Origin of the sequence: Streptomyces sp. WZ-12 (genome assembly GCF_028898845.1) — a bacterium.
Taxonomy (GTDB): Bacteria; Actinomycetota; Actinomycetes; order Streptomycetales; family Streptomycetaceae; genus Streptomyces.
The window spans coordinates 3,605,119-3,662,102 of record NZ_CP118574.1 but is presented as its reverse complement, the minus strand read 5'-3'; the positions used below and the strand labels follow the sequence as shown (position 1 = coordinate 3,662,102).

General features: G+C 72.1%; 55 protein-coding genes (2 of these 55 only partly in view). 25 read left to right on the top strand and 30 right to left on the bottom strand.

The window, feature by feature from the left end; translation table 11 throughout:
- A protein-coding gene (locus PV796_RS15385; RefSeq protein ID WP_274913712.1) for a glycosyltransferase family 2 protein crosses the window boundary here: on the bottom strand, positions 1–1,005 show its 5' portion. Its footprint begins 12 nt before the window's first position; the window shows 1,005 of its 1,017 coding nt (coding positions 1–1,005); its start codon is at positions 1,003–1,005; its stop codon lies off the left edge, out of view.
- Positions 1,006–1,204: 199 nt separating this feature from the next.
- Here PV796_RS15385 and PV796_RS15380 point away from each other — a divergent pair, with 199 nt between their 5' ends.
- From PV796_RS15380 to PV796_RS15330, 11 genes are all read left to right on the top strand, one after another.
- A complete protein-coding gene (locus PV796_RS15380) occupies positions 1,205–2,551 on the top strand; it encodes a DUF6716 putative glycosyltransferase (RefSeq protein ID WP_342456914.1) in 1,347 nt (448 codons plus the stop codon).
- A gap of 113 nt (positions 2,552–2,664) precedes the next feature.
- Positions 2,665–3,867, top strand: a complete 1,203-nt coding sequence (locus tag PV796_RS15375; protein WP_274913711.1) for an acylneuraminate cytidylyltransferase — start codon at positions 2,665–2,667, stop codon at positions 3,865–3,867.
- A gap of 72 nt (positions 3,868–3,939) precedes the next feature.
- On the top strand, positions 3,940–4,899 hold the full coding sequence (locus tag PV796_RS15370; RefSeq protein WP_274913710.1) for an N-acetylneuraminate synthase family protein: 960 nt from the start codon (positions 3,940–3,942) through the stop codon (positions 4,897–4,899).
- Positions 4,900–5,050: 151 nt separating this feature from the next.
- Positions 5,051–6,184, top strand: coding sequence for a hypothetical protein (locus PV796_RS15365; protein ID WP_274919041.1), 1,134 nt, complete (start codon positions 5,051–5,053; stop codon positions 6,182–6,184).
- A 158-nt stretch (positions 6,185–6,342) separates the two neighbouring features.
- Positions 6,343–7,563, top strand: coding sequence for an amidohydrolase (locus tag PV796_RS15360; protein WP_274919040.1), 1,221 nt, complete (start codon positions 6,343–6,345; stop codon positions 7,561–7,563).
- Positions 7,564–7,749: 186 nt separating this feature from the next.
- Positions 7,750–8,781 (top strand): BMP family lipoprotein, encoded by a 1,032-nt coding sequence (locus PV796_RS15355; protein ID WP_274913709.1) that lies wholly within the window; start codon positions 7,750–7,752, stop codon positions 8,779–8,781.
- Positions 8,782–8,975: 194 nt separating this feature from the next.
- Positions 8,976–10,484 (top strand): ABC transporter ATP-binding protein, encoded by a 1,509-nt coding sequence (locus tag PV796_RS15350; RefSeq protein ID WP_342456913.1) that lies wholly within the window; start codon positions 8,976–8,978, stop codon positions 10,482–10,484.
- The gene (locus PV796_RS15345; RefSeq protein ID WP_274913708.1) at positions 10,481–11,656 is read left to right on the top strand and encodes an ABC transporter permease; all 1,176 of its coding nucleotides are present in this window, start codon (positions 10,481–10,483) and stop codon (positions 11,654–11,656) included. Before PV796_RS15350 ends, PV796_RS15345 begins: the two co-directional genes overlap by 4 nt.
- Positions 11,653–12,936 (top strand): ABC transporter permease, encoded by a 1,284-nt coding sequence (locus PV796_RS15340; protein ID WP_274913707.1) that lies wholly within the window; start codon positions 11,653–11,655, stop codon positions 12,934–12,936. Before PV796_RS15345 ends, PV796_RS15340 begins: the two co-directional genes overlap by 4 nt.
- Positions 12,937–12,967: 31 nt before the next feature.
- Positions 12,968–13,369 (top strand): cytidine deaminase, encoded by a 402-nt coding sequence (locus PV796_RS15335; protein WP_274913706.1) that lies wholly within the window; start codon positions 12,968–12,970, stop codon positions 13,367–13,369.
- Positions 13,370–13,489: 120 nt separating this feature from the next.
- Positions 13,490–14,767, top strand: coding sequence for a thymidine phosphorylase (locus PV796_RS15330; protein WP_274913705.1), 1,278 nt, complete (start codon positions 13,490–13,492; stop codon positions 14,765–14,767).
- A 75-nt stretch (positions 14,768–14,842) separates the two neighbouring features.
- Here PV796_RS15330 and PV796_RS15325 read toward each other — a convergent pair whose 3' ends face one another.
- Together PV796_RS15325 and PV796_RS15320 are read right to left on the bottom strand one after the other, a co-directional pair.
- On the bottom strand, positions 14,843–15,196 hold the full coding sequence (locus PV796_RS15325; protein ID WP_274913704.1) for a hypothetical protein: 354 nt from the start codon (positions 15,194–15,196) through the stop codon (positions 14,843–14,845).
- Between the two features lie 99 nt (positions 15,197–15,295).
- Positions 15,296–16,282: a radical SAM protein gene (locus tag PV796_RS15320; protein ID WP_274913703.1), complete on the bottom strand. Its 987-nt coding sequence runs from the start codon at positions 16,280–16,282 to the stop codon at positions 15,296–15,298.
- Positions 16,283–16,861: 579 nt separating this feature from the next.
- Here PV796_RS15320 and PV796_RS15315 point away from each other — a divergent pair.
- Together PV796_RS15315 and PV796_RS15310 are read left to right on the top strand one after the other, a co-directional pair.
- Positions 16,862–18,103: a helix-turn-helix transcriptional regulator gene (locus PV796_RS15315; RefSeq protein ID WP_274913702.1), complete on the top strand. Its 1,242-nt coding sequence runs from the start codon at positions 16,862–16,864 to the stop codon at positions 18,101–18,103.
- 23 nt (positions 18,104–18,126) lie between these two features.
- Positions 18,127–18,492 (top strand): hypothetical protein, encoded by a 366-nt coding sequence (locus tag PV796_RS15310; RefSeq protein WP_274913701.1) that lies wholly within the window; start codon positions 18,127–18,129, stop codon positions 18,490–18,492.
- A gap of 118 nt (positions 18,493–18,610) precedes the next feature.
- Here the strand turns inward: PV796_RS15310 and PV796_RS15305 are convergent, their stop codons facing one another.
- A complete protein-coding gene (locus tag PV796_RS15305) occupies positions 18,611–19,252 on the bottom strand; it encodes an HAD family hydrolase (protein ID WP_274913700.1) in 642 nt (213 codons plus the stop codon).
- Between the two features lie 190 nt (positions 19,253–19,442).
- Positions 19,443–20,759, bottom strand: a complete 1,317-nt coding sequence (locus PV796_RS15300; RefSeq protein WP_274913699.1) for an MFS transporter — start codon at positions 20,757–20,759, stop codon at positions 19,443–19,445.
- 63 nt (positions 20,760–20,822) lie between these two features.
- Between PV796_RS15300 and PV796_RS15295 the strand changes: the two genes are divergently transcribed.
- Positions 20,823–21,839, top strand: a complete 1,017-nt coding sequence (locus tag PV796_RS15295) for a LysR family transcriptional regulator (protein WP_274913698.1) — start codon at positions 20,823–20,825, stop codon at positions 21,837–21,839.
- 117 nt (positions 21,840–21,956) lie between these two features.
- Here the strand turns inward: PV796_RS15295 and PV796_RS15290 are convergent, their stop codons facing one another.
- Positions 21,957–22,724 carry an alpha/beta hydrolase gene (locus tag PV796_RS15290; protein ID WP_274913697.1) on the bottom strand — a complete coding sequence of 256 codons (768 nt, stop codon included), beginning with the start codon at positions 22,722–22,724 and terminating at the stop codon, positions 21,957–21,959.
- A 103-nt stretch (positions 22,725–22,827) separates the two neighbouring features.
- Between PV796_RS15290 and PV796_RS15285 the strand changes: the two genes are divergently transcribed.
- Together PV796_RS15285 and PV796_RS15280 are read left to right on the top strand one after the other, a co-directional pair.
- Positions 22,828–23,988, top strand: a complete 1,161-nt coding sequence (locus PV796_RS15285; RefSeq protein WP_274913696.1) for an adenosine deaminase — start codon at positions 22,828–22,830, stop codon at positions 23,986–23,988.
- Positions 23,989–24,129: 141 nt separating this feature from the next.
- Positions 24,130–24,417, top strand: coding sequence for a hypothetical protein (locus PV796_RS15280; RefSeq protein ID WP_274913695.1), 288 nt, complete (start codon positions 24,130–24,132; stop codon positions 24,415–24,417).
- A 106-nt stretch (positions 24,418–24,523) separates the two neighbouring features.
- Here the strand turns inward: PV796_RS15280 and PV796_RS15275 are convergent, their stop codons facing one another.
- The 5 genes from PV796_RS15275 to afsQ1 form a co-directional block, all read right to left on the bottom strand.
- Positions 24,524–24,733: a PspC domain-containing protein gene (locus tag PV796_RS15275; protein ID WP_274913694.1), complete on the bottom strand. Its 210-nt coding sequence runs from the start codon at positions 24,731–24,733 to the stop codon at positions 24,524–24,526.
- 47 nt (positions 24,734–24,780) lie between these two features.
- Complete coding sequence (locus PV796_RS15270; protein ID WP_274913692.1) at positions 24,781–25,332, bottom strand: VanZ family protein; 552 nt, start codon at positions 25,330–25,332, stop codon at positions 24,781–24,783.
- 123 nt (positions 25,333–25,455) lie between these two features.
- Complete coding sequence (locus PV796_RS15265) at positions 25,456–26,088, bottom strand: hypothetical protein (protein ID WP_274913691.1); 633 nt, start codon at positions 26,086–26,088, stop codon at positions 25,456–25,458.
- Positions 26,085–27,779 carry a sensor histidine kinase gene (locus PV796_RS15260; RefSeq protein WP_376566418.1) on the bottom strand — a complete coding sequence of 565 codons (1,695 nt, stop codon included), beginning with the start codon at positions 27,777–27,779 and terminating at the stop codon, positions 26,085–26,087. Before PV796_RS15260 ends, PV796_RS15265 begins: the two co-directional genes overlap by 4 nt.
- Positions 27,776–28,453 (bottom strand): two-component system response regulator AfsQ1, encoded by a 678-nt coding sequence (afsQ1, locus tag PV796_RS15255; RefSeq protein WP_016571665.1) that lies wholly within the window; start codon positions 28,451–28,453, stop codon positions 27,776–27,778. The genes PV796_RS15260 and afsQ1 overlap by 4 nt, the downstream gene beginning before the upstream one ends.
- 249 nt (positions 28,454–28,702) lie before the next feature.
- Between afsQ1 and PV796_RS15250 the strand changes: the two genes are divergently transcribed.
- Positions 28,703–29,500, top strand: a complete 798-nt coding sequence (locus PV796_RS15250; protein ID WP_274913688.1) for a SigE family RNA polymerase sigma factor — start codon at positions 28,703–28,705, stop codon at positions 29,498–29,500.
- 175 nt (positions 29,501–29,675) lie between these two features.
- Here PV796_RS15250 and PV796_RS15245 read toward each other — a convergent pair whose 3' ends face one another.
- Complete coding sequence (locus tag PV796_RS15245; protein WP_274913686.1) at positions 29,676–30,320, bottom strand: ATP-binding protein; 645 nt, start codon at positions 30,318–30,320, stop codon at positions 29,676–29,678.
- 180 nt (positions 30,321–30,500) lie between these two features.
- Here PV796_RS15245 and PV796_RS15240 point away from each other — a divergent pair, with 180 nt between their 5' ends.
- The gene (locus tag PV796_RS15240) at positions 30,501–30,917 is read left to right on the top strand and encodes a hypothetical protein (protein WP_274913685.1); all 417 of its coding nucleotides are present in this window, start codon (positions 30,501–30,503) and stop codon (positions 30,915–30,917) included.
- Positions 30,918–31,013: 96 nt separating this feature from the next.
- Here PV796_RS15240 and PV796_RS15235 read toward each other — a convergent pair whose 3' ends face one another.
- The 3 genes from PV796_RS15235 to deoC are packed head-to-tail and all read right to left on the bottom strand — an operon-like array spanning position 31,014 to position 34,301.
- Positions 31,014–31,874, bottom strand: coding sequence for an aldehyde dehydrogenase family protein (locus tag PV796_RS15235; protein WP_274913683.1), 861 nt, complete (start codon positions 31,872–31,874; stop codon positions 31,014–31,016).
- Positions 31,867–33,303 (bottom strand): aldehyde dehydrogenase family protein, encoded by a 1,437-nt coding sequence (locus PV796_RS15230; RefSeq protein ID WP_274913681.1) that lies wholly within the window; start codon positions 33,301–33,303, stop codon positions 31,867–31,869. Before PV796_RS15230 ends, PV796_RS15235 begins: the two co-directional genes overlap by 8 nt.
- A 2-nt stretch (positions 33,304–33,305) precedes the next feature.
- Positions 33,306–34,301, bottom strand: coding sequence for a deoxyribose-phosphate aldolase (deoC, locus tag PV796_RS15225; protein ID WP_274919036.1), 996 nt, complete (start codon positions 34,299–34,301; stop codon positions 33,306–33,308).
- Positions 34,302–34,661: 360 nt separating this feature from the next.
- On the opposite strand from deoC, the gene PV796_RS15220 reads away from it, so the two are divergent.
- The 3 genes from PV796_RS15220 (at position 34,662) to PV796_RS15210 (ending at position 37,255) form a co-directional block, all read left to right on the top strand.
- Entirely contained in the window at positions 34,662–35,906 is a 1,245-nt protein-coding gene (locus PV796_RS15220) for a hypothetical protein (RefSeq protein ID WP_274913680.1), read from the top strand.
- Entirely contained in the window at positions 35,903–36,547 is a 645-nt protein-coding gene (locus tag PV796_RS15215; RefSeq protein ID WP_274913679.1) for a class F sortase, read from the top strand. Before PV796_RS15220 ends, PV796_RS15215 begins: the two co-directional genes overlap by 4 nt.
- Before the next feature lie 87 nt (positions 36,548–36,634).
- The gene (locus tag PV796_RS15210) at positions 36,635–37,255 is read left to right on the top strand and encodes a PH domain-containing protein (protein WP_274913678.1); all 621 of its coding nucleotides are present in this window, start codon (positions 36,635–36,637) and stop codon (positions 37,253–37,255) included.
- A gap of 29 nt (positions 37,256–37,284) precedes the next feature.
- On the opposite strand, the gene PV796_RS15205 is transcribed toward PV796_RS15210, so the two are convergent.
- From PV796_RS15205 to PV796_RS15175, 7 genes are all read right to left on the bottom strand, one after another.
- A complete protein-coding gene (locus tag PV796_RS15205) occupies positions 37,285–38,457 on the bottom strand; it encodes a methyltransferase domain-containing protein (protein WP_274913677.1) in 1,173 nt (390 codons plus the stop codon).
- A 284-nt stretch (positions 38,458–38,741) separates the two neighbouring features.
- Positions 38,742–39,356 carry a hypothetical protein gene (locus PV796_RS42065; RefSeq protein WP_342456912.1) on the bottom strand — a complete coding sequence of 205 codons (615 nt, stop codon included), beginning with the start codon at positions 39,354–39,356 and terminating at the stop codon, positions 38,742–38,744.
- Positions 39,357–39,441: 85 nt separating this feature from the next.
- Positions 39,442–39,942, bottom strand: coding sequence for a recombinase family protein (locus PV796_RS15195; RefSeq protein ID WP_274913676.1), 501 nt, complete (start codon positions 39,940–39,942; stop codon positions 39,442–39,444).
- Positions 39,943–40,036: 94 nt separating this feature from the next.
- A complete protein-coding gene (locus PV796_RS15190; protein WP_274919035.1) occupies positions 40,037–41,239 on the bottom strand; it encodes a helix-turn-helix domain-containing protein in 1,203 nt (400 codons plus the stop codon).
- Positions 41,240–41,497: 258 nt separating this feature from the next.
- Positions 41,498–43,171: a phospho-sugar mutase gene (locus PV796_RS15185; RefSeq protein ID WP_274913675.1), complete on the bottom strand. Its 1,674-nt coding sequence runs from the start codon at positions 43,169–43,171 to the stop codon at positions 41,498–41,500.
- A gap of 161 nt (positions 43,172–43,332) precedes the next feature.
- The gene (locus tag PV796_RS15180; protein ID WP_274913674.1) at positions 43,333–44,148 is read right to left on the bottom strand and encodes a purine-nucleoside phosphorylase; all 816 of its coding nucleotides are present in this window, start codon (positions 44,146–44,148) and stop codon (positions 43,333–43,335) included.
- Positions 44,149–44,272: 124 nt separating this feature from the next.
- Positions 44,273–44,710 (bottom strand): gamma-glutamylcyclotransferase, encoded by a 438-nt coding sequence (locus PV796_RS15175; protein ID WP_274913672.1) that lies wholly within the window; start codon positions 44,708–44,710, stop codon positions 44,273–44,275.
- A gap of 140 nt (positions 44,711–44,850) precedes the next feature.
- Between PV796_RS15175 and PV796_RS15170 the strand changes: the two genes are divergently transcribed.
- A complete protein-coding gene (locus PV796_RS15170) occupies positions 44,851–46,296 on the top strand; it encodes an NAD(P)H-quinone dehydrogenase (RefSeq protein ID WP_274913671.1) in 1,446 nt (481 codons plus the stop codon).
- A 317-nt stretch (positions 46,297–46,613) separates the two neighbouring features.
- Positions 46,614–47,588: a DeoR/GlpR family DNA-binding transcription regulator gene (locus tag PV796_RS15165; RefSeq protein WP_274913670.1), complete on the top strand. Its 975-nt coding sequence runs from the start codon at positions 46,614–46,616 to the stop codon at positions 47,586–47,588.
- A gap of 170 nt (positions 47,589–47,758) precedes the next feature.
- On the opposite strand, the gene PV796_RS15160 is transcribed toward PV796_RS15165, so the two are convergent.
- A complete protein-coding gene (locus PV796_RS15160; RefSeq protein WP_274913669.1) occupies positions 47,759–48,406 on the bottom strand; it encodes a TetR/AcrR family transcriptional regulator in 648 nt (215 codons plus the stop codon).
- 304 nt (positions 48,407–48,710) lie between these two features.
- Here PV796_RS15160 and PV796_RS15155 point away from each other — a divergent pair, with 304 nt between their 5' ends.
- A complete protein-coding gene (locus PV796_RS15155; protein WP_274913668.1) occupies positions 48,711–49,895 on the top strand; it encodes an alpha/beta hydrolase in 1,185 nt (394 codons plus the stop codon).
- Positions 49,896–49,986: 91 nt separating this feature from the next.
- Here the strand turns inward: PV796_RS15155 and PV796_RS15150 are convergent, their stop codons facing one another.
- Positions 49,987–51,756: an acetyl/propionyl/methylcrotonyl-CoA carboxylase subunit alpha gene (locus PV796_RS15150; RefSeq protein WP_274913667.1), complete on the bottom strand. Its 1,770-nt coding sequence runs from the start codon at positions 51,754–51,756 to the stop codon at positions 49,987–49,989.
- 459 nt (positions 51,757–52,215) lie between these two features.
- Here PV796_RS15150 and PV796_RS15145 point away from each other — a divergent pair, with 459 nt between their 5' ends.
- The gene (locus PV796_RS15145; RefSeq protein WP_274913666.1) at positions 52,216–52,653 is read left to right on the top strand and encodes a hypothetical protein; all 438 of its coding nucleotides are present in this window, start codon (positions 52,216–52,218) and stop codon (positions 52,651–52,653) included.
- A 124-nt stretch (positions 52,654–52,777) separates the two neighbouring features.
- Here the strand turns inward: PV796_RS15145 and PV796_RS15140 are convergent, their stop codons facing one another.
- The 6 genes from PV796_RS15140 to PV796_RS15115 all read right to left on the bottom strand — a co-directional run.
- Positions 52,778–53,356: a DJ-1/PfpI family protein gene (locus PV796_RS15140; RefSeq protein ID WP_274913665.1), complete on the bottom strand. Its 579-nt coding sequence runs from the start codon at positions 53,354–53,356 to the stop codon at positions 52,778–52,780.
- Between the two features lie 97 nt (positions 53,357–53,453).
- Positions 53,454–54,065 (bottom strand): Maf family protein, encoded by a 612-nt coding sequence (locus PV796_RS15135; protein ID WP_274913664.1) that lies wholly within the window; start codon positions 54,063–54,065, stop codon positions 53,454–53,456.
- 226 nt (positions 54,066–54,291) lie between these two features.
- Positions 54,292–55,779, bottom strand: coding sequence for a peptidoglycan D,D-transpeptidase FtsI family protein (locus tag PV796_RS15130; RefSeq protein ID WP_274913663.1), 1,488 nt, complete (start codon positions 55,777–55,779; stop codon positions 54,292–54,294).
- Between the two features lie 177 nt (positions 55,780–55,956).
- Positions 55,957–56,085 (bottom strand): morphogenic membrane protein MmpB, encoded by a 129-nt coding sequence (gene mmpB, locus PV796_RS15125; RefSeq protein ID WP_274913662.1) that lies wholly within the window; start codon positions 56,083–56,085, stop codon positions 55,957–55,959.
- A 144-nt stretch (positions 56,086–56,229) separates the two neighbouring features.
- Positions 56,230–56,445 carry an acyl-CoA carboxylase epsilon subunit gene (locus tag PV796_RS15120; protein WP_274919034.1) on the bottom strand — a complete coding sequence of 72 codons (216 nt, stop codon included), beginning with the start codon at positions 56,443–56,445 and terminating at the stop codon, positions 56,230–56,232.
- Between the two features lie 36 nt (positions 56,446–56,481).
- Positions 56,482–56,984, bottom strand: partial view of an acyl-CoA carboxylase subunit beta gene (locus PV796_RS15115; RefSeq protein ID WP_274913661.1) — the final stretch only. Its footprint extends 1,087 nt past the window's final position; only the last 503 of its 1,590 coding nucleotides appear in the window; its start codon lies off the right edge, out of view; it ends in the stop codon at positions 56,482–56,484.

Here is a 56,984-nt window from a genome sequence, read left to right as displayed (position 1 = left end):
CTCCGCCAGGGAGGTACCACCCTGGTCGGGCGACGCCGAGACCTTGGGGGAGGGGCGGCGGCGCAGTCGCCGCAGTCGGGAGGCGCGCTGTACATCCATGGAATCCAGGGCTTCCTTCAGTACGTCCTGCGGCATGCGTTTCATGGCCGCGGCGCTCAACGCCCGCAAGGTACGGGCGATCGGTGGCTCGAACCGTTCGATCGTGCCGAGGTGATGGGAAATGATCGCGCAATAGGTACGCACCGCCTTCGGCAACAGCAGATGCGCCTCGGGATCGCCGGCGGTGTCCTCGATCACCTGGTCGAATGCGCGAATGAAGTCCAATTGCCGCACGTCCCCGATCTGCGTCAACGAGGACGCCACCCCGCGCCGGTAGAAAACGCCCAACAACCCCGTCACCGCCATGGATTTCGCCTCGCGGTGCAGCCGCCAGATCCACGGCCGGTCCTCCGCGGTGCGCAGCCCGTCGGTGAAGTGCAACAGGCCGTCGTCCAGCAGCCGGCGGTGGTAGATCCCGGCCCAGGCGTAGGCGTAGTCGACCGAGGTGGAGCGGTCGGCGGGCAGGATCACGCTCCGCGGTTCCAGCACCACCCCCCGCCGGCCGTGCGGGACCCGGTGCACGGTGCGCGTCCGGTTGGTGCACTGGACGTGGTCGGTGCGCACGAAGTCGCAGCCCAACTCCTCGATGACGGAAAGGAGTTCGGGGAGGTAGCCGGGGGCCAGCCAGTCGTCGCCGTCGAGGAAGGTGACGTACTCGCCGCGGGCCGCGTCCAGTCCGGTGTTGCGCGCGGTGGCCAGGCCGCCGTTCTTCTCGTGCCACAGCACCCGGGCGCCCGGCAGTTCCGCCTCGGCGCGCCGGAGGATGTCCGGCGTCTCGTCGCGTGAACAGTCCTCGACGAGCAGGAATTCGAAATCCTCGCGAGAGTTCGCCGCCAGGCTTTTCAGAGTATCGGGCGCGTATGTCTGCACGTTGTAGAACGGCACGACGACGGAGAGCTTGACCACCCCCGAGACGTTAGGGGCGGCGCCCGGCATTCGTCTTTACGCGGCGCGTACCCGACGGTGAACGACGCATGGCGGGATGGTTAACCGAGCCGCCGACCGGGCGGTATTCGGGTGGGTTCGGCGTTCGGCGGCCGGCTGTTAACCCGTTGTTGCTCCCGCGTTGGTCCGCCAACCGTCGCGCCTTTCTAGCGTTTTCGACGTGCCATCACCTACCCATTCCGCACCGCGGGTCGCGGTGCTCGCCGATTCGGACACCCGGTGGAAGTGGGGAGCCCTGACCGCGCGTCGGCTCCACCCGGACGCCCGACTCGACGGCTACCTGCTCCGCGGCCGCGCCACCCCGACCGTCCGCCAACTCGGCGAGGTCGGCGCCCGCGCGGACTCGTTGCGGGAGATCAGGGGCGTCGACTTCGTCCGCGAGACGGACCGCACGCGGTGCGACGTGCTGGTGCTGGCCTGCGTCGGCGGCGCCGTCCAGGCGATGGTGCACGGCCTCGCGCACGCCTGGCGCACCGACCGGCGCCGCCCCGTCGTCGTCACCGGCTACGTCGGCGTGGTCTACGAGAAGCTGGCCGACGGGCTGCTGCTGCGGCACGGCGCGGACGTGGTGCTGGCCAACTCCCGGCACGACGCGGACCGTTTCCGCGCGGTCTACCGGGGCGTCGGCGCGCCCGACGACAGCGTCGTGGAGTGCGCACTGCCCTTCCTCGGCGGCGCGCCGTACCGGGCGCCGGACGCGCCGCGCACCGTGGTGTTCGCCGCCCAGCCCTCCGTCCCGGAGACCCGCGAGGCGCGAACGTACCTGCTGCGGCGGGCCGTTGAGCACGCCCGGCGGCACCCCGACCGCGAGGTGCTGATCAAGCTCCGTAGCAAGCCCGGCGAGCACACCACCCACGTCGAGGAACTGCCGTACCAGAAGCTGGCCGGCAGGCTCCCCGGCGGGCTGCCCCCCAACTGCCGCCTGGTGTACGGGAACATGGGCGAGGTCCTGGACCGCACCGACCTGATGGTCACGGTCAGCTCCACCGCCGCCCTGGAGTCGCTGCACCGCGGCATCCCCACCGCCGTCCTCACCGACCTCGGCGTCCGCGAGGCGCTCGGCAACCACCACTTCCTCGGCTCCGGCTGCCTGGCCTCCTGGGACGAACTCGACGCCGGACACCGCCCGGAGCCCGACCCCGCGTGGCTGGCCCGGCAGGGCGTCGCCCGAGGGATGGGGGCACCTCCCGGACGAAGTCCGGGGGAGTACGAGCGCGCCTTCGACGCCGCCCGCGACCGGGTCGCCGAACTGGCCGCCGCCGACCAACTCCCGCCGCCCGCCCCGTACTACACGCCCCGCACCGCCCCCGGCTACCTGCCCGGCATCCTCGCCCGCTACGGCCTGGACCCGCACGGCGCGCCGCTCGCCGGGTTCGCCGACGCGCCCCAAGAGGCCGGCGGGCTACGGCGGTTCGCCCGCGATGCGGTCCGCGAGGCCGCCCGGGGCGCCTACCGGCACGGCGTCCAACGCGTCGCCCCGGCCATCCGCCGCTGGGGGCAACTGTGAGCGGCCCCGGCGCGCAGGTGACGACGGCGGTCGCGCCGTCGCCGAGCAGGCGGAGAAGCGAACGAGCGCGGGCCGCCAGACCCCCCGCCCCCGACCCGACCGAGGAGAGCCCCATGCCCCCCACCGTTGTGGCCGTCATCCCCGCGCGCGGCGGCTCCAAGGGCGTCCCCGCCAAGAACCTCGCCGCCGTCGGGGGCGTGCCCCTGGTGGCCCGCGCGGTCCGCGCCTGCCGGTCCGCGCGCCTGGTCACCGACGTGGTGGTCTCCACCGACGACGCCGGGATCGCCGCCGCGGCCCGGGCCGCCGGCGCGCTCGTGATACGGCGGCCCGGCGAGATCGCCGGCGACACGGCCACCAGCGAGGCCGCGGTCCGGCACGCCATGGACAGCTACGAGGCCGAACAGGGCCGCCAGGTCGGGGCGGTGCTGCTCGTCCAGTGCACCAGCCCGTTCCTCACCGGCGAGGACATCGACGCGGTGGCCGCCGCGGTCGTCGAGGGCGGCGCGGACAGCGCGCTGACCGTCGCCCCGTTCCACGGCTTCGTCTGGCGGGACGCTGAGGCCGCCGACCCCGGCGAGAGCGCCCCCGACGGCGGCCGCGGCGTCAACCACGACAAGTCCTTCCGGCCGCGCCGCCAGGACCGCCCCCAGGACCTGTTGGAGACCGGCGCCGCCTACGCGATGGACGCGGCCGGCTTCCGCGCCAGCGGCCACCGCTTCTTCGGCCGCACCGAGCTCGTCCGCACCGACCCGGCCCGGGTGTTGGAGATCGACGACCCGCACGACCTGGCCCGGGCCCGCGCCCTGGCCCCGCTGCTGGACGCCGCCCGCCCGGACGCGCTCCCGACCGGCGACGACATCGACGCCGTCGTCCTGGACTTCGACGGCACCCAGACCGACGACCGGGTGCTGATCGACGCCGACGGCCGGGAGACCGTCGCCGTGCACCGCGGCGACGGCCTGGGGATCGCCGCGCTGCGCCGCTCCGGGCTGAAGCTGCTGATCCTCTCCACCGAGCAGAACCCGGTGGTCGCCGCCCGCGCCCGCAAGCTCAAGGTGCCCGTCCTGCACGGCATCGACCGCAAGGACGTCGCCCTGAAGCAGTGGTGCGAGGCGTCCCACGTCACCCCGGAGCGGGTGCTCTACGTCGGCAACGACGTCAACGACCTGCCCTGCTTCGACCTCGTCGGCTGGCCGGTCGCGGTCGCCTCGGCCCACGACGTGGTGCGCGGCGCGGCCCGCGCGGTCACCACCACCCCCGGCGGCAGCGGAGCCATCCGCGAGATCGCCGGCTGGCTCCTGGGCCCGTCCCTCTAGCCGCCGCCCGCCCCCGCAAGCCCCCGTCCCCCACCCAGCACGCCCCCCGAACACGGAACGAAGGAACCTCCCATGAGCAGCAACTCCCGCCTCCGCTCCCTCGGCGACCGCGAGGTCGGCCCCGGCCGCCCCGTCTACGTCACCGGCGAGATCGGCATCAACCACAACGGCGACCTGGAGAACGCGTACCGGCTGATCGACGCCGCCGCGGACGCCGGCTGCGACGCGGTCAAGTTCCAGAAGCGGACCCCGGAGGTCTGCACCCCGCGCGACCAGTGGGACATCGAGCGCGACACCCCCTGGGGCCGGATGACCTACATCGAGTACCGCCACCGCGTGGAGTTCGACGAGGACGGCTACCGCGCCATCGACGCGTACTGCAAGAAGCGCGGCATCGCGTGGTTCGCCTCCCCCTGGGACGTCGAATCCGTCGCGTTCCTGGAGAAGTTCGACGTGCCCTGCTACAAGGTCGCCTCCGCCTCCCTCACCGACGACGAGCTGCTGCGCGCCCTGCGCGCCACCGGCCGCGCGGTCATCCTGTCGACCGGCATGTCCACCCCGAAGCAGATCCGGCACGCCGTCGAGGTGCTCGGCAGCGACAACATCGTGCTCTGCCACGCCACCAGCACCTACCCGGCCAAGGCCGAGGAGCTCAACCTCCGGATGATCCACACCCTCCAGGCCGAGTACCCCAACGTCCCGATCGGCTACAGCGGCCACGAGACCGGCCTGCAGACCACCCTCGCCGCGGTCGCCCTCGGCGCCGCCTTCGTCGAGCGGCACATCACCCTCGACCGCGCGATGTGGGGCTCCGACCAGGCCGCCTCCGTCGAGCCGCAGGGCCTGACCCGCCTGGTCCGCGACATCCGCACCATCGAGGAGTCGCTCGGCGACGGCGTCAAGAAGGTCTACGAGAGCGAGCTCGGCCCGATGAAGAAGCTGCGCCGGGTCCCCGGTGTGGTCGCCGAGGCCGAAGCCGCACAGGGCGCGGACACCGGCTCCGCCACCGACCGCGAGCCGGCCACCGTCTGACGCGGGGAGCGGAGTTCACCACGTGTGCCCATCCGAAGGGGCCCGCGCCACCGGCGCCGAGGTCCCGCCCGAGGAGGCGAAGGGGACTCCCGCCCGTCGCCTCCTCGGGGTCCCCCGGCAGCGCAACCGGACCGAATCCGACGGTGACCAGATGAGCCCCGCCCCCGCGGAAACCGGCACCCTCGCCTTCGTCGAGAGCCCGGTGCAACTCCTCAACGTCCTGGAATGGGCGCACGGCTGGGCCCGCGGAGGTGGGGCCGCCGAGCTCACCGTCGTCGTGCTCGCCCCGCACGACCCGATGACCCGCGGCCAGTTGCGCAGGATGGCCGAACTCGCCCGCGACGAGGGGCACACCGTCCGCTGGGAGGAGGCCCGCGGCGGCACCGCCGCCCCGCTGCGCACCATCGGCGGCCTCACCCCGCTGCTCCGCCGGGCCCAACGGGTCGTCCTCGGCGACCCGTTCTCCCGTTACGTGCAACTGCTGTTGGGCCTGAGCAGGGCCCGCGACCTGGTGGTGGTCGACGACGGCACCGCCACCATGGAGTTCATCGGCCAACTCGCCCGCGGCGAACGGCTGGTGCGCTGGCACCGGCACGGCGCCGGGCGCGGCCCCCGCGACCTGCTGTTCGCACCGTTCGCCGGCGCCGCCCGGCGCCGCCTCACCCCCGGACCCCAGGACGCCCGACGCCGCCGCACCGTCGCCCTGTTCAGCTCCATGCCGGTCCAGGTGCCCGACGGGATGGTCGTCACCGCCAACGACTTCGCCTGGACCCGCAGCCGCTTCGGTCCGCCCCGGCTGACCCGCACCGCCGACATCGTCGGCACCTCGTTGGTGGAGACCGGTGTCGTCGACGCCGACCGCTATCTGGCCGCGGTCGCCCGCCTCGCCCGCGCGCACGGCGCCACCCGCTACTTCGCCCACCGCCGCGAGAAGACCGCCAAACTGCACCGGTTGGCCACCGAGACCGGGTTGGAGGTGGTCCGCCCCGACCTGCCGCTGGAGTTGATCGCCCGCCGCGGCCCGGTGGGCCGGCTGGTGCTCAGCTTCCCCTCCACCGTCGTCCACACCCTGCCGCTCGCCCTCCAGGGCACCGGAGTCCGGGTCGCGGTCTGCGACATCGACCCCGCCTGGCTCACCGCCCACGCCTCCCCGCGCGCCCAGGGTTTCCTCGACGGCGTCACCGGCACCGCCCGCGATGTCCAACGCCTCCCGGGAGCACGGCCCGAACCCGAACCCGGAACCCGAACCAAGGATCCGAACACCCCGGTCGAACCTCATAGCTGAGCCTGACAGCGAGCGATAAAGCCCTCGTTCATACCCCTCGCAAAATCCGTCCATGCGCCCGGCTGCCTAAAATTTCTTCCCCTGAGGGGCTGAACTTTTGTTGATCGAGGGCCAGTTGCCCCGTTCGGACCCGTAACCTTCAACGGGTGAACCAACTGATGTCCCGCGCCGCCGACGAGCCGCACACACCCGCCCTGCCCGGCACGCTCCCCGCGTCCCTCCGCGCCGAACTCATCGCGTTCCGCCGTGACTTGCACATGCACCCCGAGCTCGGCAACCAGGAGTACCGGACCACCGCGGCGCTCAAGGAGCGCCTGGAGCATGCCGGCCTCGCCCCCCGGGTACTCACCGGCGGCACCGGCCTCGTCTGTGACATCGGTAGCGACCACGACGCCCCCGGCGGGCGGCTCGCGCTGCGCGCGGACATCGACGCCCTGCCCATCCCCGACACCAAGACCGTGGACTACGCCTCCACGATCCCCGGCCGGGCCCACGCCTGCGGGCACGACGTGCACACCACCGTCGTGCTCGGCGCCGCCCTGGTCCTCGCCGAACTGGCCCGCGAGGGCCGGCTGACGCGTCCGGTGCGGCTGCTGTTCCAGCCCGCCGAGGAGGTGCTGCCCGGCGGCGCCGCCGAGGCCGTCGCGGCCGGGGTGTTGGACGGCGTCGGGCAGATCCTCGCGGTGCACTGCGACCCGCGGGTGGACGCCGGCCGGATCGGGCTGCGCACCGGCCCGATCACCTCCGCCTGCGACCGCCTTGAGGTCACCCTCGAAGGGCCCGGCGGCCACACCGCCCGCCCGCACCTGACCACCGACATGGTCACCGCCGCGGCCCGGGTCGCCGTCGACGTGCCGGCGCTGATCGCCCGCCGGGTCGACGCCCGGGTCGGACTCGCCATCACCTGGGGCCGCCTGGAGACCGGCCACGCCTGCAACGTCATCCCGCAGCGCGCCGCCCTCGCCGGCACCGTCCGCTGCCTGGACCTGAGCGCCTGGCGGCAGGCGCCGGACCTGGTGCACGCCGCCATCGACGAGGTCGCCACCCTGCACGGCGCCAAGTCCCAGATCGACTACGTCCGCGGCGTCCCGCCGGTCGTCAACGAGGAGGACAGCGCCCGGTTGTTGCACGACGCGATGGCCGCCCGCCGGGGCGCCGCGGCCGTCGAGGACACCGAGCAGTCCCTCGGCGGCGAGGACTTCTCCTGGTACCTCGAACACGTCCCCGGCGCGATGGCCCGGCTCGGCGTCCGCCCGCCCGGCGAGCTGAGCGGCCTCGATCTGCACCGCGGCGACTTCGACGTGGACGAGCACGCGATCACCGTCGGGGTGGAACTCTTCACCGCCGCGGCCCTGCTCCATCCCGCGCGGACCGAATAGATCGCGCCACTTGCCGCCAGCACGGGCGGTCGGCCTCGGGCCGGCCGCCCGCCGCGTTCCCGGGGCGCGCGCTGAGAGACGAATCGATAACGGCCGCGCAGCGGAGGGTTTTGCGCCAGGTCTACGCGCGTTAATCTCCCGTCAAGCCAGCGCCACTGGGGGCGCTGACAGCGAAGGGAAGGCCCCGTGCGTCGGGTCATCAGGATTGTCGCCGCGGCCACCGCCACCGGGTGTCTCGCGCTCACGGCCACCGCCTGCGGGCAGAGCTTCGCGGAGGCTCACCGCGCCTCGCACGCCGGCGTCGGGCTGGCCTTCGACATCGGCGGCCGGGACGACCACTCGTTCAACGAGGCGGCCGCCCGCGGCGCCGAGAACGCCCGCCGGAAGCTGGGCGTCAACGTCAAGATGCTCACCGCCAAGAACGGCGAGACCGAGGCCGACCGCGAGCAGCGGCTCACCTCCTTCGCCGAGGCCGGCTACAACCCGGTGATCGGCGTCGGCTTCGCCTACAGCCAGTCCGTGCAGAACGTCGCCAAGGACTTCCCCGACATCACCTTCGGCGTGGTGGACGCCGTGCCGACCGGCAAGAACGTCGACGCGATGGTCTTCGCCGAGCACGAGGGCTCGTATCTGGCCGGCGTCGCGGCCGCGTTGAAGAGCAAGACCCACAAGGTCGGCTTCATCGGCGGGGTGAACAACGCGCTGATCCAGAAGTTCCAGGCCGGCTTCGAGCAGGGGGTGCGCGACACCGACCCCAAGGCCAAGATCCTCTCGCAGTACCTCTACCCCAACAACGACAAGGGGTTCAACGACCCGGCCGCCGCCAAGGCCAAGGCCCAGGGCATGCTCGACAGCGGCATCGACGTGATCTACTCGGCCGCCGGCCAGTCCGGCGCCGGCTCCATCGAGGCGATCAGCAAGGTCAAGGGCGCCTGGGCGATCGGCGTCGACTCCGACCAGTACCGGCAGCCGGGCCTGGCCCGCTACAAGAACCACATCCTGACCTCCGTGGTGAAGAACGTGGACGTGGCCGTCTTCGACCTGATCCAGAGCGTCCAGCGGCACCAGCCGCTCACCGGAGTCCACACCTACGACACCAAGCACGGCGGTGTCTCGCTGGCCACCTCGGGCGGCTTCATCAAGGACATCCAGCCGCAGATCGACGCGGCCCGGAAGAAGATCATCGAGGGTCAGGTGAAGGTCAAGGAGACGCCGTAGCTCCCGCGGTTTTGGGCACGGCGCCGTCACCCGGAGCGCCAACGCCCCACCGCCGTCCGCTTCTTCGCTTTCTTCCGCTCCTTCGCCCTTGAGGGGAGTGCGTCATCAACGCAGCGCCCACCAGCAGCAGCCCGCCCGATCAGGACGCCCCTGCTGTAGAACTCCGCGGGATCACCAAGAGGTTCCCCGGCGTCGTGGCCAACCACGACATCCACCTCGCCGTCCGCCGCGGCACCGTCCACGCCCTGTGCGGCGAGAACGGCGCCGGCAAGTCGACCCTGATGAAGATCCTCTACGGCATGCAGAAGCCGGACGAGGGCACCATCGCGCTCGACGGCGAACAGGTCGCCCTGCACTCCCCGGGCGACGCCATCGCCCGCGGCATCGGCATGGTGCACCAGCACTTCATGCTCGCCGACAACCTCACCGTGCTGGAGAACACCGTCCTCGGCGCGGAGAAGCTGCACGGCATCGGCGCCGGCGCCCGCACCCGGATACGGGAGATCTCCGACGCCTACGGGCTGAACATCCGCCCCGACGTGCTCGTCGAGGGCCTCGGCGTCGCCGACCGGCAGCGGGTGGAGATCCTCAAGGTGCTCTACCGCGGCGCCCGCACGCTGATCCTCGACGAGCCGACCGCGGTCCTGGTCCCGCAGGAGGTCGAGGCGCTCTTCGACAACCTCCGCGAGCTCAAGTCCGAGGGCCTGACCGTCATCTTCATCTCGCACAAGCTGGGCGAGGTGCTCTCGGTCGCCGACGACATCACCGTCATCCGGCGCGGCACCACGGTGGCGTCCGTCGAGCCGGCCGCCACCACCCCCAAGCAGCTCGCCGAGTTGATGGTCGGCAGCGAGCTGCCGTCGCCGGAAACCCGCGAATCCACCGTCACCGACGAGGAGATGCTGCGGGTCGAGGACGTGCACCTGACCGCCACCGACGAAGGCGGCGCGGTCCGCACGGTGCTGGACGGCATCTCGTTGACCATCCGCAAGGGCGAGGTGCTGGGCGTCGCAGGCGTCGAGGGCAACGGGCAGGCCGAGTTGGTCGAGGCCGTCATGGGCACCCGCACGCCCGACCGCGGGACGATCACCCTGGACGGCGCCGACCTCTCCCGCGCCACCACCCGCGCTCGCCGCGAGGGCGGCATCGGCTACATCCCCGAGGACCGCCACCGGCACGGCCTGCTGCTGGACGCCCCGCTGTGGGAGAACCGCATCCTCGGCCACGTCACCGAGCGCCCCAACAGCAGGGGCAAGCTGCTGGACCTGGCCGGCGCCCGTGCGGACACCGAGCGGATCGTCGCCGAGTACGACGTGCGCACCCCCGGCATCGAGGTCACCGCGGCCTCGCTCTCCGGCGGCAACCAGCAGAAGCTGATCGTCGGCCGGGAGATGAGCCACCACCCCAAGCTCCTGATCGCCGCCCACCCCACCCGCGGGGTCGACGTCGGCGCGCAGGCGCAGATCTGGGAGCAGATCCGCGCCGCGCGCCGGGAGGGCCTGGCGGTCCTGCTGATCTCTGCCGACCTGGACGAGCTGATCGGCCTGTCCGACACCCTGCGGGTGATGTACCGGGGCCGGTTGGTCGCGGACGCGGACCCCGCCGTGATCACCCCGGAGGAGTTGGGCTCCGCCATGACCGGTGCCGCCAGCGGCCACCTCAGCGCGTCGGACGACGCCGCACAAGGGGGTGCGCAGAAGTGAGCACGACCACCCCCGCGCCAACGGGCGGACAGCGGGCCGCCGTTGACGCCCTTGCGCGCAGCGCCACCCGGGACAAGGTCCTGCTGGCCATCGCCGCGCCGGTGCTCGCCATCGTCGCCGCGATGGTGATCAGCTCGCTGGTCTTCCTGGCCTCCGGCGAGAGCCCGTTCCGGGCCTACGGGATCATGGCCGACTACGGTCACTACAGCGACAGCCAGGTCTGGATCATCAACAAGGCGGTGCCGTACTACCTTTCGGCGCTCGCGGTGGCCATCGGCTTCCGGATGAACCTCTTCAACATCGGCGTCGACGGGCAGTACCGGCTGGCGGCCTTCGCCGCGGCCGCCGTCGGCGGGGCCATCGCCCTGCCCGGCGCCCTCCAGATCATCCTGCTCATCGTCATCGCGATGCTGGTGGGCGCGGTCTGGTCCGGCATCGCGGGCCTGCTCAAGACCACCCGCGGGGTCAGCGAGGTGATCACCACGATCATGCTGAACTCCATCGCGGCCTCGGTGATCGGCTACTTCCTCCAGGACGGCCGGCTCGCCATCAAGGACGGCAACCTCCTGCACACCAAGTTCCTGCCGGAGTCCAGCCACTTCTTCTCCTTCCCCACCCACCCCAAGCCGGTCGAGGGCTTCGTGGTGGTCGCGGTGGTCGCCGGCGCCCTGTACTGGTTCCTGATCAACCGCACCCGCTTCGGCTTCGACCTGCGGGCGGTGGGCGCCTCCGAACCGGCCGCCGAGGCCAGCGGCGTCAGCGTCAAGCGGATGGTGGTCATCTCCATGCTGCTGTCCGGCGCCGCCGCCGGCCTGGTCGGCATGCCCACCCTGCTCGGCGAATCGTTTCAGTACGGCACCGACTTCCCGGCCGGCATCGGCTTCACCGGCATCGCCATCGCGCTGCTCGGCCGCAACCACCCCGTCGGCATGGCGTTCGGCGCCCTGCTGTGGGCGTTCCTCGACCGCACCGGCTCCCGGCTCGAATTCGAGGGCTACGCCCAGGAGATCGTCGGCGTCATCCAGGGCGTGATCGTGCTCTGCGTGGTCATCGCCTACGAGGTCGTGCGGCGCTACGGACTCCGCCTCCAACAGCGCAAGGTCGGCGAGGAGTTGGCCGTACTGGCCCGCACCGGCACCGACGCCAGTGACAAGCCGGAGGTGACGGCGTGAGTACCGAACTCAACTCCGCGGCGCGGGCCGCGGCCCCGGGCACCGGCGGCCGGAAGCGGAAGCTGACCTACCCCCGGATCCTGCTGATCGTCGCCGGCGCGCTGGTCGCGATCTCCGCCCTGCGGGCCGTCAGCGGCGCCGGCGACCTCACCTCCGCCGGCCAGTTCGGGGCCGCGCTGAGCGCCGCGGTGCCGATCGGGCTGGCCGGTCTGGGCGGCCTGTGGGCCGAGCGGTCCGGCGTGATCAACATCGGGCTCGAAGGCATGATGATGCTCGGCTCGTTCGCGGCCGGCTGGGCGGGCTGGCAGCACGGCCCCTGGGTCGCGGCCGCGGCCGGCATCATCGGCGGCGCGCTCGGCGGCCTGGTGCACGCCGTCGCCACCGTCACCTTCGGCGTCGACCACATCGTCTCCGGCGTCGCCCTCAACATCCTCGCGCTGGGCGCCACCCAGTACCTGGCCACCCTGTGGTTCGGCCAGGAGGGCAGCGCCGCGATGCACGCCGGCGGCAACGACAAGCAGTCCCCGCCGATGGCCGACATGCCCACCTTCACCGTCCCCGGCCTGGCCGACTGGCTCAACGGCATCGAGGGCCACCACTGGTTCCTGGTCTCCGACCTCGCCGGCGTCCTCGGCGCGGCGGTGACCAACGTCTCCTGGCTCACCCTGCTCACCATCGCCCTCTTCGTCGGCACCTTCTTCCTCCTCTGGCGCACGGCGTTCGGCCTGCGGCTGCGGTCCTGCGGCGAGGCCCCGCTCTCCGCCGAGAGCCTGGGCGTCAACGTCGCCGCGTACAAGTACGCGGCGGTGATGGTCTCCGGCGCCCTGGCCGGCCTCGGCGGCGCCTTCCTGGCGATCAGCGTGCACTTCTACCAGGACGGCCAGACCGGCGGCCGCGGCTACATCGGCCTGGCCACCATGATCTTCGGCAACTGGCGGCCCGGCGGAGTCGCCCTGGGCGCCGGCCTGTTCGGCTTCATGGACGCGATGCAACTGCGCAGCGGCGGCCCGACCGTGCACGCCCTGCTGCTGGGCCTGGCCGCGCTGCTCGCCGGCCTGGCGCTGGTGCGGCTGCGGGCCGCCAAGCGGGCCCAGGCCGCTGTCGCCGGCGCGGCCGCCGCCATCCTGCTGATCTGGTACGCCCTCTCCGACAGCGTCCCGCTGGAACTGGTCGAGGCCAGCCCCTACCTCGCTACGCTGCTGGTCCTGGCGCTCTTCTCGCAACGCCTGCGGTCCCCGAAGGCGATCGGAAAGCCCTACCGCCGCGGCCAGGGCCACTGATCCCGCACCACCACGAGGAAGTACCCCACGCATGACGCACGATGTGCCGGTCGACTGGACCGCACTGCGGGAGCGGGCCCGGGACGCGATGTCCCGGGCCTACGCCCCCTATTCCGGCTATCCGGTCGGCGCCGCCGCCCTGGTGGACGACGGCCGCACGATCACCGGCTGCAACGTCGAGAACGCCTCCTACGGCCTGGCGCTGTGCGCCGAATGCGGCCTGGTCTCCGCCCTGTTCGCCGGCGGCGGCGGTCGGCTGACCGCCTTCACCTGCGTCGACGGCGCGGGCGAACTGCTCGTCCCGTGCGGCCGCTGCCGACAACTCCTCCACGAACACGGCGGACCGGACCTCCTGGTGGACACCGCCGCCGGCATCCGCACCCTGGCCGAACTGCTCCCGGACGCCTTCGGCCCCGGCCACCTGGCCCGCTGACGACGGGCGGCGCCGCCCGCCGCCCGTTCTGGCCGTCGCCGCATCTATGCGTGTAGAACGGGAGGCGGTGAGAACGGGACCCACCCGTTCTCGGCCTGCCCGTGCGAAAGGAACCCACCCATGGACGTCATCTCCGTCATCCGTACCAAGCGCGACCGCGGCGAGCTGACCCCGGAACAGATCGACTGGGTCATCGACGCCTACACCCGCGGCGAGGTCGCCCACGAACAGATGTCGTCCCTGGCGATGGCCATCTACCTCAACGGCATGAACCGTGCGGAGATCGCCCGTTGGACCGCCGCCATGATCTCCTCCGGCGAGCGGATGGACTTCTCCTCCCTCGCCCGCCCCACCGCCGACAAGCACTCCACCGGCGGCGTCGGCGACAAGATCACCCTCCCGCTCGCCCCGCTGGTCGCCGCCTGCGGCGCCGCCGTCCCGCAGCTCTCCGGCCGCGGCCTCGGCCACACCGGCGGCACCCTCGACAAGCTCGAATCCATCCCCGGCTGGCGCGCCCAGCTCTCCAATGCCGAGATGCTCGACGTCCTGAGCACCGTCGGCTCGGTCATCTGCGCCGCCGGCGACGGCCTCGCCCCCGCCGACAAGAAGCTCTACGCCCTCCGCGACGTCACCGGCACCGTGGAGTCCATCCCCCTCATCGCCTCCTCGATCATGTCCAAGAAGATCGCCGAGGGCACCGGCTCCCTCGTCCTGGACGTCAAGGTCGGCTCCGGCGCCTTCATGAAGCACCTCGACGACGCCCGCGAACTCGCCTCCACCATGGTCGGGTTGGGCACCGACCACGGCGTCAAGACGGTCGCCCTCCTCACCGACATGTCCACCCCCCTCGGCCTGACCGCCGGCAACGCCCTCGAAGTCCGCGAATCCGTCGAGGTGTTGGCCGGCGGCGGCCCGCAGGACGTCATCGACCTGACCCTCGCGCTGGCCCGCGAGATGCTCGACGCGGCCGGCCTGAAGGACGCCGACCCGGCCAAGGCCCTCGCCGACGGCTCCGCCATGGACCACTGGCGCCGCATGATCACCGCCCAGGGCGGCGACCCCGACGCCACGCTCCCGACCGCCCGCGAAACCCACGTCGTCCCCGCCCCCGCCACCGGCGTCCTGACGGCCCTCGACGCCTACGCCGTCGGCCTCGCCGCCTGGCGCCTGGGCGCCGGCCGCGCCCGCAAGGAAGACCCGGTGCAGGCCGGCGCCGGCATCGAACTCCACGCCAAGCCCGGCGACCAGGTCACCGCCGGCCAGCCCCTCCTCACCCTCCACACCGACACCCCGGAAAAGTTCGACTACGCCCTCGCGGCGCTGGAGGGCGGGGTGGAGGTCGGCCCGTCGCACGCGACGTTCGAGGCACGGCCGGTGGTGCTGGGGCGGATCGGCTGACGCGCTACGCGGGACCCCGCCGGATCCACCGGCGGGGCTCCGCCGAGGCCGTTCGTGGGCTCAGCTTCCTGCTCCCTACCCGGCCAGGGTTTCCGTGAGGCAAGCGCGGGCGGCCTCGACGAAGACCTCCCGAGCCCTCTTGAACGCCACCCAGTCCTGCTCGTCCTTGCCGGCCCGTCCAAGGAGCCGGATCCGCTCGATGACGGCCTGCGCCTCTTTGTGCGGCCCGACCGGCTCGATGAGGATCCGGTTGAAGACGTCTCGGGTGACCGCGTAGGCGGCGTCGTGGGCCTCTCGCGCCGCGTCCGGGCTCGGATACTGGCCGTCGGCCTTCCGCCAGCACACCGACGACTCGGCGTCGGCGGCGCTCAAGAACGCGGCGTACGTGTCGCGGCGGGACGAGTAGAGGTCGGACGCGGTGGCGCTCATGGGCATCTCCGTAGTGCGGGGGCGGGAGCGCTGTCACGCTACTCGCACCTGCGGCCGCGCTCACCCCTCCACCGGAGGTTCCCCTGTTGGCGCGGCCGGTCAGCAGTCCGTACCTGCGATACGAGGGTCGCCGTAACGCACCGAGCGGTGCGGGGACCCGATCGGCTCCGCGAGTTCGTCCGAACCGTCCTCCGTCGGCCCGCATGCGGCGTCCGGAGCGCAGGCGAGCTGCGGCGAGCAGGTGTCGAACGACGGGTTGCAATCGGGCAGGCAACTAGGGCTGTTGGCGGTTGGCGCCGTGTCCGGGAACACCCGGGCGAGTTCTGCGCGGGCGCCTTGCATCGCGGCGCCGTTGTAGATCGAGGCGAGGCCCTGTTCGCGGACGTTGCCGACCATCATCCAGCGGGCGAAGACGCAGGGCCAGACGCCTCCGTCCGGGCCGATGGCGAACTTGTTGCGCCCGCAGCGTCCACAGAGCTTGGCGACGTCCGGGCCGGCGCCGTCGGCTCCGCGTCCGAAGGGCCTGAGCCTGTCCGTCCTGACATCGCGCAGCCCGATGTCCAGCAGGTCGCGGCGGGCCTCGATGACACGTTGCCCTTGCAGGACGTTGATCACGCTGCCCCTCATGGGGATCCCCAGGGCCCTGGCCTTCTCGATGTTGGCGCGCGTACGGGCGTGGGATCCGCGGTTCTCGGTCACGTCGTCGTGATCGCTGCCCTCATCCGAGTAGTAGCTGAACGCCAGTCGGACGCCCGGGAGTTGCAGTGCCTCCCAAACGTCGTCGGTGAGGTGGGTGAGGTTGCTGAACACCTCGATGCGCATCCGGTGCCGCCGGGCGTGGCGGAGGTACGAGGGAAGGCTCGGGTGGAGAGTGGGTTCCCCGCCGATGAACTGCACGTCTCGGACGTGCAGGGCGGCGAGTTCGTCGAGGACGCGGAACCAGTCGTCGTCGGTCATGATGCCGTGATTCCCCTCGGGCGAGGAGTCGGCATAGCACTGGCGACACCGGAGGTTGCAGAAACCGGTGATCTCCAGCCAGGCGAATTGCGGGCCCAGCGGCGCAAGGGCGCGTGGCAGTAAGGGCATGGACTCTTCCTACGGGTAGGGGTCTTCTTAGGTCACGCGCAGGGGAGCGCGCCCGGTGCTTCGTCAATCGCCGGCGAGGACAGGTCAGTTGCTCGTTCGTCGAGGTGCCGGGCGGGGTGTGCTCAGGGATTCCTCCGCCCGTGCGGGTGACTACGGATTTCCCGGCTGACCTCGAACAGCTTCTTCTCGTCCCGCGCTTCCAGTGCCCTGTCCCGCTCGTTGCTCAGGGCCGCGCAAACACGGCACCCGGGCACCGGACGAGCCTCGTACAGCCACCCGTCGATGGGCAGCTCAAGCGGCCTCGCTGAGTAGCGCGTCGGTTCCGTCATCGCGGGCCCACCCGGTACACCGCAAGGGTCATGACGTCCATGGAGCCTCCTAGTTGATGCCCTGCTGCCCTTCAGCGCGGGTTGAGAAAGCGCCGGGCCGCCCGTCCCGGGCGCTGGCCCGGTGAACACCCCCAGCCAACCCCTGCCAACCGCTGCGATCCACGGCATCCGTGCGGCACCCTTGACGCACCTGCGATGCATGGATGCGCCACGTGGGTAGGACCTTGGTCAAGCGGGGAAGGAGGCCGGGGTGGGCCTCGCTGAACGCAGAAAAGTCATGGGCTACAGTCAGGAGCGCTTTGCCGCCGTAGTCGGCGTCGATCGCACAACGGTCGGGCGCTGGGACCGCGGAGAAACGACGCCCGAGGCGGTTTACCGGCCCAAAATGGCCGAGGCGTTGCAACTTGGCCTCGCAGAACTCGACGCATTGCTGACTCCGCCGCCAGCAGACTTCCCGGAGTGCACCGCGTCGCCGCCATGCGACCGACACGGCTCTGAGGGAATCGACGACATGATCCGACGCGAGTTTCTCCGCATCATGGTGGTGGCAGGCTCCTTGACGGCGCTGGCACCCGATGATGCCGACGCGATAGCGGAGGTGGCCTCCCGGGGCTCGGCCGAAGACTTTCGCCTCATGAATGGTCATCTGTGGCAGGTCTATCAACTGGCGCGTTCCAAAAGCTCCGTGAACACCGTTGTGAAGGATCAGCTCGGTGCTCTGAACGAAGCGCTCAAGGAATCGAGCCGGGTGGGCGGTCTGTACGAAGCCGCGGGCGACCTGTTCCAACTCTTCGGAGAGCTCTCATTCGACGGCAATCGCTACACCGACGCTGCCGCGTCCTACGCCCTCGCGGCAGAGGCCAGCAGTCACGCCAGGGCGTTCGATCTGTGGGCCTGCGCGCTCGTCCGTCACGCCTACGTCGATGTCTACGAACGGCGTTACGCGGAGGCCGCGGAAACGCTGGACATCGCGCGGCGCGTTGCCAAGCGTGGCGACAGTGCGTTGTCGACCCGCCATTGGGTCGCCTCGGTGCAGGCTGAGGTGTATGCCGGACTGCAGGACCTCGGTGCCTGCGAAAAGGCTCTTGGTGAAGCGCAGCGGGTAGCCGACCTGGCCATGCCGGTCCACCCAGGTGGATGGCTTCGATTCGACGGCTCGCGACTCGCGGAGGAACGAGGGGCACGCTATGCGCAGCTCGGGCGGCTGGACCTTGCCGAGGAGACGCTGAGGCGCGCCCTCGAATCGAAGACGTTGTCCCAAGGGCAGTCATTCCGGCGCCGCGGTGCGGTTCTCGTGGACCTCGCGGCAGTTGGCGCGAAACGCCGTGATGCGGAGCAAGTCGTGACGTACGGCGGCGAAGCTCTCCGCTTGGCCAAGCAATCGGGCTCAGGATATATCGCCCGCAGGCTCCAGGCTCTACAGGGAGACCTGAGAACCTGCCGACGAAATCGTCGAGTTGTCGAATTGAACGCTGAAATCAGCGCCCTGTGAGAGGCGTTGAGAAAGGGGCAAGAGTGTCGCAGCAAGATGGCGCGAGGGTGTTCCGGGAGGCGTGGATCGCGGGGGTGCGCGAAAACTTCCCCGGTGAGCCAAAGGCGGGCTATGTGACACCCTGGGAAGAAACCCCGGACTGGGAGCGGCAGGCTGCGGGCGCGGTGTACGACCAGGTTCGCCATTTCCTCGCCGTGAGCGAGGGGCATGCGGCGCGACTCTCGCGGGAACAGAAGGGCCGGTTTGTCGCCGTCAGTTGGACGGCGCAGATGTACAAGCACTTCGAAAGTCCCAAGCCCGGGTACGTGGCCGACTGGTCGGACCTTCCGGAGTGGCAACGGGAAACCGACTCGGACATCTTCGAGGCCATTGAGAAGTCGCTGATGTGAGGAGCTGCCGCGCCGGTCGAGCCACGCCATCGACATCGGCCCGGCCGGCGTGGACTCGACCCCGTCCGACGGCTTGCACACCGTCCCCATAACCAACCAGCGGGCCTGCCGAGTTGACTCACCGAAGCGCCAGCAGGTCCACCAATTCGCCAAGGCTCCCGATCCGCCAGTCCGCGGTCGAGGTCTGCTCGTCGTCCGCCCACAGGTGTCCCCATGGGCCCCGGCGCAGGTGTGCCGCGCGCAGCCCAGCGGCGCGCGCCGGCACCACGTCGTTCTGCGGATGATCACCGACGTACAGCACCTCGCCCGGCTCGACACCGGCCAGTTCGACGGTGCGGGCGAAGAAGTCCGGGTCCGGCTTGGCCACTTCCCACTCCCCGGACACGGCCACGGCGTCCACCGGTAGGTCGAGAGCGCGCAGGAGAGCGCCGGCCCGACGGGTCTGGTTGCCCGCCACGACCACGCGCATCCCGGCGTCGCGGAGCGCGGCGAGCGACAGCCGGACGTCGGGGTACAGGTCGGTCTCGTCCAGGAACTCGCCCCGGCCGGCCCGCTCCATCGCCGCCCGCTCCGCCTCGACATCGAGGCCCGGCCGGACGAGCCGAAGCGCGTCGGCGTTGTCCCGCCCCTGCGCCACCACCGCGCCGACCAGGGCGGACAACGTGTGCCGACCGACGCCGAGCCAGTCGGCCCAGGCGCCCCACCCGCGGTCGTCCCGGATCAGGGTCTCACCGACATCGAACGCCACAGCACGGATCATGCGGGCAGCCTACGGGGGACCCCACCGCGGTCGGCGAGGGTGTGCCGGGCAGGTTCCGCAACGCCTCAGGCCGGACTGCGTCGTTGGCGTAGCGGGCCCGCACGACAGCGAAGAACCCGCCCCACCAGGACAGGTGGTGGGGCGGGCCCTTCGGTTTGGGGGCCGCGGGGTGGGCGGCCGGTGGTGCGGCCTACGCGGCCTTGCTCAGGGAGGGCAGGCGGCGTTCCGCCATCGCCTTGCGGGTGGCGTAGAGGGTGATGCCGGCGGCGGCGACCATCGCGGCCAGGCCGAGCAGGACGGTGCCGGACCAGCCCGCGGCGTGGAAGGCCGCGGCGCCGAGCGCGCCGCCCAGGCTGCTGCCGAGGTAGTACGCGCACTGGTACAGCGCGGACGCCTGCGCCCGGGCCGTCTTGGCGGTGCGGCTCACCGAGGACGAGGCGACCGCGTGGCCCGCGAAGAAGCCCGCGGTGATCAGGACCAGGCCCGCCAACACCGCGGCCACCGAGGCGATCAGGGTGAGCAGCAGGCCCGCGGCGGTGGTGCCCACCGCCAGGTACAGCGCGCCCCGCCGGCCGACCCGGCCGACCAGCTTCCCGGCCGCGGCCGAGGAGACCGTGCCGACCAGGTAGATGACGAAGATCGAACCGACGATGCCCTGCGGCAGGTTGAACGGCTCGGCGACCAGGCGGTAGCCGATCACCGTGTAGACCGCGCCGAAGACCGTCATGAACAGGGCGCCGATGGCGTAGAGGCGGCGCAGGAGCGGGTCGGCGAGGTGACCGCCGAGGGTGCGGGCCAGCGCCCGCGGTCCCACCGAACGCGGCGCGAAGTGCCGGGCCTTGGGCACCAGCAGCCGGAACGCGACCGCGCACACCACGGCCAGCGCACCCACCGCGCCGAGCGCGGCCCGCCAGCCCCACGCCTGGGCCACCCAGCCGGTGACGATCCGCCCGGACATCCCGCCGATGCTGTTGCCGGCCACGAACAGGCCGATCGCCGCCACCAGCGCCTTCGCGCGCACTTCCTCCGCCAGGAACGCCATCGCGGAGGCCGGCAGTCCGGCCAGGGCCACGCCCTGGACGGCGCGCAGCGCGATCAGCGCGTCGAGGGAGGGGGCGAACGGCACCAGCAGGGCGATCGCCGCGGCGACGGTGAGGGAGGCCGTCATCAGCGTGCGGCGGCCGAACCGCTCGGAGAGCGCGCTCAGCGGGATCACGCCGAGGGCCAGTCCGAAGGTGGCCGCGGAGACGGTCCAACTGGCGCGGTCCGCCGCCACGTTGAGGTCGGCGGAGATCGCCGGCAGCAGCGCCTGCGTGGAGTACAGCAGGGCGAAGGTGGCCACGCCCGCGGCGAAGAGGGCGAGGCTCATCCGGCGGTAGCCGGGGCCGCCCGGCCGCAGCTTGTCGGACTCGGGGTCGACGGCGGCGGAGGGGGAGGGGTCGGTGGACGACGGGGGAGAGGCGGCCGCACGGTCGGTGACGGACGCCCCGGTATCAGCGGGAGGCATGGCGCGAAAGTAGAACGATCGCATCTCATGCGTCCAATGCATCAAAACGACATAATCGATGCTGTGACACATGATCCCAGTTCACAGCCGTCTCTGTCGCAAGCTCGCAACAGAAAAGACATTCCGGAACGCCTCCGTAGCGCCCCGCCGACCGCCCCCGAACCGGCCGGGCTGGGCCCCGACTCCTGGGCGGGGACCCTCGCCCCACGGCTCGCCCAGTTCGCCGCCGTCGCCCGGCACGAGCACGTCACCCGCGCCGCCCAGGAACTCGGCATGCCCCAGCCGACCCTCAGTCGCGCCCTGGTGCGCCTGGAGGACGACCTGGGAGTGGCGCTGTTCGCCCGGCACGGCCGGGCGCTCTCCCTCACCCCGGCCGGCCACGCCTTCCGGGCCGCCGCCGAGCGCGCGCTGATCGACCTGGAGCGCGCCACCGACACCGTCCGCGCCGACGCCGACCCGGCCGCCGGCAAGGTCGCCTTCGGCTTCCTGCACACCCTCGGCTCCGAGACCGTCCCCGCCCTGATCCGCAGCTTCCGCGCCGACCACCCCGGCATCCGCTTCCAACTCGTCCAGAACTACGGCGAGGCGATGATCGAACGCCTCCGCGCCGGCGACCTCGACCTCTGCCTGACCTCCCCGGTGCCGGACTACCCGGACCTGGTCGCCCGCCGCCTCGACGAGCAGAAGCTCCGCCTGGTGGTCCCGGACGACCACCCGCTGGCCGGCCGCAAGCGGATCCGCCTGGCGGAGGCGGCCGGCGAACTCTTCGTCACCCTCGAACCGGGCTACGGCCTGCGCCGGATCACCGACGCCCTGTGCGCCGAGGCCGGCTTCACCCCGCGCGTCGCCTTCGAGGGCGAGGAGGCCGAGACCCTGCGCGGCCTGGTCGCCGCCGGCCTGGGTGTCGCCCTCCTGCCGCCACCCGCCGTCCCCCGCCCGGGCGTTGCCGAACTGACCGTCACCGCACCGCGCGCCGTCCGCGAGATCGGCGTCGCCTGGCTCGACGGCCGGGTCGACACGCCCCCGGTCGCCGCCTTCAAGAAGTTCCTGCTGGGGCGTCGGGGGCAACTGCTGTCGTGAGCCGGGCCCGGGGCGGCGGGGGCGCTCGGTGCGGGTAAGGGTGCCCGTCGTCCTCGCGTCACGAACGCGCCGCCGCGCGACGTCGGTTGGTGTCGTGCGGTGAGGGCGGGGAGGCCCTCAGTGCCGCAACGACGCCCCGAACCCCGATGCCAACGGCATCCGTAGCCCCAGGGGCGGGGGAGCGACCAGGGCGTCCTTGACCGGGCGGGCGTAGGCGTGGGTGAAGAGGGCGCCGAGGAGGAAGTCGGTGGCGAGGGCGTGGACTTCGGAGCGGTGTTGGTGGAGGGAGTGGCCGTCGGAGTGCACCTCGAAGCGGCAGGTGTCGCGGTTGATCTTCTTGGCGCGTTGGGCGTAGCGGTAGGAGAGGTCGGGGTCGACCCGTTCGTCGTTGGTGCCGTGCACCAACAGCACCTGGCGGCCGACCAGTTGCTTCACCGGCTCGGGGTCGGTGCCGTGCTGGCGGGGGTCGGGGAGCCAGGGGGCGAGGGCCAGGACGGCGTGGACGGCCGGGTGGCCGGCGGCGTGCAGGGCGGCGCGGGCGCCCCGGCCGGTGCCGACCAGCGCGACCGGCACGTCGCCGTAGCGGCGGACCACCTCGTCCACCGCCCAGGTCGCGTCCCGTGCCGGGTGCGCCTCGGGGCCGTTCCAGCCGCGGCAGCGGTAGTGCACCACATGGGCGGCCAGCCCCTCGGGGCGGCCGGCTCTCGCCAGCCGGGCGGCCAACGGGCGGGCCGTCAGCGCCCGTACGGGAGACGGCCGGCGCAGCCCGCTCGGCCCGCATCCGGGCAGGAGGAGGGCGACGGCGTTCACCGTCCGGTCCGTGCCGCCCGCTCCCAGCGGCTTTCCGAGCCGGGCCTCGCGCACCGGCAGTGCATGCTGAGTCACGAGGAGAACGATGGCAGAACGCGGCGTCCTGTCCACCCTGTGGACGGGTCACCGTTGCGTATCGTTCGACGGGCTCTACGCGCGTAGGGGCTACAGTGCGGCAATGACGAGCGAGTTCAGCAATCCGCCCACGCCCGAACAGATCCGTCGCGCACCCAAGGTGCTGCTCCACGACCACCTCGACGGCGGGCTGCGCCCCGCCACCGTCGTCGAGCTGGCCCGTGAAGCCAACTACGGGGGGCTCCCCGAGACCGACCCCGAGAAGCTGGGGAGCTGGTTCCGGGAGGCCGCCGACTCCGGTTCGCTGGAACGGTATCTGGAGACCTTCGCGCACACCTGTGCCGTCATGCAGACCCGGGAGGCGCTGTTCCGGGTCGCGGCCGAGTGCGCCGAGGACCTGGCCGCCGACGGCGTCGTCTACGCCGAGATCCGGTACGCGCCCGAGCAGCACCTTCAGTCCGGGCTCGGCCTCGAAGAGGTCGTCGAGGCCGTCAACGAGGGCTTCCGGGAGGGCGAGCGGCGGGCCCGCGCCAACGGACACCGCATCCGCGTCGGCGCGCTGTTGACCGCGATGCGGCACGCCGCCCGCGCCCTGGAGATCGCCGAACTCGCCAACCGCTACCGCGACCTGGGCGTGGTCGGCTTCGACATCGCGGGCGCCGAGGCCGGTTACCCGCCCACCCGCCACCTCGACGCTTTCGAGTACCTCAAGCGGGAGAACAACCACTTCACCATCCACGCCGGCGAGGCGTTCGGCCTGCCCTCCATCTGGCAGGCGCTCCAGTGGTGCGGCGCCGACCGGCTCGGCCACGGCGTGCGCATCATCGACGACATCGAGGTCGCCGACGACGGCTCGGTCACCCTCGGCCGGCTCGCCTCCTACGTCCGCGACAAGCGCATCCCGTTGGAGCTGTGCCCCTCCTCCAACCTCCAGACCGGCGCCGCCGCTTCCTACGCCGAGCACCCCATCGGCCTGCTGCGCCGGCTGCAGTTCCGCTGCACCGTCAACACCGACAACCGCCTCATGAGCGGCACGAGCATGTCCCGGGAATTCGAGCACCTGGTCCGGACATTCCGCTACACGCTCGATGACATGCAGTGGTTCACGGTCAATGGCATGAAGTCCGCCTTCCTTCCTTTCGATGAACGTCTGGCCATGATCAATGACGTCATCAAGCCCGGATACGCGGAATTGCGATCCGAGTGGCTCTTTCGCCAGTCGGCCGCAACTCCCGTGCCCAGCAGGGACCCTGACGCAGAGTGAGCGCGTTTAACGGCGCCTAGCGCAACGGCCGGTGGATTGTCCACCGGCCGTTTTCCGGCATGCCGACAGTGTTTGCGGCGGTGGTGGCTGAATCACTAGGTTTCCTAGTCGGTCAAGCCCCCATCACGAGGACGTAATGCAATGAAGCAGGGAACCGTCAAGACTCTTGGTGCCGTTGCGCTCGGCGCCGCCATCGCCGCCTCCGCCGCGGGCGTCGCCACCGCCGCCCCCGTGGGCAACTCGATCGACGCCAACGGGGTACTGCACAGCCTGCCGGTGAAGGACGCCACCACGGCCCTCTCCGGGGCGACCCAGAAGGGCGACGGCAACGGCGTCAAGCCCAAGACCAAGGTGACGTCCAAGGGCAACAGGCTGCTCGGCGGCCTGCCCGCCAGCAAGATCACCAAGGGCATCCACCTCGGCGGCTGACCGGCCCCACCCCCCTCCCCTCCCCTAGGGGGCACCCCCAGTGCTGCCCCGGTCCGCGCGCGGTATCCCGCGCGGGCCGGGGCGTCGTCGCACCCGGGGCGGCGGGTTACCAGGCGGCGGCGTCGCGCCCCTTCTCCTCCGAGGGGAGGAGGATCCACAGCGCGAGGTACACCAGGAACTGCGGGCCGGGCAGCAGGCAGGAGAGCACGAATATCACCCGCATCGTCGCCGGGGAGGTCCCGAAGCGGCGGGCGAGGCCGGCGCAGACACCGGCGATCATGCGGTTGTTGGCGGGACGGACCAGTGCGGCGGCCATTGCGGGCTTCTCCTTCTCGAACGATCCGGGGCGGTTGCCCCGATGCCTCAAAAGTAGGTCTGACCGGCGGAGAAAACGTCAGCCTGCGGGGCCAGACCGACCCTGGAGATTCTCGGGGTCGCACCCCTGAGACGCTCGTCCCGGCGACGGAGCCGACACCGGACCCCGGGAACGATCAGCAGATGGGCCAGCGCCACCCCGAGCGTGTTCAGCAACACCGCGTCGACGTCCGGCACCTGGCCCGGCACCCCGGTCTGCCACAGCTCTATCGTCAGCGAGATCATCGCGCCGGCGAAGACCGTACGGGCCATCGAGGCCAGCGGGGAAACGTTCAAGCGGCCCCCGACCAGCGGCAGTAGCACCCCCAGCGGCGCCAGCAGCAACACCGGCCCGCCCAGGTGCCACACCGCCGACCAACCACCCCGCGCCAGCTCGGCGTTGATCGACGCCAGCGGCTGGAGATTGGCGGCCGGCACCCACGGCACCGTACGGGGACGCAACATCAGCCACCCGACGATCAGCAGATGCGCCACAAGGAGGAGAAACCCAGTGGCGCGCAAACGGGGGGCGACGGTGGTGCCGGGGCCATGACGCTGCACACAGGCCAGGACGCCGGTAGCGGGGGCCGCGGTTCCGCCCCGTTGCGCCCGTCTTGGCCCGAAGCGCTCGGGCCCTTCCCGGGGCGCCGCTGACGGATCCGAGCGGCAGGAAGGCGCGGCGCGCTAGCTCTCCTCGGCCTGCGGGTCGCCCCAGCCCGCGTGCTGCGCGATGTCCGGATTGGCCAGTACGTCCGGCGAGCAGTCGAAGCGGTGCGCCGCCGCCCCGCCCGGGCCGCCCAGCAGCGCGCCCCCGGTCCGGCCCAGCGTCACGCTCCGGCCGTAGGTGCACACCAGTTGCGCCAGCGCGAACGACGGCAGGTCGTCCGGCTCGACGGACAGCCGCAGCGCCTCCGGCGCGTCCCCCGCGCGCGGCCCGGCCACCCGCAGCGACCGGGGCACCGCGGTGCTGAACCCCGCCCGGGCCTCGCCGGCCGCCGGCGGCTTCTGGAGCTCCACCAGCAGTGCGCGGGCCACCGGCAGCCGGACCGCGGCCCCCGGTGCGGCCTTCGGCCGGGTCACCGACCGCTCCACCGGGACCAGCGTCGAACCGCACACCAGATACACCGCCGCCCGCTGCTCCCCGGGCGCGCCCGAGGACGCGAGCTGATCCGGGGCCTGGCAGCTCACCCGGGACGGCGCGCCGCCCGCGTCCACCGGGACGGACGTGCCGCGGACGCCGCAGCCCGCGACGGCCAGCGCCAGCGCGGCCACCGCCGCGGCCCGCCACACCGCGCCGGACCGGAACCGCCGATTCACTGCCGGCCCTCCGCGCCCTCGCCGGCGTCCGCCGGCCGCTCACCGCGGGCGGTGCGCTCCGCGTCGTCGGCCAGCCCGGAGGCGTCCATGGGCAGGTGCAGGGTGAAGACCGCGCCGCCCTCGGGATGGTTGGCCGCGCTGATCCGGCCGCCGTGGATGTGCGCGTTCTCCTGCGCGATCGACAGGCCCAGGCCGCTGCCCTCGGACCGCGGCCGGGACGCGCTCGCCTTGTAGAAGCGGTCGAAGACGTGCGGCAACACCTCCTCCGGGATGCCCGGACCGTGGTCCCGCACCCGGATGACCAACTGGCCGCCCTCGGGCTCGACCGCCGCGCCCTCGGCCGCGTCCCCGCCCGGCGCGCCCGCCACGGGTCGGCCGGGCTGGCCCGGTTCCGTACGGACCGACACCCGCACCGGCGAGCCGCCGTGCTTGAGGGCGTTGCCGATCAGGTTCGCCAGGATCACGTCCAGCCGCCGCGGGTCCAGACGGGCCATGATGCCGCGGTCGGCGTCCAGTTCCACCGCGTCCAGCCAGGCCCGGGCGTCGATGCAGGCGGTCACCTGGTCGGCGACGTCGACGTAGTCCAGCACCAGCCGGGCCGTGCCGGCGTCGAAGCGGGTGACCTCCATGAGGTTCTCCACGAGGTCGTTCAGCCGCCGGGTCTCGCTGACCACCAACTGCACGGCCGGCGCGATCATCGGGTCGAGGGAGTCGGCCTCCTCCTCCAGCACCTCGGTGACCGCGGTGATCGCGGTCAGCGGGGTGCGCAGCTCGTGCGACATGTCGGCGACGAACCGGCGGGACGACGCCTCCCGCGCGCTGAGCTCCTCGACGCGCTGCTCCAGCCGCTCCGCGGTGCGGTTGAACGTCCGGGACAGATCCGCCAGTTCGTCGGTGCCGGTCACCCGCAGCCGGGTGTCCAGCCGCCCCTCGCCCAACTGCCGCGCCGCGTAACCGAGTCGCTGCACCGGGCGCAGCACCGTCGTCGCGGCCGCCTGCGCCAGCAGCGCCGAGCCGACCAGCGCCAGCGCGGTGGCGATCCCCAGCGACCAGCCCAGCGATGTCAGGTCCTGCCGCTCGGTGGCCAGCGACTTCATCATGTAGCCGGTCGGCCCGCCGCCGATCACCTTCGCGCCGGCGACGAGGTACGGGACGTCGCCGACCTCGTTGCGCTGCCAGTACAGGTGGTGCGCGGAGTGGTTGTTCTCGTCGACCGGGCGCACCTGGTCGACCGCGTTGCGCAGCGACTGCGGCACCGTCGCCAGGGTCAGCAGGTCCTTGTTGGTGGTGGCCGCGCACTCCTTGCCGTCGCGGTCCAGCCCGATCAGCAGCACCGTGTAGTTCTGCGGGCCGGCCGCCATCTGCCGGGCCGCGTCCTGGAGTTCGGGGCAGCTCGGGCGCAGCGGCAGCGAACGGGTGGTGTCCTGGAGCGACTTGCGGAAGTCCTTCAGGGCGGCGTTCTGCGTGCGGTCCAGGACCGTGTTGCGGTTCAGCCAGTACGCGATCCCGGACGCCGAGACCGCCGCCGTCAGCGCCACCAGCGCGAACACCACGACCAGCCGCAGCCGCAGGCTCGTCAGCCGCAGCGCCCCCGCGACCCGGCGCAGCAGCCGCACCGGCCGCCCGCCGTCCGCGGCCGTCCGCCGCTTCCCCTCCCCGGCGCCCCCGCCGCTCGTCCCCCCTGCCGTCACTGGGGCGCGTCCAGCCGGTAGCCGACCCCGCGGACCGTACGGATCAGCGTCGGTGAGGACGGGACGTCCTCCACCTTGGCGCGCAGCCGCTGCACACAGGCGTCCACCAGCCGCGAGTCACCGAGGTAGTCGTGCTCCCACACCAGCCGCAGCAACTGCTGCCGGGACAGCGCCTGGCCGGGCCGGCGGCTCAGCTCCAGCAGCAACCGCAGCTCGGTCGGGGTCAGTTGGAGGTCCTGGCCGTTCTTGGTGACGGTCATCGCCGACCGGTCGATCACCAGTGAGCCGAACGTCGCCGAATCGCTGGACTCCCGCTCGCCGCGCCGCAGCACCGCGCGGATCCGGGCGTCCAGCACCCGGCCCTGCACCGGCTTGACGACATAGTCGTCCGCACCGGACTCCAGCCCCACCACCACGTCGATGTCGTCGCTGCGCGCGGTGAGCAGGATGATCGGCAACTGGTCCGTGCGGCGGATCCGGCGGCACACCTCGAAGCCGTCGATGCCGGGCAGCATCACGTCCAGCACGATCAGGTCCGGACGCTGCTCGCGCAGCAGCTTCAGGCCGTCCTCGCCCGTCGCCGCGGTCATCACGCGGTGACCCTGGCGGGACAGCGAGAGTTCGAGGGCCGTGCGGATGGCGTCGTCGTCCTCGATCAGCAACAGGAAAGGCACGCTCGCCATTCTGGCCCATGGGACGCCGGGAGATCGACCGGCGCCGCCCGCGGTGCCCGGCTCGCCCCGCACCAGGCACCGCGCCCGGCCGCGATCACCCCTGTGACACGTCTGTGACAGACGGCGGACAACGCGATGAAACTGGCTTGGCAGTCTTTTGGTCAGCCGGGAGAGATCAACACCGCCGAGGCGGGATCTCGACCGGCGAAGTACCGAAACGAACCGGCTCGATCGACGGGGGGCAGCGCGATGAACACTCTGCACGGCACTACTTCCGGCGCAGTCGTCACACGCCTTCACGACATCCGGACCGGAGAGAAGTCCGGGGCTGCGGGAATGCGGGGGTGTGCTCGCGGCACCGGACGTCAACGACCGCCCTACATGGTGGCCATTGACGCGACGGCGGTCTCCACTCAGGGGCCCAACGGGGGAAACGAGGGCCAGGGGAGCGCCGACGGGGGAACCAACAGGGGAGCGGCGTACGGGGGGACGGGGGACCGGCGCACCGCGACGCAGGAGGCCGAGGCCGAAGCGGCCTTCACCGCCTACGTCCAGGAGCGCCGCGCCTCCCTGTACGCCACCGCGTACCACCTGACCGGCGACCGCTACGAGGCCGAGGACCTGCTGCAGAGCGCCCTGTTCTCGACCTACCGGGCCTGGGACCGGATCAGCGACAAGGCCGCGCTCGGCGGCTATCTGCGCCGCACCATGACGAACCTGCACATCAGCGCCTGGCGCCGGCGCAGGCTCAACGAGTACCCGACCGAGGAACTGCCCGAGACCGCCACCGATGCGGACGCGATGCGCGGCACCGAGCTGCGCGCCGTCCTGTGGCAGGCACTGGCCCGGCTGCCCGAGACGCAGCGCACCATGCTGGTGCTGCGCTACTACGAGGGCCGCACGGACCCGGAGATCGCGGACATCCTCAACATCAGTGTCGGCACGGTGAAGTCCAGCATCTGGCGCTCCCTGCGCCGGCTGCGCGAGGACGAGGTCCTCAGCTTCGGCCGTGACGAGGAGGAGTCCTTCGGCGCACTGGTCGCCTGAGGACGGGGGGAAAGACCCGAGGGGGATCCGGGGGGAGAGCCCGAGGGGGAACAAGGGGAAAACGGGGGACACGGGGGATAGCGAGCGGGTTCGGACGGCCGGGGGGTTTGTCCGAACCCGCTCTTCCGTGTGCGCGCCCGCGGCACCGGTGGACGGGCGCCCGCGGACGGCCCCCTCAGGGCCGGGTCGCCGCCCCCACCGGGCACTGGGCCCGCGCCGCCGCTATCCGGTCCAACGCCTCCGGTTTGGCGCACGGGTGGGCACCGAGCCCGGCGTGCCGGGCCACGATCGTCCGCTCGTTGCGCAGCAGCCGCAGCCCCCGCCGCACCAGATACAGCGGCGGCTTGCGGCCCTCGCGCAGATCCCGGGCCAGCCGCCGGCGGAAGGTGGTGGCGGGGCGCCCGCGCAGGCAGAGCGCATCGGCCAACAGCCCCGCCTCCCGGCACCGTTCGATGATGTCGGCGGCGAACACGCCCTCCGCGATGAACAGCGCCGCCCCGTCGAGCACCAGCCCCGCGGAGCCGGTCCGGGCGCTGGCCGCGATGTCGTACTCCGGCACCACGGTCCGGCCGGTGCGGCACAGCTCCGCGATGGCCGCGACGGCGGCGCCCGCGTCCCAGGACAACGGCGAGTCCCAGTCCGCGCCGTCCCCGTCCGGCAACTGCGGCAACGACGGGTCCGTGCCGTCCTTGTAGAAGTCGTCGAGGTTGAGCACGGGCAGGCCGGTCAGCGCGGCCAGGGACGTCTTCCCGGAGCCGGACGGTCCGGTCAGCAGCACGACACGGGCGGGACGCGGGAGGGAGGGCAAGTCGGAGGTCACGGGCACTCATTGTCGGGCATTGCGCCGTGGGGGGTACCCCTGGCGCGCGAGGTGGAACCCCCGCCACCGCTCAACTACGCTACGCAGTCGATCGATTACGCATCGGGCTTGGGTCTTGCTGCGCAGCCGATCGCGACACCGCAATTCCGCTCCGTTCCGATCCACAGGCAGGTGGCACAGATGCCCTCCCACGCACGACCCAACCCCAGCCGCGTACCCCGCGGTCTGTTGCGCGCCGGTTTGGTGATCTCCGCGGCCGGCGTCGCGCTCACGGGCGGCGCTGCGGCGGCGGGCGCGGCCGCCCCCGCGACCGGCGGCACCGCCCCCCGGCACCCCGTGGCGGACGAAGGGGCCGTGGGGCACGCGCTGGCCCACGCGATGACGGGCTCCACCGGCCGCGGCCTCGGCCCCGTCAAGGACCTCAAGCTGGACCCGATGTCCCACACCGGCGTCGACCCGCTGGCCAACGCCGTCGGCACCCAGGTCGCCGACTTCAAGCCGATGAGCACCGCGCAGTTGACGGACCCGGTGACCCGGGGCGGCTCGCTGCGCGACCTCCCGGGGACCGGCACCGCGATGCGGCTGCTGCCCGGCTGACGGGCCGCCGCCCCTTCCCACGACGAACGGCGCGGGACCGAAGCCCACCAGGGCCCCGGTCCCGCGCCGTTCGTCGATGCCGCTCCGGCCGACGGATCAGACCCCCATCGGGTGCCACACCGTCTTGGTCTCCAGGAACGCCAGCAGCCGGTCGGTGCCCGGGTCGGCGGTCCAGTCCACCGCCCGCGGGCGCAGCACCCGCTTGAGGTTGTCCGCCGCCGCGGTTTCCAGCTCCTTCGCCAACTCGGCGTCCGCGCCCGCCAGATCCAGCGCGTTGACGTCCTGGTGCGCGGCCAGCGGCGCGCCCAGCTCCGCCGTGCGGCCCGAGAGCAGGTTGACCACGCCGCCCGGCAGGTCCGAGGTGGCCAGCACCTCGGCCAGCGACAGCGCCGGCAGCGGGGCCCGCTCGGACGTCACGACCACGGCGGTGTTGCCGGTGACGATCACCGGGGCCAGTACCGACACCAGGCCCAGGAACGACGACTCCTGCGGGGCCAGCACGGCCACCACGCCGGTCGGCTCGGGCGCGGAGAGGTTGAAGTACGGGCCCGCGACCGGGTTCGAAGAACCGGCGATCTGGGCGACCTTGTCGGACCAGCCCGCGTACCAGACCCAGCGGTCGATCGCCGCGTCCACCTGCGCCGCGGCCTTCGCCTTCGACAGCCCCTCGGCGTCGGCGACCTCCGCGACGAACTGGTCCCGGCGGCCCTCCAGCATCTCGGCGGTGCGGTACAGGATCTGCCCGCGGTTGTACGCCGTCGCCCCGGACCAGCCGCCGAACGCCTTGCGGGCCGCGACCACCGCGTCCCGGGCGTCCTTGCGGGAGGCCAGCGGGGCGTTGGCGAGCCAGTTGCCCTTGGAGTCGCTCACTTCGTACACCCGGCCGCTCTCGGATCGCGGGAACTTCCCGCCCGCGTACAGCTTGTAGGTCTTGAGAACGCTCAAACGATCAGACATTGAGGTACGCCTCCAGACCGTGCCGGCCGCCCTCGCGACCGTGGCCCGACTCCTTGTAACCGCCGAACGGCGAGGCCGGGTCGAACTTGTTGAACGTGTTGGACCAGATGACGCCCGCGCGCAGCTTGTTCGCCATCCACAGCATCCGGGAGCCCTTCTCCGTCCAGATGCCCGCCGACAGGCCGTAGGGGGTGTTGTTGGCCTTGGCCACCGCCTCCTCCGGCGTGCGGAAGGTCAGCACCGACAGCACCGGGCCGAAGACCTCCTCGCGGGCGATCCGGTGCGCCTGGGTGACGCCGGTGAACAGCGTCGGCGCGAACCAGTAACCGGAACCGGGCAGTTCGCACGCCGGCGACCAGCGCTCGGCGCCCTCGGCCTCGCCCGCGTCGGCGAGCTCGGTGATCCGGGCCAACTGCTCGGCGGAGTTGATCGCGCCGATGTCGGTGTTCTTGTCCAGCGGGTCGCCGACCCGCAGGGTGGCCATCCGGCGCTTGAGGGCGTCCAACAGCTCGTCCTGGATCGACTCCTGGACCAGCAGCCGGGAGCCCGCGCAGCACACGTGCCCCTGGTTGAAGAAGATCCCGTTGACGATCCCCTCGACGGCCTGGTCTACGGGTGCGTCGTCGAAGACGATGTTGGCCGCCTTGCCGCCCAGTTCGAGGGTGACCTTCTTCTGCGTACCGGCGACGGTACGGGCGATCGCCTTGCCGACGCCGGTGGAGCCGGTGAAGGCGACCTTGTTGATGTCGGGGTGGGCCACCAGCGCGGCGCCGGTCGAGCCGTCACCGGTGACGATGTTGACCACGCCCTTGGGGAGCCCGGCCTGGCGGCAGATGTCCGCGAAGAAGAGGGCGGACAGCGGGGTGGTCTCGGCCGGCTTGAGCACCACGGTGTTGCCGCAGGCCAGCGCCGGGGCGATCTTCCACGCCAGCATCAGCAGCGGGAAGTTCCACGGGATCACCTGGCCGGCCACGCCCAGCGGCTTGGGGTCCGGGCCGAAGCCCGCGTGGCCCAGCTTGTCGGCCCAGCCCGCGTAGTAGAAGAAGTGCGCTGCCACCAGCGGCAGATCGGAGTCCCGGGACTCGCGGATCGGCTTGCCGTTGTCCAGCGTCTCCAGGACGGCCAGCTCGCGCGAGCGCTCCTGGATGAGCCGGGCGATCCGGAAGAGGTACTTGGCGCGCTCGGCGCCGGGCAGCGCCGACCACTTCTCGAACGCCTTCCGGGCCGCCCTGACCGCGCGGTCCACGTCCTCGGCGGTGCCCTGGGCGTACTCGGCCAGCACCTCCTCGGTGGCGGGCGAGACGGTCTTGCGCAGGCCGCCGCCCGCGCTCTCGGTGAACTCGCCGTCGATGAACAGCCCGTAGGAGGGCGCGAGGTTCACGACGGCGCGCGACTCCGGCGCCGGTGCGTACGCGAAGATGTTGGCCATGGTCAGTCCACCGTGACGTAGTCGGGGCCGGAGTACCGGCCGGTGCTGAGCTTCTGACGCTGCATCAGCAGGTCGTTGAGGAGGCTGGAGGCGCCGAAGCGGAACCAGTCCGCGGTCAGCCACTCCTCGCCCAGCGTCTCGTTGACCATCACCAGGTACTTGAGCGCGTCCTTGGTGGTGCGGATGCCGCCGGCCGGCTTGACGCCGACCTGCACGCCGGTGGCCGCGCGGAAGTCCCGCACCGCCTCCAGCATCAGCAGGGTGACCGGGGGCGTGGCGTTGACCGCCACCTTGCCGGTCGAGGTCTTGATGAAGTCGGCGCCGGCGAGCATCGCGAGCCAGGAGACCCGGCGGACGTTGTCGTAGGTCTGGAGCTCGCCGGTCTCGAAGATGACCTTCAGGTGCGCGGCGCTGCCGTCGGGGCGGGCGCACGCCTCCTTCACGGCCTTGATCTCCTCGAAGACCTCCAGGTAGCGGCCGGAGAGGAAGGCGCCCCGGTCGATCACCATGTCGATCTCGTCGGCGCCGGCGGCCACCGCGTCCCGGGTGTCGGCCAGCTTGACCGGCAGCGCGGCCCGGCCCGCCGGGAAGGCGGTGGCGACCGAGGCGACGTGGATGCCGGAGCCGGCGAGCGCCTCCTTGGCGACTCCGACCATGTCCGGGTAGACGCAGATCGCGGCGACCTTGGGGGCGGTGCGGTCGGTGGGGTCGGGGTGGACACCCTTGGCGCACAGCGCCCGGACCTTGCCGGGGGTGTCCGCGCCTTCGAGCGTCGTCAGGTCGATCATCGAGACCGCCAGGTCGATGGCGTACGCCTTCGCCGTGGTCTTGATCGAGCGGGTGCCGAGCGTGGCGGCGCGGGCCTGCAGCCCTACCGCGTCGACGCCGGGGAGTCCGTGCAGGAAGCGGCGCAGCGCTCCGTTCGAGGCGGTCACGTCCGCCATCGACGCCAGGCGCCCCGCGGCCTCCTTGCCGTATGCGGGAACAGTGGTGGGCATGGTCACGAGGGGAGCATATCTACGCGCGTAGCGACATGCCAGCCCCCGGATTTTGATCCTTGGGGAGGGGGTGGGGATCCGGCCGGAGCCACGGAGGGCGCGGAACGGGCGGAATGGATGGAACGGATGGAACCGGTGGATCAGGTGAGACTCGTGAGGTTCGCGGACATCTCGCGAGAAGCGGAAGAAAGAGTTCTGAGCGCGCACTGTGGATTTTCTGTTACATAACGGCGGTGTTTCGATCAAACAAGATCAGTACTGTCTTCCTCAGTGCGCCCCCCGGTTGATCGATGATTTGCCCGCCGGGGTGGTGGAGCGCGCTTCTTCGGTCAACACGACATATCAACAGGGGAGTTGGGCATGTCATCCTTGTTCTCGCGCCGGCGCCGGGTCTTCCGCACCGCCGCGACCTCCGCCGCGCTCGCGGTCGCCGTTCTCGGCCCGGCCTCCGGGGCCTTCGCCGCCGATGCCACGACGGCGGATTCCGCTGCCAATACCCCCGCCGCCTCCGGCCAGGAGACCACCGGCGGCGCCGCGACCCACACCGCGGAGCAGGCGAACGGCGGCGCGGGCGAGCAACGGCCGGAGACCGGTCGGCGTCCCGCGGACGCGCCGACGGGCGAGAACGCCGAGCACACCGCCGCCGAGCCGCCCGCCGCCGGTCAGCAGGCCCCCGACCGCTACGCCGGGGAGCCCGTCTACCTCGGCAACGGCCACGTCGCCGTGCTCCGCAACGACCCGGCCGCCGGCGGCCCCGAGGCATGGATCCGCTACGTCGGCCCCCACTGGAAGCCCGGCGACACCTACATGGTCCGGGTGGTGGGCCTCCTCGACCGGGCGGACCGCACCGCCACCATCGGCGGGATGACCCTGCGCCTGCTCGACGCGGACGGCGCCGCCCCCCGGCTCCAGGTCACCGGCCCCCAGGGCACCAAGACCTACGCGCTGCCCCGGTCCACCAAGCCGGACGCCAAGCCGGACGCCAAGCCGGACGCCAAGCCGGACGCAAAGCCGGACGCCAAGCCGGACGCCAAGTCGGGCGCGAAGCCGGTCAGTCAGCGCGGGGACTGCACCGCCACCGAGCGGCAGCCGATCGGCGCCAGGACCGTGGCCGTGCTGACCAACGGCCCGAAGGGGCCGCGGGTGACCTTCGAGGGCGCGGGCGACCCGCCCGAGCCGCTGCCCCACGTCCTGGACCGCGCGCACCCCCAACTCCCCGACAGCGCCGGCTTCCTGGCGAAGATCGTGGACGCCGACGGCGCCCGCCCGAAGCTGATCACCAACATGGAGGGCGGCGGCCACCCGGCCTCCACCACCCGCTTCCCGCAGGTCCCCCAGGGCTGCTCGATCCCGGTGGGCAAGGTCGCCGGCACCGGCGCGAGGACCGCCGCCGCCACTGATGCCGTCGCCACCGGCTCCGCCGTCAAGGCCACCGGCGGCCAGACCAAGCTCGTCCCCACGGGCGCGGTCGCGGCCGGCGCCGAGGGCGTCGGCGACCCCGACCACACCCTCGTCTTCGCGGGCGGCGCGCTCGCCTCGGTCGGTGCCGCGGGCGTCGCGGTCGCGGTGCTGCGCCGCCGCCCGGACGCGGATTCGCGGAGGTGAGCCGCGCCCTCCAGGGGCGCGGGGCGGGCCGCCGGACCCTGGCGGCCTGCCTGTTCGCCCTGGTGCTCGGCGGCGCCCTGCTCGTCATCGGCCTGGTGGGGAGCGGGCCGGCGATCGGCGCGCCGCCGGTGCACCTCGCCCCGGCCGCCGCCGCGCCCCCGAAGACCCCGGCGTCCCCGATGCCGGCCGCCGCGCCCGTACGGGTACGGATTCCGGCCGCCGGTGTGGACACCGGGCCGGTGCTGCGCCTCGGCCTCGCCGCCGACGGCACCGTCGAGGTGCCGCCCGTCAAGGACGCCGACCGCATCGGCTGGTACGACAAGGGCGTCACCCCCGGCGAGAGGGGCCCCGCCGTCCTCATCGGCCACTACGACACCGTCGAGGGCCCCGCCGTCATGAAGGACGTCGCCAGGATCAGGCCCGGGGACCGGATCCTCGTGGACCGGACGGACGGCAGCACCGCCGTCTTCGCCGTCCGCGCGCTCCAGCAGGTGGACAAGGAGCGCTTCCCGACGCGGCGGGTCTACGGGAACACCCCGCGCCCCGAACTGCGCCTGATCACCTGCGGTGGCGACCTGCGCGACGGGCACCGCCCGGACAACATCATCGTCTACGCCGACCTGCTGCCACGCGGCGCGTGACCACCGCCTCGCGGGTGCGGTCATTGATGCCGTAACGCAATATCCACGCCGTGTCCGACATCCGGACGGTCAGGCAGAATCTGCGGCATGACGAGCCCGGAACGGTCCACCACGCCCGCGCCGCAGTACGCGCAGCGCAGCTACCGCTCGCCGGCCGCCCTGGCCGGCGGCGTGCTGCTCATCGCGCTCGGCCTCTGGCTCGGCGCGGACGCCCTGCTGCGCGGCACGCCCCACATCAAGCTCACCGCGCTCTTCGCGCTGCTCCTCGGGGTGCCGCTGGTCGTCGCCTTCTCGCTGCGGCCGCTGGTGCGGGCGGACGAGGACCGGCTCCTGGTGCGCAACCCGTTCCGCACCATCACCCTGCCCTGGTCCGCCGTGCAGGAGCTGCGCGCGACCTTCTCCGCCGAGGTGCTCACCGACGACGCGAAGTACCAACTCTGGGCGGTCCCGGTCTCGTTGCGGCAGCGCAAGAAGGTGGCCCGCCAGGCGGCGCGCGGCCCGGCCCGCTCCCGCTTCGGCCTGAACGCGGACGCCGGCCCGGTCCCGAAGGCGATGGCCGACCAGACCCTCGCCGAACTCCGCGAGATCAAGCAGCGCTCCGCCTACCGCAGCACCGCCGAGGGCACCCCCGAGGCGCGCTGGGCCTACGCGGTCCTGGCCCCGATCCTGGTGGGCGCGGTGGGGTTGGCCGTGATGGCGGCACTGTAAGAGACCGCCGAGGTCTGTGGGGCCGCGCCTCATTTGCTGCGCGGAACCGGCCAGTTGGGAGCGCCCAACCACGGCGTGTGCCGGCCGTCCGGAGCCACGGTCATGCCGAACTGCCCCGGGCCGGGGCAGGCATGGCCTCGCCACCAGCGGTGGGCCGCCTCGACTTCGCTCCACAGGCGCCGACGGCCGTGCTCCCAGACCGTGAACCGGTCGTCCGTCTGCCCGTCGTAGTCGACCGCGGCCCACGACGTGGCGTCGGTGGTGGCCAACCAGAGGCGCGCGGACACCCCTTCGACGTCGGGGCCTTCGTGCCAGGTCCACCACACGTCGGGGATCTGGAGACCGATGGCGAACTGCGCCGCCCAGTCGTCCCCGGTGACGCTCCAGGGAGGCAGGGGCGTGGACCGTTCGTCGGGTACGTGGTCGTCCCCGACCACGTCGCGGAAGATCCTCAGGTCGGTGCGCTGACCGCGCATGAGCATGAACGCGGAATGCGGGTGGAAGGTGCCGACGGCGCTCCCGTCCGCATCCGCGACGAGGCGGAGCAGGCCGTAGCAGAGCCACGGCGTCTCCCAGGGAAGGAGCATGACGCCGCCGGGCTTCATGCGGGCCGCCCAGCCGGGCGGCACCTTTCGGACGGAACAGGTCGCCAGCAAGCGGTCCCACTCGTGGCCCATGTCCAACACCGCCCCGTCTCCGGTGACGACGCGTGGGGCCAGCCCGGCTCCCTTCAGATTCTCGGCGGCCCGCTCGGCCAGGGCCGGGTCGACTTCGATCGTGGTCACGAGATCCGAACCCAACCGGTGGGCCAGCAGACCGGCGTTCCAACCGGTGCCCGTTCCGATCTCCAACACCCGGTCCCCATCTCGCACGTTGAGCATGTGCAGCATGCGGAAGACGATGCTGGGGGCGGAGGCGGAGCAGGACGGCCAGCGTTCGCCGTCGCCGGGATCGGCGCCGTCGTTGATCTGGGTCACGACGGCCTCGTCGTCATAGGCCGCGCGCAGCCATGCGCCCGGGTGCTGCCGGCGGTCGCACGGGGCGAGACCGTCGCCCAGCCACACCGTGTCGGGGAGGAACCTGTGGCGGGGCACTCCCTCGTAGGCCGCTGTCCACTCGGGCGTCAGCGGCAGTGTCTCGTTCAGCCGACGGAGCAGGCCGCCCGCGACGGCCTGCTCGGTAGCTCCGTTGGCATGGGTCACCCGGAGAGCCCTACTTCCCGTGCTTCGGGCCCGGCTTGGGGCCTTTGGTGTCGGACGACGGCTTGGCCGTACCCGGATCTTTTCCTCCGGCGTGCCTTCCGTCGCCCCCGTCGCCCCCCTTACCCGTGCCCCATGCCATTGCTGTCTCCTCGCCGTGTCGACGTGATGCTGTGAGCCGCCCGGATCTCGCCCGTCCACGCCCGCTGTGAGGAACGTTCTACGGCGTGAGCCGGGGAGGGAGGTCCCGCCCTCCGGGTAACGGCGGAGGGCGGGACCGTTTTCCCTCACCGCGCGGGTGGGACCCGCGCGGCATCCTTCAGGGGAGCGCCCGGGGCGCTCCCCGCGGGACGGACCGGTGCCGCGAGCCGAGCCCCTTGGCCCGAAGGGGACGGGCGCCGTCCCTGCTCGCGACGTGACCGGTCGGGGGAGTCGTGCGCGGGCGGGGGTGTGTTCTCGTCCGCGTCGTCCGGGTCGCGCGCCGCGGAGGCGTCGTCCGCGGCAACGTCGCTGTCCGTGTGTCCTTCGCCGCCCTTGCTGACCTCGTCGTCCTCGCCGTCCGTACTGCTCGCGTCAAAGGCGCCTTCCAGCGCGAGCAAGCGGGCGCCCCGACTCTCCGAGACCCGGCGGACGTTGGCCAGGTTGGCGTTCAACTCGACGGCCAGCAGGTGGATTTCGCCGGGGGTCCACGCCCGGCCGGCGAGGATGCCGCGGGCTTCCTCGATGAGTGCGGCGGCCGAGTCCATCTGCTCCGCCTCCATCGCGTCGGCGAGGCGGGAGACGTAGCCGGTCCCGTCGCCACCGAGGAGGAAGCAGGGCTTTCCGTCGAGGCTGGTCCAGGGCAGTAGACGGGCGGTGGTCACGGGACCCGTGGCGCGCGCTCGCGCGATAGCGTGGTTCATGTCGTCAACTCCTTGTTAGTTGAGGGCCATGCCCCCGGGCCGGTCGGACGGTCGCGGGGGTCTGTGCAGATGGCCTGTTGGGCCGTCAGGGAGAGCTTCCGGCGCGCTCGGCGTCGGTCCCGCCACGCGTCGAATCCATGACGTGCAGGAAACCGCCGACCTTCTCGATGTCGTGGGCGAACTGCTCGTACTCCCGCGTCACGGGCGAGATCATCGAACGCCGTGCCGTGACCACCGCACTGGCCTCGCCGGACCTGATGTGGTCGACCGCCCGCGCGAGCCCGGTGCGGGCCCCGGGCGACAGCCCTTCCGCGTCCTCCTCGATGACGGCCGTGATCTCCCAACAGAACGCTTCGGCGTACTCCGTGCACTCCTTCCGGAGTTCAGCGATGTCTATGTCGGGGTCGCGGTATAGGTAGATGAGGCAGCGGAACCGCCCCATGCGGGTGGCCTTGGTCGGCGCGCCGGCCGCGCCCGGTGAGACTCCTGCTGCCGCGTCCGCGAGGGCCTGCCGCCGTCGTAAGTCGCTTGTCGTTCGGTGAGCCGTAGCCGGCCCGCGCCGCTGCTCGTGTTCGGTACTGACCATGCGTCAATCGTGTACGAGTTGTCACGCATGGTGAAGTGACGGGGTGTAGGACCGGGCGAGTACGTCCGGCCACGACTCACATGCTTCGTAGGAGTTACGCGATCAGCGGTACGCCGATCAGCTCGCTGATGTTCCGCACGCGTGCGGTGGACACCTTGGCGAGACGCTTTCCGATGACGCCGGGCAATGCCTGGTGCTTGACCCACTGAGGGGCGTCGAGTCCTACCTCGATCAGGGTGTCGGCGGCTCGGTCGTACAGCTTCGCCTCGCACTGGGCCAGGGCAACATCGAGCTTGTAGCGGTTGCGGGGGATCTTCAGCATGGAACGGGGAAGCTCTGTGTGCGCCGCCAGCTTCAGCGCCCTTCCATGGTTCCCGAGAGCCACGGCGATTCCCACGGCCTCGGTGCTCGCCGTGGTGGGGCCGAAATACGTGCCGTACAGCACCTCGTCGCTCCCGAGCCGGGCGGCCGCCGCCTGCGCCTGCGACAGGTACTCGTCCGCAGATGCGGTGTCTCCTCGACGCGAGGCTGCGACGGCCGCAGCGATCATCAGCCGTCCGTACGCGAGCAATTGGGGACGGGGCGCCTTGCTGAACGACGGCTCGATCTGGGCGGCGGCACGTTCCGCGACGGCCACCGCCCTGGGGACCCTCGCGCTTCGCAGGTGAATCCATGACAGCGTCGACTCGACGAGTGCGGCCCGCACGGGATCACCGGACTGCTCTGCCAGGCGACGCGCGGAAGTGATCGCACCGAAGGCGAGATCGCGCTGCCCGAGTAGGACCGCTGTCGAGGCCGCGCTCTGGTAGGTGCTCGCAAGGACCGCGCCAAGCCGCTCGCGTTCGTACCCCGTCGCTTGCTCGTATCGAGCGCTTCCTTCGAGCAGCACCTTGGCGATGAGTTCGCTCAATTCCCCGTATTCGCCTCGCCAGTAGGTGGCCCACATACGGTCGAGAGCAGTCGACAGTTCGGCGAGTGTGCTCGGCTCCCCCAAGCCGTCCCAGTCCCCGAGTGCGCCCTCGTGTACGGCGTCGGAAATTCGCCGTAGGGCAACCCTGGTGTCTCGGCTCATCCCTTGGCGCGGCGCCTGCTGTCCCAGGATCACCGCAACGTCGGTCTTGAGCGCGTTGGCTAGCTTCAGGAGCGAACCCACGGACAGTTCGCCGCGATCCTGCTCGGCTTTCTGTACCAGGGCGAGCGAGACGCCCGCAGCCTCGGCGAGCCCCTGCTGCGTCAGATCCGAACCCCGCAGGTGCTTGATGCGCTTGCCAGTCGTAAGGTCGGCCCAGTTGCTCACGATCACCTCGGTGGGTTGCTCAGGCTCAGCGGCTGGTTCGATGGTAGGCGGCACCACCGACGCGCCCGCGGCGAACGGAACAACCGAACGGCTTGGTGGCGTCCGGCGCAACCCCTCACAAGAAAGTTCCCTCCCCGGGGTGTGCCACACCACCGGGCGAGTGTCGGGGTGTTGGGGTTCGCTGCGCCCCTTGCCCAAAACGGCGGGGGCCGGACTCCGAAGAGTCCGGCCCCTTTGGGCACGTGGATTGACGCTCCGTCAGATCCCCGCCGCCGTCGACAGGTCCCGCTTGATCGCGGTGAGGGTCGTCGTGGCCTTCTCGCGGGCCGTCGGCAGGCCCGTCGCGTCGGACACCGGCACCACGACCTCCAGGTAGCACTTGAGCTTGGGCTCGGTGCCGCTGGGGCGGACGACCACGCGGGCCGCCTCGATGCCGTCGGCGGGGGAGCCCGCCAGGTAGTAGCGCAGCCCGTCGGTGGGCGGCAGGTCGGGGCCGCCCGCGTTCAGGTCGTCGGCGCGGGAGACGGCCAGGCCCGCCAGTGCCGTCGGCGGCTGGGCGCGCAGCCGGCGCATCGCATCGGCGATCAGCGACAGGTCGGTGACCCGCACCGAGAGCTGGTCGGTGGCGTGCAGCCCGAACTCCACGGCCAGTTCGTCCAGGAGGTCGGACAGGCCGCGGCCGGACTGCTTCAGTTCGGCGGCCAGTTCGGTGATCAGCAGGGCCGCGGTGATGCCGTCCTTGTCGCGGACGCCCTCGGGGTCGACGCAGTAGCCCAGCGCCTCCTCGTAGGCGTAGCGCAGGCCGTCCGCCCGGGCCAGCCACTTGAAGCCGGTCAGCGTCTCCTTGTAGGGCAGCGAAGCGCCGCCCGCGATACGGGACATGAGCTGGGAGGAGACGATCGTGGTCGCGAAGGTGCCGGTGGCGCCCTTGCACACCAGGTGCGCGGCGAGCAGCGCGCCGACCTCGTCGCCGCGCAGCATCCGCCAGCCCTCCGGGGCACCGGCGTCCGGGACGGCGACGGCGCAGCGGTCGGCGTCCGGGTCGTTGGCGATGACGAGGTCCGGGACGGCCTTGCGCGCGGTGGCGAACGCGAGGTCCATCGCGCCCGGCTCCTCCGGGTTGGGGAAGGCGACCGTGGGGAAGTCCGGGTCCGGCTCGGCCTGTTCGGCGACGACCGTCGGGGCCGGGAAGCCGGCGCGGGCGAACGCGGCGACGAGGGTGTCCCGGCCGACGCCGTGCATCGGGGTGTAGACCACGTCGACGGAGCGGGGTGAGCCGGGGGTGAGGACGGCGTCGGTGCGCTCCAGGTAGGCGGTCAGGACGGTGTCGTCCAGGGTTTCCCAACCGGCCTCCGGGCGGGGCACGTCGGCCAGGGAGCGGACCGCGGCGATCCGGTCGGCGATCTCGCCGTCCGCGGGCGGGACGATCTGCGAGCCGTCGCCGAGGTAGACCTTGTAGCCGTTGTCCCGCGGCGGGTTGTGGCTGGCGGTCACCTCGACGCCGGCCACCGCGCCCAGGTGCCGGATGGCGAACGCCAGGACCGGGGTGGGCAGCGGGCGCGGCAGGAGCGCGGCGCGCAGCCCCGCGCCGACCATCACGGCCGCGGTGTCCCGGGCGAAGTCGGCGCTCTTGTAGCGGGCGTCGTACCCGATGACGACCAGACCGTCGCCCTGCCCCTGGTCCCTGAGGTACGCGGCGAGGCCGGCCGCGGCCCGGATGACCACCGCGCGGTTCATCCGCATCGGGCCGGCGCCCAACTCGCCGCGCAGCCCGGCGGTGCCGAACTGGAGGGTGCCGGCGAACCGGGCCGCCAACTCCTCGTGCCGGTCCGCCTCGATGAGCCCGGCCAGTTCGTCCCGGGTCTCCGGGTCGGGGTCCTCGGCCAGCCACGTCTGGGCCCGGTCGATCAGCTCCGCGGGAACGGTAGCCACGTGATGCTCCTGCCTGTGGGTGCGATGTGGGGGAGGGGTGCGTAACGGGCCGGCCGGGCGGACGCGTGGCGGCCGTCGGTCCCGCGTCCGCCGCGCGGGGTCGGGCCGGCAGGGGCGGGCGCTGCGGCCCGCCCGGTGCCGGTGCCGGCTGGGGCCTGGCCCTAGATCTTGCCGAGGACCCGGCCGAGCAGCGTGCCCATCGCGAGCGCGGAGTCGCGGCCCGCCTGGAGCACCTCCTCGTGGTTCAGCGGCTCGCCCGTCATGCCGGCGGCGAGGTTGGTCACCAGCGAGATGCCGAGCACCTCGGCGCCGGCCTCGCGGGCCGCGATGGCCTCCAGGACGGTGGACATGCCGACCAGGTCGGCGCCCATGGTGCGGAGCATCCGGATCTCGGCCGGGGTCTCGTAGTGCGGGCCGGGGAGCTGGGCGTAGATGCCCTCCTCCAGGCTCGCGTCGACCTCCTTGCACAGCGCGCGCAGCCGCGGCGAGTACAGGTCGGTCAGGTCGACGAAGTTGGCGCCGGGGATCGGCGAGGTGGCGGTGAGGTTGAGGTGGTCGCTGATGAGCACCGGCTGGCCGGGGCGCATGCCGTCGCGCAGGCCGCCGCAGCCGTTGGTGAGCACCACGGTCTTGCAGCCGGCGGCGACGGCGGTGCGGACGCCGTGCGCGACCGAGGCGACCCCGCGGCCCTCGTAGAAGTGGGTGCGGCCGAGGAAGACCAGGGCGTGCTTCTCGCCGATCTTGTACGAGCGGATCTTGCCGCCGTGGCCGGCGACGGCCGGCGGCGGGAAGCCGGGCAGCTCGGTGACCGGGAACTCGTGCTCGGGCGCGCCCAGGGCCTCGGCGGCCGGGGCCCAGCCGGAGCCCATGACCAGGGCGACGTCGTGCTGCTCGATGCCGGTGAGCTCGCGGAGGCGGGCGGCCGCCGCGTCCGCGGCGCCCTTCGGGTCGATGTCCGGGGTAACAGATGCGTTCACGCGGACGAGGGTAGCCGGTCTTCCCCTACGCGCGTAGATGTCGCTGCCCACGGGTCTGTGGGCGCCGGCTTGTGGCTTTTGCCGAAGCGATCCGGGGCCGCGCGGGCGGACGGGAGGGGCCGCGTCAGCAGGGCCGCTTGCGGATCTCCATCACGTAGTCGTGCGGGGCGCCGGCGGACTCGGCCGCGTCGGCGATCTCGCCCAGGTAGCGCGCCGAAGGGAGGCCGCCCTCATAGCCGTTGAGGACGTAGATCCAGGCGGTCTCGTCGCCGTCGAGGGTGTGCACCCGGACCCGCATCCGGCGGTAGATGTCCAGGCCGACGCCCTCCCAGCGGTCCATCGACTCCTCGTCCCCGGGGGCGATGTCGTAGAGCGCGACGAAGAGCTGGGAGCCGGGGTCCTCGACGACCGTCGCCAGGGCGCCCTCCCACCCCATCTGCTCGCCGCCGAACGTGAGCCGCCAGCCGTTCAGCCAGCCGGTGCCGCGCAGTGGGGAGTGCGGAGCGCGGCGGGACATCAGCCGCGCGTCGAGGTTGCCGGCGTACGCGGCGTAGAGCGACATGCTTCCGAGGGTACGGGAGGTTCCCCGTTGGGCTCGTGGTACCGGAGGTTCGTACGAGGGCGGGGGAGTGCACATGCCCGGCGCCCGTGCCAGGGCCCCGAGCGCCCCCGGGGGAGAGGCACCGACGGGCGTGCGGGACAATGGAGTACGTGACTCGGATCGTGATCATCGGTGGTGGACCCGGCGGATACGAGGCAGCCCTGGTGGCGGCCTCGCTCGGCGCGGAGGTGACCGTCGTCGACTGCGACGGTCTGGGCGGGGCGTCGGTGCTGACCGACTGCGTCCCGTCGAAGACGCTCATCGCCACGGCCGAGGTGATGACCACCTTCGACTCCTCCTACGAGGAGTTGGGCATCATCGTCGAGGACGGCACCCCGGACGCGGACCACCCGGCCCGGGTCGTCGGGGTCGACCTCGGCAAGGTCAACCGACGGGTCAAGCGGCTCGCGCTGGCCCAGTCCCACGACATCACCGCCTCCGTCACCCGCGCCGGCGGCCGGGTGCTGCGCGGCCGCGGCCGGCTGGAGCCGGGGCAGGCGCCGGACGGCTCGCGCAAGGTCACGGTCACCGCCGCCGACGGCACGACCGAGGGCCTGATCGCCGACGCCGTGCTGATCGCCACCGGCGCCCACCCGCGGGAGATCCCCGACGCCCAGCCGGACGGCGAGCGGATCCTGAACTGGACGCAGGTCTACGACCTCACCGAGCTGCCCGAGGAACTCATCGTCGTCGGCTCCGGCGTCACCGGCGCCGAGTTCGCCGGCGCCTACCAGGCGCTGGGCTCCCGGGTCACCCTGGTCTCCTCGCGGGACCGGGTGCTGCCGGGCGAGGACCCGGACGCGGCCGCCGTGCTGGAGGACGTCTTCCGCCGCCGCGGGATGAACGTCATGGCGCGCTCCCGGGCGCAGTCCGCGAAGCGGGTGGGCGACCGGGTCGAGGTCACCCTCGCCGACGGCCGGACGATCTCCGGCACGCACTGCCTGATGGCGGTGGGCTCCATCCCCAACACCGAGGGGATCGGCCTGGAGAGCGCCGGCGTCCGGCTCAAGGACTCCGGCCACATCTGGACCGACAAGGTCTCCCGCACCACCGCCCCCGGCGTCTACGCCGCCGGCGACTGCACCGGCGTCTTCGCGCTGGCGTCCGTCGCCGCCATGCAGGGCCGGATCGCGATGTACCACTTCCTCGGCGACGCGGTCACCCCGCTCAACCTCAAGACGGTCTCCGCCAACGTCTTCACCGACCCCGAGATCGCCACCGTCGGCTACTCCCAGGCCGACGTCGACAACGGCGTGATCGACGCCCGGGTGGTCAAGCTGCCGCTGCTGCGCAACCCGCGGGCCAAGATGCAGGGCATCCGGGACGGCTTCGTGAAGCTGTTCTGCCGCCCCGGCACGGGCATCGTGGTCGGCGGCGTGGTCGTCTCGCCGCGGGCCAGCGAGCTGATCCACCCGATCTCGCTCGCGGTCGACAACAACCTGACGGTCGAGCAGATCGCCAGCGCCTTCACCGTCTACCCGTCGCTGTCCGGCTCGATCGCCGAGGTGGCCCGCCAGTTGCACACCCGGAAGGCGTCCGGCGCATGACCGGCGCCCGCCGGCGCACGCCAGGCGCCGGCGGGGTGGCGGGCCGCAAGCGGGCCCATGGAATATTTGTGCCCACGATGGGCACTTGGGGTGAAACGGTCCTGCATGGACGGGTCAGGACAACTCGCCCCACGGGTTCGTGGTCGGCCGCCGAAGAGTGCAACTGACCAGGCAGCGCGTGGGTTTGTGCACGCACGGTGACGGGGATCGGGGCATGTGCATGCCGCATACCACGTGAAGCGATGCCGTGTGAACAACTTCCGTTAATTGGTGCAACCTGCTGAAAACAGACGGTCGTTGGCGTTACTGTCAGTTTCGTGTTCGCTGCAGAACGTCGCCAATTGATCCTAGAAATGGTGCGCGCCAACGGGGCCGTGTCGCTCCGTGAGCTCGCCCGCGTCGTCCAGACCTCCGAAGTGACCGTACGGCGCGACGTCCGGGCGCTGGAGGCAGAGGGACTGCTCGACCGCCGGCACGGCGGGGCGGTCCTACCGGGAGGTTTCACCCGGGAATCCGGCTTCCCGCAGAAGTCCCACCTCGCGACCGCCGAGAAGACGGCCATCGCCGATCTCGCGGCCGGTTTCGTCGAGGAGGGCGAGGCCATCGTCGTCGGCGCCGGGACCACCACCCAGGAGCTGGCCCGCCGGCTCGCCAGGGTGCCCGGCCTGACCGTCGTCACCAACTCCCTGCTGGTCGCCCAGGCGTTGGCCCATGCCAACCGCGTCGAAGTGGTGATGACCGGCGGGACCCTGCGCGGTTCCAACTACGCGCTGGTCGGCAGCGGTGCCGAGCAGTCGCTCCAGGGACTGCGGGTCTCCCGGGCCTTCCTGTCGGGCAGTGGTCTGACCGCCGAGCGCGGGCTGTCCACCTCCAACATGCTCTCCGCCAGCGTCGACCGGGCGCTGGTGCAGGCGGCGGGGGAGGTGGTGGTGCTCGCCGACCACACCAAGCTGGGCTCCGACACCATGTTCCAGACCGTGCCGACGGACGTGATCACCCGGCTGGTGACCGACGAGCCGCCCGCCCACGACGACCGGGCCGCCACGGAGCTCCAGGCGCTCGCCGACCAGGGCGTCCAGATCGCCGTCGCCAGCGGCTCGTTGCCCGGCCAGGCGCCGGGCGGGCCCGGTCTGGAGGCCGCCCCGCCCGAGCGCCGGGGCCCGCGGCGGGAGGTGCCGCTGCCGGGCCAGCGGCGCAGCCATCCGGGCGCCCCGGCCGGCGCGCCCCAACTGCGGTCGGCGGGCTCGCTGGCGGACGGCCGGGTGGCCGATCTGGCGCCCCGGCGCCGCTGAGCGGGACCGGGGGAGCGGGCGCCGGGCACGGCAGCACGGCCCGGCGTCGGCCGCCCCTGGCGGCGCCGGGACCCGATGCTCCCGCGTCCGCCGGCCCCACCAGGGCCGGTCCGACGCGGCGTTGGGGCTGACGCGGCCGATGGGGTCGGGGAGAGGGCGTCGGAACGTCCCTACGCCGGCTCCGCCTTCAGGCCGCGCAGGGTCAACGTCAGCAGCCGGTCGGCCAGTTCGGGGTCGTCGGGGGACTCCTCGGCGGCCAGCGCGATGCCGTTGGTGAGCTGCATCAGGTCGCCGATGACGACGTCCCGGCGCACCGCACCGGCCTGTTGGGCCCGGGCCAGCAGCGCGGAGCCGGCCTCGCCGAGCGGCACGCTGCACCGTGCCATGCCGGAGCTCTCGTCCGCCGAGGCGGTCATCAGCGCCCGTGACAGGCCCCGGTAGGTGCTGGCGTGGGTGATCAGCGTGCGCAGCCAGTCGACCAGCGCGGTGCACGGCTGCGGTGCGTCGGCCAGCTCCCGGGCGTACGCGAGCAGCGCCTCCACCTCGCCCTGGAAGACCGCGCCCATCAGGGCGGTGCGGTTGGGGAAGTGCCGGTAGAGGGTGCCGATGCCGACGCCGGCGCGGCGCGCGATGTCCTCCAGCGAGGTGTCCGTGCCGTGCTCGGTGAAGGCCGTCCGAGCCTCGGCCAGCAGCCGCTCGTAATTCCGGCGCGCATCGGCCCGCATGGGGCGTGCCGCGGGCGCCCCCACGGACGCCGGCGCCCCCGCCGGTGCGTGCGCCGCAGCGGCCCGCCGCTGCCCTGCCGTCTCGGTCGCCATCCGCCGTCCTTCCTCGATCCGGCCGGTCCTGGAGCCTGTCTGGTGGATCAGGGTCGGACAGGCCCTGGGCCCGGATGGGTCCAGCATGCCATCGCACCGCCGGCGGCCGGGCGGGGTGTGGATACCCGGGGCTCCGGTGGACGCGCGGCGGCCGGCCGGTGACGCCCCGGAATACCCCCCGCGTCGGGCCGGCGAACTCCTGGGAACGCCCGCAACGTCGCCGTTCCAAGGGCCATCAAACCAGGCGCAAAGAGGTCTTCCGGGGACGGTCCGGAGACCGCCTTGGAAGTCTGGGGAACTACGCATGGGACTCACCAGCCGGCCGCTGCTGTACGTCATGATCACGCTCGCCGTGGCCTGTGTGGCACTCACGGTGTGGATCTGGCCCCGGCTCGCCGGGCGCGGGCCACGGGCGGTGCTGGGGCGGCTCGGTGCGATCGCCGCGACCCAGGTGGTGATCGTGGCCGTGCTCGGCCTGGTGGTGAACTCCAGCTTCCAGTTCTACGCGTCCTGGCACGAGCTGCTCGGCCTCTACGACGGGGCGCCCGCCGCGGTCGGCAAGTGGGGCAACGAGGGCACCGCGGGGCCCGCCGGCGACCCGTCGAAGGGACTGGTGCAGGCGTCCGGCCCGGAGGGGCTGGACAAGGTGCACGGGGTGCCCACGGGGCCGCCGGAGAAGAACGGCAAGGTCGAGACCGTGCGGATCGTCGGCAAGCGCACCAAGGTGGTGGACCCGGCCTACGTCTACCTGCCGCCGCAGTACTTCCAGAAGCAGTACGCCCGCCAGCGCTTCCCGGTCATCGTCGCGCTCAGCGGCTACCCGGGCGGGATATTCCTGCTGGGCCAGCACCTCAGACTGCCCGAGACCGCCGCGAAGTTGATCCGCAACGGCTCCCTCCAGCCGTCCGTCATCGTGATGCTGCGGCCCACCATCGCCCCGCCGCGGGACACCCAGTGCGTCGACGTCCCCGGCGGCCCGCAGGCCGAGACCTTCTTCGACCAGGACGTCCCCGAGGCCCTCAAGTCGCACTACCGGGTGGGCCACGACCCGTCCGCCTGGGGCGTCCTCGGCTACTCCTCGGGCGGTAGCTGCGCCCTCCAGCTCGCCATGCGCCACCCCCGCACCTACACCGCGGCGGCCGCCCTCTCGCCCGACTACAAGGTGTCCAACGACCCCACCACCGGGAACCTCTTCGGCACCGACAAGGACCGCGGCGCCCGCCGCGAGCAGCACGACCTGATGTGGCGCCTGGCGCACCTGCCCGCCCCCGCCGTCAACGTGCTGATCGGCACCAGCCGCAGCGGCGAGAACAACTACCCGGCGGCCAAGGCGTTCCTGGCCGCGGTCCGCCCGCCCATGAAGGCGGACGCGATCGTCCTGGACCACGGCAGCCACAACTTCGCCACCTGGCGGCGCGAACTGCCCGCCGCGCTCCAGTGGATGAGCCGGACGCTGGTGTTCCCGGAGGAGGTCGTGGGCAAGTCGTAGCCGCCCGCGGCACCGTGGCGCACAAAGGGGCGGGCCCCCGGTCCGAAAGGCACCGGGGGCCCGCCCCACTTGCGCGGTCTTCTGGGCCGCGTCAGTCCTTGATCTCGCAGATCGCCGCGCCGGAGGTGAGGGCCGCGCCCACCTCGGCGGCCAGGCCCTTGACGGTGCCCGCGCGGTGCGCGTTGATCGGCTGCTCCATCTTCATCGCCTCCAGGACGACGACCAGTTCGCCCTCGGCGACCTGCTGGCCCTCCTCGACGGCGACCTTGACGATGGTGCCCTGCATCGGGGACGCCAGGGTGTCGCCGGAGGCCGCGCTGCCGGACTTCTTGGTGGCCTTCCGCTTGGGCTTGGCGCCCCCGGCGACCGCGGCGCGGGCCAGCGGCATGCCCAGCGACGCCGGCAGCGAGACCTCCAGCCGCTTGCCGCCGACCTCGACCACGACGGTCTCGCGGGTGTCGGCCTCGCCCTCCTCGCCACCGGGCGCGGTGAACGGCGGGATCTCGTTGACGAACTCGGTCTCGATCCAGCGGGTGTGGATCGTGAACGGGTCGGTGGAGCCGGTGAGTTCGGGGGCGAACGCCGGGTCCTTGACGACCACGCGGTGGAACGTGAGGGCGGTGGCCATCCCCTCCACCTGGAACTCGTTCAGCGCCCGGGCGGCCCGCTGGAGGGCCTGCTCGCGGGTGGCGCCGGTGACGATCAGCTTGGCCAGCAGGGAGTCCCAGGCCGGGCCGATGACCGAGCCGGCCTCGACGCCGGCGTCCAGGCGGACGCCCGGGCCCGACGGCGCGTCGAACCGGGTGACCGTGCCGGGCGCGGGCAGGAAGCCCCGGCCCGGGTCCTCGCCGTTGATCCGGAACTCGAAGGAGTGGCCGCGCAGTGCCGGGTCGTCGTAGCCGAGCTCCTCGCCGTCGGCGATCCGGAACATCTCGCGGACCAGGTCCAGGCCGGTGACCTCCTCGGTGACCGGGTGCTCCACCTGGAGACGGGTGTTGACCTCCAGGAAGGAGATGGTGCCGTCCTGGCCGACGAGGAACTCGCAGGTGCCGGCGCCCTCGTAGCCGGCCTCCTTGAGGATGGCCTTCGAGGCGCGGTACAGCTCGGCGTTCTGCGCCTCGCTGAGGAACGGCGCGGGGGCCTCCTCGACGAGCTTCTGGTGGCGGCGCTGGAGCGAGCAGTCGCGGGTGGAGACGACGACCACGTTGCCGTGCTTGTCGGCCAGGCACTGGGTCTCGACGTGCCGCGGGCGGTCGAGGTAGCGCTCGACGAAGCACTCGCCGCGGCCGAATGCGGCGACCGCCTCGCGGACCGCGGAGTCGTAGAGCTCGGGGACCTCTTCGAGGGTGCGGGCGACCTTCAGGCCGCGGCCGCCGCCGCCGAACGCCGCCTTGATCGCGATCGGCAGGCCGTGCTCCTTGGCGAACGCGACGACCTCGTCGGCCCCGGAGACCGGGTCCGGGGTGCCGGCGACCAGCGGGGCGCCGGCGCGCTGGGCGATGTGCCGGGCCGCGACCTTGTCGCCGAGGTCACGGATGGCGTGCGGCGGGGGGCCGATCCAGGTCAGGCCGGCGTCGAGCACGGCCTGCGCGAACTCGGCGTTCTCGGAGAGGAAGCCGTAGCCGGGGTGGATGGCGTCCGCGCCGGAATCGGCGGCCGCCTGAAGGACTTTGGCGATGTCCAGGTAGCTGGTGGCAGGGGTGTCACCGCCCAGGGCAAAAGCCTCGTCCGCGGCACGGACGTGCAGGGCGTCCCGGTCCGGGTCGGCGTAGACCGCTACGCTCCCGATCCCGGCGTCCCGGCATGCACGGGCAACGCGGACAGCGATTTCGCCACGGTTGGCGATGAGCACCTTGCGCACGATGGGTCCTTCCTGGGCGCTACGCCGCAACACACTGAACGCAGCGAGTTTAGGGACTGGCGACACCGCGTGCCGACCCGTTCCCTGGGGTGAGCTTGCCCACACAGAGCGTGCACGCGGCGATGGTGAGGGGCCGAAGTCCGTTGGAATCCCAGGGTAGGCCCGGATTCCGCGGCTCCGGCTCGTGCCGTGGTGTGGCCTAGGTCTCGAACTGTGGACGTCCGGCGAACCGTCAATTCTTTGTGGAGTCCCTACGAATGGGCGAGTGAAAGTTTTCGGGTGGGCGCGGCGGTCGGGGGCGGCGGGAAGGGGGTCGCATGTCGTCGTGCAGAACCCTTGCCCCGACCGTTACCCGTTAGTAGCGTTCGTGATGCTTTCTGTACTCCCGGTAACGGCTCGTTGGGGCGGCGCGCGGTCGTGCACGGCGGCGCGGGCCGGCGGAGGAAATGGGGTGGCGGCATGGTGGCGGCGCGCAGACCGGTGGCCCTGGTGGCGGCCGTGGTGCTGATCCTGGAGGCGGCCGGAATCCTGCTGCTGAACTGGATCCTGAGCATCGTGGTCGACCGGCAGCAGATGTCCCTGGCCGGGCTGCGGCCCGGCGCCATGTCCGCCGGCGCCTGGGCCGGCGGCGCGCTCTTCGCTCTCTTCCTCCTCTTCTGCGCCGCCGTGTTGCTCTACGGCGGCGCCCGCGACCGGGCGCCGGGACGCCTCCCGCGCCTCGCGCTGATCTGCTGCGCCGTGGTGCACGGCGTCCTCGGCGCGCTCGCTGTCGGGCTGGTCGGCTGGCCGGCGTTCGCCGCCGCGATGGTGGTGCTGGCGCTGCTCGTACTGACCCTGGTCGCCTACGCCGAACCCCGCCCCGCCCCGGCCCCGACCGAGGACCCCGCCACCGCCTGACCCCCGAACTCCCCGTCCCGCGGCCCCCGTTGGACGCCGCCCCGCGGCCGTACGGCTCACCCTGGTGCGCGCTTCGCGCCGTTCGCCGCACGGCCTCCGCCAGACAGGCGGGGCGGGCCGCCCGTCAGCTTCCCGTGGGCTTCCCCGCCGGTGCGTGCTCCCGCAGGACCTCCAGGAACGCCCGCATCCACTCCGGGTGGTCCGGCCACGCGCGGGCCGACACCATCTTGCCGTCCACCACCGCCGGGCCGTCCACGAAGACTCCGCCGCCCAACTCCACCTCCGGTGCGCACGCCGGGTACGCGGACGTCCGGCGGCCCTTGAACACCCCGAGCGGGGCCAGTGCGAGGGCCGCGTGGCAGATGTGCGCGACCGGCTTGTCCGCGTCGAAGAAGTGGCCGACCACGCGGCGGAAGTCCGGGTCGTGCCGCAGGTACTCGGGCCCCCGGCCGCCGGGCAGGACCAGCGCCTCGTACTCCGCCGGATCCACCTCGGACAGCGCCGCATCGGCCGGCCAGGAGTGGCCCGCGGTCTCCGTGTAGGTGTCGAAGCCCTCGACGAAGTCGTGCGTGACGAACCGCAGTTTCTTCCGTGCGGGCGCCGCGACCCGGACCTCGTAGCCCTCCTCCAGCAGCCGCTGGTACGGGTAGAAGAACTCCAGGTCCTCACTGGCGTCACCGGCGACGATCAGGATCTTGGCCATGCGGAACACTCCTCGCGGTTCGGTCGTCTCGGAACCATCGGTTCCCCAACGACGCGCCCCACTCACCGCCCGGCCGGAAATCGCCGCCCCGCGCGCCTCAGGCCCAGAGGTCCGTGATCGCGATGCCCAGGTCGGCCAGCAGGCGGCGGAAGAGCGGCAGCGACAGGCCGATGACGTTGCCCGGGTCGCCGTCGATCCCGTCGATGAACGGCGCCGAGCGGCCGTCGAGGGTGAACGCGCCGGCCACGTACAGCGGTTCACCGCTGGCCACGTAGGCGGCGATCTCCGCGTCGGTCGGCTCGCCGAAGCGGACCGTGGTGGACGCGGTGGCGCTGGCCCGCCGGCCGGACGCGGTGTCGATCACGCAGTGACCGGTGCGCAGGACCCCGGACCGGCCGCGCATCGACTTCCACCGGGCGGTGGCGTCCTCGGCGTCCGCCGGCTTGCCCAGTGCCCGCCCGTCCAGCTCCAGCACCGAGTCACAGCCGACGACCAGCGCGCCCGCCGTCTCCGGGCGGGCCGCGACCGCGGCGGCCTTCGCCTCGGCCAGCACCCGCGCCAGCTCCTCCGGAGTGGCGGCGGTCAGCGCGTCCTCGTCCACCCCGCTGATCACGACCTCCGGCGCCAGTCCGGCCTGCCGGAGCAGGCCGAGGCGGGCCGGGGACTGGGAGGCGAGGACGAGGCGGCGGGCGCGGGAAGCTTCGGTCATGCCCGCCATCGTACGGAGGCCACGGGGGTCAGCGGGCCCGGGCCCGGCGCCGGCCGGCCCGCAGCACCCGCCACCCCAGAACGGCGCCGAGCGCGGCCCCCGGGGTGTGGGCCGATTCCGCCGCCCCTTCGCGCAGAACGACAAAAGGCAGGCCGGGCCCGGTACTTGCGGGAGATCATTTCCCCGCTTTCCCGGCCGCCCGGCCCGCCCCATTCCGCGGGCCGCGTCAGCCCTTGTTCAGCACCGCCTGCATCACCGACTTCGCGATCGGCCCGCCCAGCTTTCCACCGGCGATCTCCGACCGCGGAATGTCCATGTCCTTCGGGTCGACGAAGACCGCCACCGCCACCGGCGAACTGCCGTCCGGCAGCTTCGCGTACGAGACGAACCACGCATACGGCCGCTCGTCGTTCACGTTCGCGCCGTGCTGCGCCGTACCGGTCTTGCCGCCGACCGTCACCCCGTCGATCTTCGCCTTCGACGCGGTGCCGTCCGAAACGGTGTACTCCATCATTTCCTGCACCTTCAGCGCGGTGTCCTTGGAAACCGCCTGCGGGTCATCGGGATGGAGCGGCGCCGGATCGACCTTCTCGATCGTGGACAGGTCCGGACCGCGCAACTCCTCGACCATGTACGGCTTCATCACCTTGCCGTTGTTGGCGATACCGGCGGCGACCATCGCCATCTGCAACGGAGTGCTGGTCACGCTGCCCTGGCCCATACCGGTCAGCGCGGTCTGCGGCTGGTCGAGCTTCTTCGGATAACCGCTCACCGCGGAACGCACCGGAACGAACTGCTCGGCGTTGAACCCGAATTTCTCCGCGGTCTCCCGCATTTTGTCGGTGCCCAACTTGTGCGCCGCGTCCAGGAAGACGTTGTTGCAGGACCACTGCATGCCCGTCTTCAGCGACGCCTTGTCGCACGGCGCCCCCACCACGTCGTTGCCGACCTGCGTACGGGTCTGCGGCAGGGTGTACGGCGCCGGGGCGCCGGAGGAGGCGTTGATGTCGCTGACCGTGCCGTGCTCCAGGGCCGCCGCGGCGGTGAGCACCTTGAACGTCGAGCCGGGCGGGTAGATCTCGCGCAGCGCCCGGTTGTTCATCGGCTTGCCCTTGTCGGCGTCCAGCGCCAGGTACTTCTTGCCCTCGTCGGTCGACAGCCCGGCGATCGTCGACGGGTCGTACGACGGGGTGCTGGCCATCGCCAGGATCTTGCCGGACCGCGGGTCGAGGGCGACCACCGCGCCGTTGGCGTGCAGGTCCGTGAGCCCCTTGTAGGCGGCCTTCTGCGCCTTCTCGTTGATCGTGGTGAGGACGTCGCCGCCGCGCGGCTTCTCGCCGGTCAGCATCCCGCGCGCCCGGTTGAAGAAGAGCCGGTCGTCCTTGCCGTTGAGCACCTTCTTGTAGACGCCCTCCAGCATGGTCTCGCCCGCCGCCTGCCGGGCGTAGCCGGTGACCGGTGCGTACATCGCGCCGTCGGTGTACGTCCGCTTGTACTTGAAGTCACCGCTGGTCTCCACCGACCCGGTGATCGGCTTGCCGCCCACGATGATGTTGCCCAGCGGATACGAGTACGCCTCGATCTTGACCCGCCGGTTGTGCTCGTCGTTCGCGAGCTCATCGCTCTGCACGAACTGCACCCAGGTCACCCGGACCAGCAGGGCGACCACCAACACCCCGCAGAAGACGGCTATGTGTCTGAGTGGCCTGTTCATGAACTCCCCTCCGCCGGCCGGCCGCTGAAGATCACTGCGGCCGGGTGCCCGAATTGCGCTGTCGAGAGAGAAAGATGCGTGTTCGGCCGCCGTGGTTGCAAGGGGTGACGTGACCCACGTGACGGAAGTGACAGCAGCCCGGAGGAAAACGCCGGAACCGACCGTCCCGAAGAGGCATCACTTGATCACGACGACCAACGTCCCCACCATGATCGCCGCGGCCAGCACGATGCCCATCCGACGGAGCTTGGCCTGCACCTCGCGCAGCTCCTCGGGCGGTTCATCGGGTGGATCGGACCACAGCATGGCCTCGATCCTCCCGCCCCCAACGGCAACGGCGCCTGAGTACGCGTACTCAGGCGCCGCACCGCGGAGGACTAGTCAGTGCACGATGCACCGACCCCCGGCGCACCGCGCGGCGACCCGCGCCACACGTTCACCGTCAGCACCTCACCGCGGCCAATAACTGGTCCGCCACGCCCGCGGCCCCGGATGCGGCAACCGCGACCGGGCCGGCACCGTCGCCGCCGGATCCGCCCACTCGCCGCCCCGGCCACCCGCCTCCGGCGCGCCGCCCACGGCCACCGCCGCCGCCCGCGCCTTCACCACCGCCACCGCGGCGGCCAACTCCTCCGGCGTGGGATTGCCCCGCACCACCTTGATCATCGACAACCGACCTCCTCCGACGGGCACCAACGCGGACTACAGCGGGATGTTGCCGTGCTTCTTCGGCGGCAGCGCCTCCCGCTTGTTGCGCAGCGTGCGCAGCCCGCGGACGATGTGCCGCCGGGTCTCGGACGGCATGATCACCGCGTCGACATAGCCCCGCTCGGCCGCGACGTAAGGATTCAGCAGCGCGTCCTCGTACTCCTGGATCAACTCCTGGCGCCGGGAATCCTGTTGGGCCGGATCCTCGATCGCCGCCAGCGTCCGCCGGTGCAGGATGTTCACCGCGCCCTGCGCCCCCATCACCGCGATCTGCGCCGTCGGCCACGCCAGGTTCAGATCCGCACCCAGGTGCTTGGACCCCATGACGTCGTACGCGCCGCCGAACGCCTTCCGCGTGATCACGGTGATCAGCGGAACCGTCGCCTCCGCGTACGCGTAGATCAACTTGGCGCCGCGCCGGATGATCCCGTCGTACTCCTGGTCCGTCCCCGGCAGGAACCCCGGCACGTCGACGAAGGTCAGCACCGGGACATTGA

Coding starts and splice junctions, on each gene's coding strand:
- PV796_RS15175 (WP_274913672.1), bottom strand. CDS start 44,710: ATGTCGCTCTACGCCGCGTACGCCGGCAACCTCGACGCGCGGCTGATG.
- PV796_RS15120 (WP_274919034.1), bottom strand. CDS start 56,445: ATGATCAAGGTGGTGCGGGGCAATCCCACGCCGGAGGAGTTGGCCGCC.
- PV796_RS15220 (WP_274913680.1), top strand. CDS start 34,662: ATGTCATCCTTGTTCTCGCGCCGGCGCCGGGTCTTCCGCACCGCCGCG.
- PV796_RS15155 (WP_274913668.1), top strand. CDS start 48,711: ATGGGACTCACCAGCCGGCCGCTGCTGTACGTCATGATCACGCTCGCC.
- PV796_RS15275 (WP_274913694.1), bottom strand. CDS start 24,733: ATGGCCGCCGCACTGGTCCGTCCCGCCAACAACCGCATGATCGCCGGT.
- PV796_RS15250 (WP_274913688.1), top strand. CDS start 28,703: ATGAACACTCTGCACGGCACTACTTCCGGCGCAGTCGTCACACGCCTT.
- PV796_RS15320 (WP_274913703.1), bottom strand. CDS start 16,282: ATGCCCTTACTGCCACGCGCCCTTGCGCCGCTGGGCCCGCAATTCGCC.
- PV796_RS15330 (WP_274913705.1), top strand. CDS start 13,490: ATGGACGTCATCTCCGTCATCCGTACCAAGCGCGACCGCGGCGAGCTG.
- deoC (WP_274919036.1), bottom strand. CDS start 34,301: ATGCCCACCACTGTTCCCGCATACGGCAAGGAGGCCGCGGGGCGCCTG.
- PV796_RS15300 (WP_274913699.1), bottom strand. CDS start 20,759: ATGCCTCCCGCTGATACCGGGGCGTCCGTCACCGACCGTGCGGCCGCC.
- PV796_RS15240 (WP_274913685.1), top strand. CDS start 30,501: ATGCCCTCCCACGCACGACCCAACCCCAGCCGCGTACCCCGCGGTCTG.
- PV796_RS15210 (WP_274913678.1), top strand. CDS start 36,635: ATGACGAGCCCGGAACGGTCCACCACGCCCGCGCCGCAGTACGCGCAG.
- PV796_RS42065 (WP_342456912.1), bottom strand. CDS start 39,356: ATGAACCACGCTATCGCGCGAGCGCGCGCCACGGGTCCCGTGACCACC.
- PV796_RS15360 (WP_274919040.1), top strand. CDS start 6,343: ATGTCCCGCGCCGCCGACGAGCCGCACACACCCGCCCTGCCCGGCACG.
- PV796_RS15280 (WP_274913695.1), top strand. CDS start 24,130: ATGAAGCAGGGAACCGTCAAGACTCTTGGTGCCGTTGCGCTCGGCGCC.
- PV796_RS15335 (WP_274913706.1), top strand. CDS start 12,968: ATGACGCACGATGTGCCGGTCGACTGGACCGCACTGCGGGAGCGGGCC.
- PV796_RS15325 (WP_274913704.1), bottom strand. CDS start 15,196: ATGAGCGCCACCGCGTCCGACCTCTACTCGTCCCGCCGCGACACGTAC.
- PV796_RS15135 (WP_274913664.1), bottom strand. CDS start 54,065: ATGACCGAAGCTTCCCGCGCCCGCCGCCTCGTCCTCGCCTCCCAGTCC.
- PV796_RS15195 (WP_274913676.1), bottom strand. CDS start 39,942: ATGGTCAGTACCGAACACGAGCAGCGGCGCGGGCCGGCTACGGCTCAC.
- PV796_RS15140 (WP_274913665.1), bottom strand. CDS start 53,356: ATGGCCAAGATCCTGATCGTCGCCGGTGACGCCAGTGAGGACCTGGAG.
- PV796_RS15305 (WP_274913700.1), bottom strand. CDS start 19,252: ATGATCCGTGCTGTGGCGTTCGATGTCGGTGAGACCCTGATCCGGGAC.
- PV796_RS15235 (WP_274913683.1), bottom strand. CDS start 31,874: ATGTCTGATCGTTTGAGCGTTCTCAAGACCTACAAGCTGTACGCGGGC.
- PV796_RS15170 (WP_274913671.1), top strand. CDS start 44,851: ATGGAGTACGTGACTCGGATCGTGATCATCGGTGGTGGACCCGGCGGA.
- PV796_RS15130 (WP_274913663.1), bottom strand. CDS start 55,779: ATGAACAGGCCACTCAGACACATAGCCGTCTTCTGCGGGGTGTTGGTG.
- PV796_RS15285 (WP_274913696.1), top strand. CDS start 22,828: ATGACGAGCGAGTTCAGCAATCCGCCCACGCCCGAACAGATCCGTCGC.
- mmpB (WP_274913662.1), bottom strand. CDS start 56,085: ATGCTGTGGTCCGATCCACCCGATGAACCGCCCGAGGAGCTGCGCGAG.
- PV796_RS15145 (WP_274913666.1), top strand. CDS start 52,216: ATGGTGGCGGCGCGCAGACCGGTGGCCCTGGTGGCGGCCGTGGTGCTG.
- PV796_RS15375 (WP_274913711.1), top strand. CDS start 2,665: ATGCCCCCCACCGTTGTGGCCGTCATCCCCGCGCGCGGCGGCTCCAAG.
- PV796_RS15160 (WP_274913669.1), bottom strand. CDS start 48,406: ATGGCGACCGAGACGGCAGGGCAGCGGCGGGCCGCTGCGGCGCACGCA.
- PV796_RS15365 (WP_274919041.1), top strand. CDS start 5,051: ATGAGCCCCGCCCCCGCGGAAACCGGCACCCTCGCCTTCGTCGAGAGC.
- PV796_RS15230 (WP_274913681.1), bottom strand. CDS start 33,303: ATGGCCAACATCTTCGCGTACGCACCGGCGCCGGAGTCGCGCGCCGTC.
- PV796_RS15370 (WP_274913710.1), top strand. CDS start 3,940: ATGAGCAGCAACTCCCGCCTCCGCTCCCTCGGCGACCGCGAGGTCGGC.